Source organism: bacterium (assembly GCA_028821235.1).
Classification (GTDB): domain Bacteria; phylum Actinomycetota; class Acidimicrobiia; order Spongiisociales; family Spongiisociaceae; genus Spongiisocius.
In genome coordinates this window covers 57,672-108,395 of record JAPPGV010000014.1, presented here as the reverse complement: position 1 = coordinate 108,395, position 50,724 = coordinate 57,672, and the positions used below count along the sequence as shown (strand labels likewise).

Genomic DNA, 50,724 nt, shown 5'->3' with positions numbered 1-50,724 from the left:
CGAACCGACCCTCCCGAACCACCCCCAGCAAGCCCATCGGTGGATTCAGGTTTAGTGGCATTGATACGGAACTCAGATCTGATCAAGATCACCGAATCCGTCCAAGCTTGCAGAGACCCCGACGATGACCGGATTCTGGAACTGGCCGTCAACGGAGCCGCGGCATATATCGTCACAGGCGACTCAGACTTGCTAGTTATGAACCCGTTTCGCGGGGTTGCTATCCTGACACCAGCCGAATTGCTCCGGAACAGTCAACCCCAGATCTATGACTAACGTGAACGCTCGGGGCCTCGCGACTGAAGCAAGGCGGTCCTAAAGGGAGCCGAGACTGGTGAATTCACAACCGCGGCCCGCTCGCTCCTGGCGGGACTCGGGTACCGCAGCGACCGCACGCTCCTCGACCACTGCGGCGAAGTCAGCCAATTCATCGAGAGGTACCCAGCCGGACGAGCCATGTATGGCGACACGACCGCTGCGGTGGTGGGCGGCACCGTCCTCTGGATCCGACGGGCTGCCGGAGTGCCGGGGTTACCTGCGGAGGAGGTGGGGTACCGTGACCTTGTATCCGGGCCTAGAGGGGTGGCAACATGAGCAGACTGAAGAAGAAACCCCGCCAGCGCGGCCGGCCTATTACCAAACCGATGCCGGAGCGCATACCGGACACGCCAAGAACGTCCTCAAGGCCCTACTAGCCACCCCGCCTCGAACAAACTGGCGCCACCGGCGCACGACCGGATAGCCGATCTCATGGGCAAGCGCCGCCGCAGGAAAAAGGCTCTCCGCAAGAGACGTAAAGCCTCAAAGCGGGCAGGTAGGGCAGCCGTGCTCAGTGAAGCCGCCTATACCAGTCGTAGAGTCGGCCGAGGCTGCGGCTGCGTCCTCCCAGTTCTAGCCCTAGCCGCACTAAGTGCGATAGGAGCCTGCAGCGCACTGACCTGAGTTTGGCACTCACGTATATAATCCCCATCCGGATCGATCAGATGGGCCGAGGCTGGGTGGTCTACTGATGACCTTCGATCAAGCCGAGACCATTGTCGATGTTCTTCGTCGAGACCTCGCCACCGCTGTGCTGCTAGTCTCGGATTGGGGTCGGAGGGTCCCTCAAGCGACTAAGGGTCAGATTGAGGGACAAATGGCACCGTAAGCACTACTGACTAGGCGTTTTATGCGGTCTCTTAATCCGCAGGTTCCGGGTTCGAGTCCCGGGCGACCCACCTCCGGGACGGTTCCGCAGTTGTCAACAGCGTCCCTCGTCGCGGGTGTGGCGGAACGGTAGACGCGCCAGGTTTAGGTCCTGGTGGGCAATGCCCGTGGGGGTTCGAGTCCCTCCACCCGCACTATCTGGTTCTTAGTCGTCAGTGCTGCATGCGGCTAGCAACTATTGAAACGACACGAACACGGGCACGGGGGTCAGCGCCAGGACCTGGTCGGGGGTGGCGGTGGGGGAGTCCTCGTCGTAGAAGTTCTTCCAACCCCACCAGAATTGGTCTGCGTCTGACTCGAGGGTCAGGGCGTTCCAGGTGCTGTACTTGGCCTCGAGGCTTCCCTGCCCGTCCATCTGGATCAACACCGCCAGCTCGGGCGGCGTCTCGATCAGGGGGCGGTTCGTGATCATCGAGAACCGGAACTGGTGGACGATCAGGAGCTTCTGGGGGAGCGCCTCCTCTCGGACTATCGCCGCCAGCCACTCGACCACCCGGTTGATCTCGGCCGCGTCGACCGTACCGATCTGGCGCAGATGGACCTGGTCGGGCTTCAGCCTCCACTCGGGGTCCAGAGCCAGGCCGACGTGGGGCAGGCGAAGGAACTCCTCGTAGATCTTTGCCTGGGTCAGGAAGTCGGTGCGCCCCGGCTGCAGGTCGAGGACCACGTAGACATCGTTGGCGGCTGCGATCTCGATCCAGGGCCTGATCACATCCCGCGCCGTTTCGGACGAGTAGTCGCCGTCCCGACCGGCGCCGGCCGAGGCGACGGTGGCGATTATCTCGAAGGTGGGAAGCACGATCGAGCCGTCTCCGCCGTATCCCTCCATGATCGACCGGAGCCGCTCGACGCCTTCTTGGGGGCCTTGCTCGCCCAGTACTCCGAGGGCGGAGGTCACAGGATGGCCGTATACGGCCACCAGCCGGCGGCCGTCGCCCTCACCGAACATGAGCAAGCCGCCCCCCGGTATCTCCTCGCTTCGCCGGACCACTTCCAGTTGCCAGGCCGCATCATCCTCCAAGTCCGTGAGCAGGGCCACCGTGCCGGCACCGGCAATCATCTCCCGTTCCGGGGCCGGAAGCGCGCGAAGGTCCCCCTCCACAGCAACCACGCCGACGCCGAGCTGGCTGGCGAGCGCCGCCAACGCGGATGGCATGACCGGATCAACCAGCCAGACGTGGTCATGGTCCGTCGCGCCGGACGGGAAACTCGCATCCCAGTCGACCGCCACCGGCTCGAGGGTGAATCCGGCGAGGGCGTCTCGGAGCAGGCCGGCATTGATTCCTGCGGCCACGATCCGTTCCGGCGCCAGGCGTCCAAGCTCGGTCATCAACCGGTCATCGAACCACTCGCCGACCAGAAGGATGGGACCTCGGATACCGCCCGCCGCCAAGGTGGCTACGGCCCGCGGATTGGTGGCGAAGGCCAGACCTACCTCGTGAGCACAGGTGAAGGTGGCCTGGGAGATCTCGAATCCGGCCAGAACGGGATCGGTCTCGGTGGGACGGAAGCCCTCCGGGATCCGGGGCGAGCAGTCCCGGTCCTCGGCAGGTCCCGGGGATGACGTGGAAGTCGGCTGCGAGGGGGACTCCTCGGATGGAGCCCCCGTGCCGGTAGCCGTCTCAATGGTCGTCCGGGTGACGGGACCGCTGGTCGTCCCCGTAACCGAGTTGGTAACAGGCGAGGCTGTGTCTGTGCCGACACCCCCGACGGTGGTTGCCGGCTCCGCCGGTGAGGTGTGCTCCACGGTGCTGGACGTTGGAGCTTGCTCCGTGGACTCTCCGTCCGATGACCAGAACAACGCGATGACGGCCAGGACGGCGAGCACCGTGACCAGGCCCGCAGCGAAACGGAGAACCCGGTCTCCGCGTGCGCTCGTAGGGTTAGAATCCATTCAACGAGCGCTCCTGAGGGTGCTCGACCGGGCTGTGGCGCAGCTTGGCAGCGCGCCTGCTTTGGGAGCAGGAGGTCGTCGGTTCGAATCCGACCAGCCCGACCTGGACCTCCTTCCGGCAGGCTGTGTGGAGGCTAGCCGTTCGCCCTCCGTTTTTGGCGGACCTGTCCGGCCCGCGGGCGCGTCCCGGCTGGCCGGGTACGGCATGTATCATGGGGAAGACCGGCGGGTGTAGCTCAATGGTAGAGCTCCAGCCTTCCAAGCTGGCGGTGAGGGTTCGATTCCCTTCACCCGCTCTGACGGGTGAGTCCTGGACCGGGCTCCCGCAGAGCGGAGGGCCGTGATGAGCCCCCGTAGCTCAGAGGACAGAGCAGGAGCCTTCTAAGCTCTTGGTCGGAGGTTCGAATCCTTCCGGGGGCGCGCCACGATCGGTACGGATCCGTATCTGGCGAATCCGCATTACAAGGAGCCGGGCGTGATGCCCGGCGCACGGTGGCCGTAGCTCAGCTTGGTTAGAGCGCCTGGTTGTGGTCCAGGAGGTCGGGGGTTCGAATCCCCTCGGTCACCCTGGTGCTGAGTCGTTCGACCCGCGCCATGCCTAGCCCGACTCCTGGGAGTGTCGTGTCATTCACCATCGCTGAAGTGAGCGACTTCGAACGTCGTATCACCCTCCTGCTCGACAGCAGTCGCCTCGAGGCGGCCGAGTCCCGTGCCGCCCGGAGGTTGGCGCGGGACATCCACGTGAACGGATTCCGCCGTGGCAAGGCGCCCCGTCGCATGGTGGAGAGGGTGGTCGGCAGGGAGCGGGTCCGCAACGATGCCATCGAGGACCTGCTCACGGACCGGCTTCCCGCGGTCTGGGAAGGCACGGGACTGACGCCGGCGGTATCGCCGGTGGTGGATGACATCAGGGAGGTCGAAGCGGGTGTCGAGGTCGACCTCTTCGTGAGCCTCTGGCCGACGCTGGCCACTCCACCCGTCTATGAGGGACGGACGGTGGAACTGGAGGTCCCCGAGGAGATCGGCGAGGAAGCAGTCGGGCAACACCTGGATCGCTACAGAGAGCAGTTTGCCGAGTTGGAGACTGTGGAGAGGCCCTGCCGGATAGGTGACTACGTGGCCATCGACCTCAGTTCCTCGCATGAGGGGCGGCCTCTGGAGACGCCTGCGGCCACTGGATTCATGTACGAATTGGGAGTAGAGACGCTCGTCGAGGGCTTGACCGATCACCTCCTGGGCTGCGAGGCAGGCGCGGTGGTCGAGTTCGAGGCGCCGCTGCGCGTCGCGGTCGGCGAGCTGGCCGAAGGCACCGTGATCGGGGTGAGGGTCGTAGTTGACGACGTCATGGAGAAGCTCCTTCCGGATCTTGACGATGAGTGGGTGTCGGACTTCACCGACTTCGACACCGCGAGCGAACTGCGGGAACAGGTCCTCGAGGATCTGGAGGGTGAGCGCCTCGACTCGTTGCGGAGCCAGCTGCGGGGCATCCTCCTGACGGAGCTGGCCGAGGAGATGGAACTGGACATACCGGAAGCCGTCGTCGACGCGTCCGCGGTGCGGATGTTCGAGGACTTCCGCGGGCGTCTCGACAAGCAGGGGTCGACGGTCGAGGAGTACATGGAGGCGACCGGGCAGGATATCGAAGCCGTCTTCGGACAATTCCGTGGCCGGGCCATGGCACAGATACAGGTTGGCGCGTTGCTGGATTCGGTTGCCGAGCACACCGGAATCGAGGTCGGGGACGAGGCAATCCTCGATGCCTACCAGGCTCTCGCTTCGCGAACGGACCAGTCTGCCGAGAGCATTGCCGAGGAGATGGCGGGGAGTGCTCTAGAAAACAGCGTGCGCGGTGATATCCTGCGGACCCGGGCACTGGACATTCTCATGAGAGCCGCGGTGGCTACGGATGGTGATGGGGCCGTGATCGACCTCCGGTTCGATCCGCCCGGCACCCCGGAGGCCGTCGAGGACGAGACCGAGTAAGGAGAGCAGTGAGCGACATCATGCCGCCGATGGGCGCCGTCACGGATCCTCCCGCCACGGGCTACCTGGTACCCACGGTGGTCGAGTCCACCAGCCGGGGGGAGCGGGCCTTCGACATCTATTCCCGCCTGCTAAAGGACCGGATCATCTTTCTCGGCACCCCGATCGACGATGCGGTGGCCAACCTGGTCATGGCCCAACTGCTCCATCTCGAATCGGAGGACCCCGACCGTGATGTCAACCTGTACATCAACTCCCCGGGTGGTTCCATCACCAGCCTGTTCGCCATCTACGACACTATCCAGTACATCAAGCCTGATGTCAGCACCGTGTGCATGGGGATGGCCGCCTCGGCCGCCGCGGTGATCCTGGCCGGAGGCGCCAAGGGGAAGCGGTTCGCCCTCCCGCACGCCCGGGTGATGCTCCACCAGCCGCAGGGAGGGGCTAGCGGGCAAGCCACGGACATCGAGATACAGGCCCGCCTGATCGTCCAGATGCGGGAACAACTCAACCGGATCCTGGCCCGCCACACCGGCCAGGAGTACGAGAAGTTGGCAAAGGACACCGACCGCGACTTCTGGATGCTCGCCGAAGAGGCCAGGGAGTACGGGGAGCACGGAATCGTGGACGCGGTGCTTACCAGCCGAGAACTAGTGGCGGTCGAGGACCTCTGAGGCGTGGCTACCAAGTACGGGGACGGGAGCGACCTGCTCAAATGTAGTTTCTGCGGCCATTCGCAGAAGCAGGTCAAGAAGCTCATCGCCGGGCCCGGGGTCTACATCTGTGACGAGTGCGTCCTGCTCTGCACCGAGATACTCGACGACGACCTCTCCACCAGGGAGTCCGAGCACGACGGGGAGTTGCCCAAGCCGTCCGAGGTGTACGACTTCCTGGACGGCTACGTCATCGGGCAGGATCGAGCGAAGAAGACCCTGGCCGTGGCGGTCTACAACCACTACAAGCGGGTGCGGGCCGGAGCACCCCGCAAGGAAGAGGTGGAGCTCTCCAAGTCCAACATCCTCTTGATCGGCCCTACCGGATGCGGCAAGACGCTCCTGGCCCAAACCCTGGCGCGCATGCTCAACGTGCCATTTGCCATCGCCGACGCGACCGCGCTCACCGAGGCGGGCTACGTGGGAGAGGACGTGGAGAACATCCTGCTCAAGCTGCTGCAGGCCGCCGACTATGACATCAAACGAGCCGAGCAGGGCATCATCTACATCGACGAGGTGGACAAGATCGCCCGCAAGGCCGAGAACCCCTCCATTACCAGGGACGTGTCCGGAGAAGGTGTGCAGCAGGCCCTGCTGAAGATACTGGAGGGGACAGTGGCCTCGGTGCCCCCTCAGGGCGGCCGCAAGCATCCGCATCAGGAGTTCATCCAGATCGATACCACCGACGTGCTGTTCATCTCGGGTGGGGCGTTTGCCGGGCTCGAGGAGGTCATCTCCCGCCGGATCGGCAACAAGGTGGTGGGGTTCGGCGCAGATCTGCGGTCCAGTCCCGACCGGCCCGAGCCGGAGCTGCTTTCGGAGGTAATGCCGGAGGACCTGATCAAGTTCGGCCTGATCCCCGAGTTCATCGGCAGGCTTCCCATGGTGGCCACCGTGAACGCGCTGGACAAGGAGGCTCTCATCCGGATCCTCCAGGAGCCTCGCAACGCCCTCGTGAAGCAGTACGCCCGGATCTTCGAACTCGACGGCGTGGAGTTGGTGTTCGAGGACGATTCCCTCGAGGCGATCGCCGACCTGGCGATGCTGAGGGGTACCGGCGCCCGTGGTCTGCGGGCCATCATGGAGGAAGTACTCCTCGACACCATGTACGAGCTTCCCTCCCGGCCGGACATCGGGCGGGTGCTGGTCGACCGGAGGGTGGTCGAGGAGAAGACCAACCCGACCCTGCTGGCGATCAGTGATATCGAGAAGCGCCGCGAGAAGAGCGCGTAGCCGCCCGGCCGGGGTCGGGTAAGCGCGGCCGATTCCAACCACCGCAATGACTACCAGCCCCTCCGACCCCCTCCAGGGAAGCTACGACCCCCGGCGCGTCGAGGCGCGCTGGTACCCGGTCTGGGAACGGTCGGGCGCCTTCCGCCCCGAGGTCAATCCGGACGGCGAGCCGTTCTGCATTGTCATACCGCCCCCCAACGTGACCGGCGTGCTCCACATCGGGCACGCCCTGGACCACTCGATCCAGGATGCCATCATCCGGCGGAAGCGTATGCAGGGCTACGCCACCCTCTGGCTACCCGGAACCGATCATGCCGGCATCGCCACCCAGATGGTCGTGGAGCGGGAACTCGCCTTGGAGGGTCTTAGCCGTCATTCCATGGGCCGGGAGGCCTTCGTAGAGCAGGTCTGGCAGTGGAAGCGCCAATCGGGGGGCACCATCACCGAGCAGATGCGAGCCCTGGGGGACTCGTGTGACTGGACGAGGGAGCGCTTCACCCTCGACGAGGGTCTGTCCGCCGCAGTGCGGGAGGTGTTCGTGCGCCTGCACGAGAAGGGGTTCATCTACCGCGGCCAACGGATCATCAACTGGTCTCCGGGTCTCATGACCGCCATCTCCGATATCGAGGTGGAGTACAGGGAGGTGGACGGCCAACTCGTCCACATCACCTACCCGTTCGCGGACGGGGATGGTGGGGACGGCATCACCGTCGCCACCACGCGGGCTGAGACCATGCTGGGGGACACCGGTGTGGCCGTCCATCCTGACGATGATCGCTACCGGCATCTGATCGGTCGCACGGTGCGCCTTCCGCTCATGGGGCGGGACCTCCCGGTGGTGGCTGACAAGGCGGTCGACCCGGACTTCGGGACCGGGGCGGTCAAGGTCACTCCGGCCCACGATCCGCTCGACTTCGATATCTCGCTACGGACCGGATTGGCCCCCGTCCAGGTGATCGGTGAGGACGGGAGGATGACCCCGGCCGCCGGCGACTTCGCCGGGCTGGACCGGTTCGAGGCCCGTGAGCAGGTGGTGGAGGCTCTCAGAGCCGGCGGATACCTCGGACGCATCGAGGAGCACCGCCACACGGTGGGCCATTGCTCCCGGAGCGGGGTGCCAATCGAGCCGCTCCTGTCCAGGCAGTGGTTCGTCCGGGTGGCCGAGTTGGTGGGACCGGCGGTGGAGGTGGTGCAGAAGGACCTGGCCAGGTTCGTTCCCAAGCGTTGGGAACGGAACTACTTCCGCTGGATGGAGAACCTCGAGGACTGGTGTATCAGCCGCCAGCTCTGGTGGGGTCACCGGATTCCGGCGTGGTACTGCGAGGCCGATGGCGAGGTGATGGTTGCCACGTCCCGGCCCAGTGCTTGCGTGAAGTGTGGCTCGGAGCGGTTACAACCCGAAGAGGACGTCCTGGACACCTGGTTCAGCTCGGCGCTGTGGCCCTTCAGCACGCTCGGATGGCCGGACCAGACGGACGACCTGGAACGCTTCTATCCCACCGACGTGCTGGTCACCGGCTACGACATCATCTTCTTCTGGGTGGCCCGCATGCTGAAGATGGGCATGCAGTTCGCGGGGGATGTCCCGTTCCGCGAGATCGTCATCCACGGGCTGGTCCGGGCATCCGATGGCCGGAAGATGTCGAAGTCGCTCAACAACATCGTGGACCCCTTCGAGATGATCGAGCAGTACGGCGCCGACGCCCTGCGGCTCAGCCTGCTGCAGTCGGCCTCCCCGGGCCACGACGTGCCCTTCGACGTCAGCTGGGTGGATGCCGCCCGGCGCTTCGGCAACAAGCTGTGGAACGCCACCAGGTTTGCCCTCATCCACGTGCCTCCCGGTTCGGTGCCGCGGGCCGGCGGCTATCCGGAGGACCCGGGCCCCGTCGACCGGTGGGTGCTGGCGCGGTTGGGAGAGGTGGCGGAGCGGTACGATGAGCTGTCCGATGCGCACCGCCTGGCGGATGCCTTCTCGCTCATGTACTCGTTCGCCTGGTCGGAGGTGTTCGACTGGTATCTCGAGATGTCGAAGCCGGTGCTGGCGGCCGGAGGTCCCGAGGCGGCGCCGGTAAGGCAGACCCTGGGTGTGGTCATGCGTGACCTGCTCAAGTTCTTCCATCCGGCCATTCCGTTCGTGACCGAGGAGCTCTACAGCCATCTGGTGTCCGATGACCTGCTCATAGTCTCGTCGTGGCCCGAAGTCCCGCGTTACTCGGCGCCTGGAGGGATGGACACCCTCCAGGATCTGATCACCGCCCTGAGGGGGTCCCGGTCCTACCACGGGTGGGCCGCTCGTGAGGAGCTCGACGCGGTCGTCCATGATCCGGCCGGCGCCTGGGATGACTGGTGGGCGCCCCAGTTGGCCTCCTTGGCGGGAATCAAGGCGCGGGTGGGTGCGCCGCCCGAGAGCCCCGGCTACCTGCGGGTCGCGGCCGGGCCGGTGGAGGCCTACGTGGAGGTCCGCGGTGTCATGGACATCGGGGCCGAGCAGGAGCGGCTGGCACGCCGTCTCCGCAAGGCACGCGCCGAGCTGCAGAAGTCGGAGGCCAAGCTGTCCAACCCGGCCTTCCGCTCCCGCGCCCCTGGGGAGGTCGTGGCCAAGGAGGAGCAGAAGGCGGACGCTTCCAGAGCCCTGATCGATCGGTTGGTGGCTCAGCTCGAGGCGCTCGGAGACGTGGTTGCCTAGCCGGCATGCCGGCCGGGATGCCGGTCCGCACCCGGCCAACCCCTTGAGCGGATGAACTACGACGGAGCCGTCGCGTATCTCGATCGGCACATCGAGTTGGGGTGGAAGCCGGGACTCGAGCGGATACACCGGCTGCTGGAGATGATGGGATCCCCCCACCTCCGCAGCCCGGCCATCCACGTCACCGGGACCAACGGCAAGACGACGGTTACCACGGTTGCGGCCTCCGTGCTGGATGCCATGGGTCTCAAGTCGGGTACGTTCACGTCCCCACATCTCGAGCGGGTGGAGGAACGGTTCAAGGTGGCCGGGGAGATGGCGACGCCGGAGCAGTTAGCGCGGGCCGTTACGGATGTCGCCCCGTTCGTGGATCTGCTGGAGGCCGAGACCGGCGAGCGGGCCACCTACTTCGAGCTGACCACTGCCGCTGCCTTTACCCTCTTCGCCAACGAGGCAGTGGACGTGGCCGTGGTCGAGGTGGGGATGGGGGGGCGCCTCGACGCCACCAACGTCTTGGAGAGCCAGGTGGCGGTCCTGACGGGTGTCTCGATGGATCACGCCGAGTACCTGGGGACCACCGAGTTGGAGATAGCCCGGGAGAAGCTGGCCATCCTCAAGGCCGGTGGGGTGTTGGTGACGGGGGACCTGCCCGACGAGGTGGACCCGGCGGCTGATCGGAGAGCGGACGAAGTGGGCGCGGTGCGCCGGACGGTGGACCGGGACTTCCGGATCGAAGACCTGCGCATGTCGGTGGGCGGCTGGTCGTACGATCTCGACGGGATCTACGAGCAGTACGACGACCTTTACCTCCCCCTCCACGGTCGCCACCAGGCAGGCAACGCGGCGGTGGCCGTTGCTGCGGTTGAGGAACTGTTCGGGCGTGCCCTGCCATCCGAGGCGGTCCGGGAAGGCCTGGCCCGCACCCGGGTACCGGCCAGGGTGGAAGTCGTGGGCCGGGCGCCACTCGTGGTGCTTGACGGCGCCCACAACCCGGAGGCGACCGGCGCGCTGGCTCGGACACTACGGGAGGAGATGCCGGCGGCAGGCTGGACTCTCGTGGTCGGCGCCTTCCGGGACAAGGACATCCACGCCATGCTGGCGCCGTTCGCGGGGCTGGCCGGTCAGGCCATCGCCACCGCGGTGGACCATGAGCGAGCCGCCGAGCCCAGCGATCTGGTGGTGGCCCTGGAGAGGGTGCTGCCGGACATCCCGGTCACCTGGGTGAGGCCCGTAAGCGCCGCCGTCGAGCTGGCCAAGGAGTGGAGCGGAGGGGAGGGCGCCGTTCTGGTGACAGGCTCGTTCTATGTGGCAGGTGAGGCCCGGACCGTTCTAGTTGCTAGTTGCTAGTTGCTAGTTGCTAGTTTATATTGGATTAGACCGACCACTGACCACTGACCACCGGATGGTCGCCGGTCTTCAGTGCCACCAGAGACTACCGACTGGAAACTATGAAAGGGCAGGCACAGCGATGGCCCACGAAGACACCTTCGTAATGGTGAAGCCCGACGGGGTGCGCCGCCGCCTGGTAGGTGAGGTGCTCTCCAGGTTCGAAGCCAAGGGACTCGACCTGCATCGCCTCGAGATGGTCCTGCCCGACCGCGCCACGGCGACCGCGCACTACGCGGAGCACGAGGGGAAGCCCTTCTACGACGGCCTGATCGACTTCATCGCCTCCGGTCCGGTGGTCGTGATGCATTGGTCGGGCGAGTCGGCCGTCACGGTGGCTCGAGCCTTGGTGGGAGCGACCGATCCCGCCGTGGCCCTTCCCGGCACCATCCGCGGCGATTTCGGCCTGGAGGTGGGGGAGAACATCGTCCATGGATCCGACAGCCCGGCGAGCGCCGCTCGTGAGCTCGGGCTCTGGTTCGGCTGATGGCAACAGAGCGCAGACCAGGCCGGGTGTCCGTTGAGCCCGTCCATAGGGTAGAGTTGGCCCGAGAACAGCGACAGGGACCCTTCATCGATGCCAGATAACCCGTTCGTCGTTGCCGGCCAGGACATGGCTGTCGATCTGGGTACAGCCAACACCCTTGTATACGTCCGTAACCAGGGCGTCCTGCTCAACGAGCCCTCGGTCGTGGCGATCAACACCAACACCAACGAGGCCCTGGCCGTGGGTATGGACGCCAAGCGCATGATCGGTCGTACCCCCTCCCACGTGAAGGCGATCCGGCCTCTCCGGGACGGCGTGATCGCCGACTTCGACATCACCGAGCGCATGCTCCGTTACTTCATCAAGAAGGTACACCGCCGCCGCTGGGCCAAGCCGAGGATCGTGATCTGCGTCCCGTCCGGCATCACCGGGGTGGAGCGGCGGGCTGTGGAAGAGGCGGCCTACCACGCCGGCGCCCGCAACGCCTTCACCATCGATGAGCCGATGGCGGCGGCCATCGGATGCGGATTGCCCGTCAACGAGCCCACCGGGTCGATGGTGGTCGATATCGGGGGAGGGACCACCGAGGTGGCGGTCATCGCCATGGGCGGCATCGTGGTGTCGAAGAGCGTCCGCGTGGGTGGCGACGACATGGACGAGCGGATCGTCGAATGGGTGAAGAAGGAGCACAACCTCCTCCTGGGCCTGCGCACCGCGGAGCAGATCAAGATGGCGATCGGATCGGCCTATCCGTATCACAACGAGCCGAGCGCCGAGGTGAAGGGCCGGGACTTGGTGGCCGGTTTGCCCAAGACCGTGCTGCTCACCGCCTCCGAGGTAAGGGCGGCCATCCAGGAGCCGCTGTCCATGATGATCGATGCGGTCCGGTACACGCTGGACAACACCCCGCCGGAGTTGGCCGCCGACCTGATGAACGTGGGCATCACGATCACGGGCGGCGGAGCCCTGCTCAAGGTACTGCATCACCGGTTGGCGTTCGAGACCGGCTTGCGGGTCGAGATCGCGGAACGGCCCCTCCAGTCGGTGGTGGTCGGATCCGGCCGATGCCTGGAACAGTTCGACGTCCTGCAGGGAGTCCTCGAGTCATCCGGCCGATTCTGAGTGGTTCCAGGTCCGGGAGCCGGATCCGCCGGATGATGAAATGAAGGGTCAGGGAAATCTCCGCTCCGCCAAGACTCTCGAGTGCCGGTAGACAACACCGCCAGCGCGCCGGAGGCAGAGGGAGGAGGGTCGCCCCGACCGATCGGTCCGCCTACGTCACGATCGCCCTACTCGTAGTCTCACTCACCCTCATGACTCTTGACATCCGGGCGTCGAGAGGTGGTTTCGGGGCCGACCTTCGCAGCACCGTACAAGTGGTGATGGCGCCGCTCCAAGCGGCTGTGAACGCAGTGGTGACGCCGGTGGTGAGCTTCTCCGACGGCCTGTCCAACCTGGCCGGGCTCCGTGAGGAGAACCAGCGCCTCCGGGACCGGATCGAGTCCCTGGAACGGGAAGCGGCTCAGGTCGGTCATCTCGAGTCCCAGGTGTCCGAGTTGGAGACGCTGCTGGCGCTGCGGCTCGGCGAGGACCTGTACCAACTCTCGGTCTCGGCTGAGGTCACGGCCCGCGGGGGGACCCTCGACCCGACCCTGACCATCGACCGCGGTACCGGTGACGGGGTCCATACCGGCCAGCCGGTGGCGGACGGGCAGGGAGCGCTGATCGGCCTGGTGTCCGAGGCGGGTGAGGCCGCGGCCAGTGTCATTCCGATCACGTCGCGCCGGGCGCCTGCGGTCACCGTGCGCCTACCCGACGGACAGCGTGGTGTGGTGACGGGACAGGGCGCCGGAGCGCTGGAACTCTCCATCCTCGAGGCATCGGATCCGCTGGAGGGTGGCGAGCTGCTGGTGACCTTCGGGCCCTACGGAGACTCCAACGCCTACCCGAAGGACCTGGATGTCGGCATCGTGGCCGAGGCGGCGGACCCGCAGTTCGGGACCATCAGGGTCCGGGTGGAGCCGACGGGTGATCTCCAACGCCTGGAGTACGTGGCGGTCATCCCCTGGCCTCCCGCGCCCCAGCTCCGGGCCGGCGAAGCGGATGGGGGAGCGTGAATGGAGGGTCTGCGGTTCTTGCTCTCCCTGCTGCTGGTGATGGCGGCGGCCCTCGTCCAGACGAGCGTGTTCCACAGTATCAGGCCCCTTGGTGCCAGCCCCGACGTCGTCCTGTTGATCGTGGTGGTCGGCGCGATATGGCTCAAGCCCGAGGCGGCCGTCCTGTTGGGCTTCCTGGGCGGGCTGTTGCTGGACGTGCTCGGATCGGCGCCCCTGGGTCTGAGTGGGCTTGCGTTCACGGTCGGCTCCTACATCACGGTGCGGAGCCGGGATCGCTTCGACTACGGGCTCCCGGTCGGCGTGATGACCGTCGGCGGGATCACGTTGGTGACGCTGGTCACCAACGCCCTCATAGGCACCCTGTTCGGAGAGGGCACGCTGGGCAACCCCGACATCATCAGGACACTGCTGCTGGTGCCGATCTACAACATGGTGTTCGCGCTGGGCGTTCTCCCGCTGGCCGACAGGTTGTTCTCGTGGGTCGCCGGACCGCGCCGTAGCCGGATGCGACGCCGCATATGAGCGACACGAGGCGGCCCGACGGTCGCGAGCAGGTGACGAACAGTTGGCGGGTGGGCATCCTGGCCCTGCTGTTCACGGGGGCGTTGTCGATCCTGTTCTTCCGGCTGTGGTTCGTGCAGCTGGCCGCAGGCCCGGAGTGGCTTGTGGAGGCCGACCAGAACATCGTCAGCAGCGAGTCGATCGCGGCGCCACGGGGTGACATTGTCGACCGGAACGGCATGGTGCTGGCCACTTCCGTACCGGGTCTCATCATCGAGATCGATCGGTCGCTCCTCCCGATCGAGGTCGAGGACGACGTACTCCAGCGACTGGCGGCCATCCTCGAGCTGTCGCCTGTCGAGGTGCGCCAGGCGGTGGAGCGAACCGGGTCAGGCGAGGTGGCCGCCCTGCCCGAGTTCGAGATCGACGCCGACACGGCCTATCTGATAATGGAGCAGCGAGCCACCCTGCCGGGTGTCACGGTTCGCGCCCTGCCCGTTCGCGGGTACACGCAGGGGTCGTTGATGGGTCATGTACTGGGTCACATGGGGTTACCCTCCCCGGGCGATCTCGAGCGACTACCCATAGCCGACACCAACACGCCGATCGGGAAGCTCGGGGTGGAGCGGGAGTACGAGGAGTTCCTGCGAGGGGCACCCGGGAAGCACGTGTACCGGATAAACCCCGAGGGCGCCATTCTCGAGGAGATCGGGACCGTCGATCCGACTCCCGGCGCCACGGTCCGGCTGACCCTTGACGTCGAGGCCCAGGCGGAGGTCGAGAGGATCCTGGTCGAGGCCATCGAGCTGTCCAACGCCCTGAAGGAGACCCGGGAAGAGGAGGGTCCGGCCGAGACGCCACAGCCTACAGAGCGAGCCACAGCCGTGGTGATGGAGGTGAACACGGGCGCCATCCTGGCCATGGCCTCCTATCCGACCTTCGAGCCGCAGGCCTTCGTGGGCGGCATCGATGTCGACTCCTTCGAAGAGTTGTCGGAACGCCAGGCCTTCAACAACCTGGCCATCCAGGGTGTGAAGCCGCCCGCGTCCACCTTCAAGTCCATCACCTACGTGACCGCCATGGAGGAGAACATATTCCCGGACGGAGTGTCCACCCCGGAGGAGACCATCGAGTGCTCTTCGCAGCTGGCGCATGACTTCGGCGACCACTCGCAGCACCTGTGGAGGAACTGGACCTATCCGGAGTCGGACGGGCCGCAGAACCTCCACGATGCCCTCCGGCGATCCTGCAACATCTACTTCTGGGAAGTGGCCCTGTCGATCTGGAGGGTGTACGCCCGGACCGACCGGGAGGGGATAGTGCAGGAATGGGCGCGGGCGGTCGGGATAGGTCGCCCCACCCAGGTCGACCTCCCGTTCGAGCACGAGGGAATCCTGGGCGATCGCCAGCTCTTCGAGGAATGGCGGGAACGGCAGCCGTGGCGGGTACGTGCGGAGGGCTGGCTCGGCGGCGACCTTATGAACATCGTGGTCGGCCAGGGCCCGATCGTTGCCACGCCCCTCCAGATGGCGGTTGCTTACGCCTCGATGCTCAACGGGGGCACCGTCTACCAGCCCAGGGTGACGGACGCCATAGAGACGGCCGACGGGGAGCGCCTGCGAACCCTCGAGCCCCGCGTGCTCCGGTCGGTGGACATCAGCCCGGAGACCGTGGCGTCCCTGAGAACGGACCTGACCTCCGTGGTCCGTTCCGGCACCGCAAGGCGCGCATTCGAGGATCTGGGCGGGTTGGTGGAGGTGGTCGGGGGCAAGACCGGCACCGCGCAGTCGTTCACCGACCAGGAAGGCGTCTTCCACGACTCGACGGCATGGTTCGTCGGCGTGGCGCCGATCGATGCTCCGAGGTGGGTCGTCGCCGTGATGGTGGACGAGGGCGGTTCGGGAGGAGCAGTGGCGGCGCCGGCTGCACGAGCCATATTCCAGTACCTGCTGGGTGCCGGGGTCACACCCCTGGTCGCCGGCGAGGACACGGAGCGGTAACCATGGCGGTGTTGGGGCCTTCCCTGGACGGCGTGGGCGGAATATTCGAGGACCGTCCCAGGCCCACTCCGGACGTCATCGTGTTCGTGTTGATGGCCGCTCTCATGGCCCTGGGCAGCGTGATGGTGTACTCGTCCACGTTCGTCCGGCTTGACGAGGAGACGGGCGATCCCACCTCGGCCATGCGGAGGCAGATGATCTTCGCGGGCGTGGCGCTGGTCACCTACGTGGCGGCCTCGATGATCGACTACCGCCTGTACCGGCGCTTTCCGCTCCTCATCTACGGCATCATGATGATCGCCCTGATCGGCGTCCTGTTCGCCCCTCCCCAAAAAGGCGCTACCCGGTGGATCCCGGTGGGCGCCTTCCAGTTCCAGCCATCCGAGTTCGCCAAGGTTGCCCTGATAGTCGCGCTGGCGAGCTTGCTGACCAGGGGGGCCAGGCGACGTCTGTCGTGGAGGTCCCTCGGGACCGCCCTGCTGATGGCGGCCGCGCCCAGCTTCCTCATCTTCCTACAGCCCGATCTCGGCACCATGCTGGTGGTGGGCTTCATCACCGTGGGCATGCTGTTCGTAGCCGGCTCCAGTATTCGCCAGATGCTGGTCCTGGGGGCTTCCGGGGTCGTCGGCGTGATCGCGGTGTTCCAACTCGACATCCTCAAGTCCTACCAGATCGCCCGGCTTGCCGGCTTCTTCGATCAGGCCTCTGACCTGCAGGGCGTCAACTGGAATCTCTACCAGAGCCAGATCGCCATCGGCTCGGGCCAGCTCGTGGGAAGGGGCTTGTTCCAGGGCACGCAGACCCGTCTGAGCTTCATTCCCTCCCAGACCACCGACTTCATCTTCACGGCGGTGGGGGAGCAGTTCGGCTTCATCGGCGGTTCGGCGGTGATTCTCGCCTACGCCATCCTGATATGGCGCGTGCTGATCGTGGCCGCGGGAGCGCCTAACGCGTTCGGGTCCATGATCGCGGTAGGCATGGCAGCGCTCCTTTCCTTCCATATATTCGTCAACATCGGCATGACGGTCGGCTTGGTTCCGGTCACCGGACTCCCGCTGCCGTTCATGAGCGCCGGTGGTTCGGCCATGATCGCCATGGCGGGCGGGCTGGGGATAGTGAACTCGGTCTGGAGGTCCAGATCGCCGGTCAGCGACCGGCCGGAGGCACGCGATCTCTGAACCGGGTGTTAGTATCCCCGGCGGTGGGTGGCGGCTCGACCGAGCCTGACATCCAGTCGCTCCCTACCGAGCCCGGAAGACCGTTCCTCGTGGGCAAGCATTCTCTCCGGGATGATTGCGGGAAAGCCGCAGTGGCGCTAGGACTTGTGGACCTTCGACCAGGCGTATCCGGAGCGAGCACCAATCCGCTCGCCCTCGAGTGGTTCGGTAAGTCACGGAAACGAACGAGACGTTGCCGGCACGGGAATCGTTTGCCTCCCGTGTCGACCGCGGACCCGCGGGGAGGGCCCGCGCAGGCCGGAACCCACCGGCATACGTAGAAGCAGTAGTCGCACCGACAGGAGAAGGGACCGGAGACCGTGACGGAGCAGCAGACCAGAGGTCCTGCCCGCTCTGGTTGCGCCGCCGTCCGATGGATCTTGGTTTCTGCCCTTGCAGTCGCGTGCGTCCTTTCAGATCAAGGAGACATCCGTAATGCCTTTCTTTCGGCGCAAGACAGCCGAAATAGTTCGCCGCGGAGTCGGCGACGAATCGACCGAAGAACGAACAACCAGAAAGATCAGCGGTAAGACAGTAAAGGTCCGGCGGGTACGAGAACTGCCTGCCAGGCCCAAACAGGCCTCCAGGACCGCCACCAAGCGGAAGAAGAGACAGACCAAGCAGGGGTCGGCCCGCTCCGGGAGCCGCCAGCGGGGTCGCTCGCATTCCCACACAGAGGGAACGGTTCCGCTTCCGGCGGCCGGACGCCGCCAGATGCTGGTCCGGGTCTTACCCCACCAAACCCAGATAGTGGTGCTGGAGGGCTCGCTCCTGGTGGAGCACTACGTCCACCGGTCCGAGAACGAATCGCTGGTCGGCAACATCTACAACGGTGTCGTCCGCAGCGTGCTGCCGGGTCTCGAAGCGGCCTTCGTGGACATCGGTACGGAGAAGAACGGCGTTATCTACGCCGGCGACCTCAATTCGTCCCGGCGCACGCACGGGCGAGGACCGCGCATCGAGCGCCAGCTCAAGCAGGGCGACCACATCATGGTCCAGGTCGACAAGGACCCGATGGGCAGTAAGGGACCGCGGCTCACCAGCCAGATGACCTTGCCCGGTCGGCACCTGGTGCTGTCACCCAAGAACTCCATGCTGGGTATATCCCGTCGCCTGCCCGAGGCGGAGCGCAACCGGCTGCGACTGCTGCTCCAGGCGGAGCGGCCACCCGGCTTCGGTCTCATCGTGCGCACGGCGGCTGCCGGTTCGTCCAGGCGGGAGATCGTGGCTGACATCGCCCGCCTCAAGGCCAAGTGGGCTGAGGTCGAGGAAGCCGCCAAGGGCGCGTCCGCGCCCCGGCTGATCCACGAGGAGCCCAGCCTCCTGATCCGGGTGATCCGCGAGCACTTCACCGGGGACTTCCGGCGCCTGCTGATAGATGATCGCCGGGCCCACGAGGCGGTCCTGAAGTATCTGAAGGAGGTCTCCCCTGAACTGGTCGACAGGGTGCATCTCAGCCAGGACCGCAACCAGAGCCTCTTCAGCCGCTTCCGGGTGGACGACCAGCTCCGCCGGGCGCTCGACCGCAAGGTATGGCTGCCATCAGGGGGACACCTGGTGATTGACCGGACCGAGGCGCTTACGGTCGTTGACGTGAACACCGGCAAGTACGTGGGCGAGGCGAACCTCGAGGACACCGTTCTCCACAACAACCTCGAGGCCGCCGAGGAGATCGGGCGCCAGCTTCGCCTGCGAGACATCGGCGGGATCATCGTCATCGACTTCATAGACATGGAGGTCAAGAAGAACCGCGAGGCGGTTCTAGAGCGGCTCCGGGCGGCGCTCGCTTCGGACAAGACCACCACCCAGGTGCATTCCGTGTCGAGTCTCGGTCTCGTCGAGATGACGCGCAAGAACGTGTCCAGCGGTCTGATAGAATCCTTCTCCGATCCTTGTCCCACCTGTGACGGGCGCGGCCTCGTGCTCCACGAGAAGGCGGCCACCTCGGGGGTTCCGATCAGTCCGGTGGGCGACAAGGTAGCGATGTGAACCGGGGGCCGGGCTGTGGAGAATGTCCGGCTGGGTTACGGTCGAAAGGTTGTATTCCGACATGTACGCGATCATCCGCTCGGGTGGCAAGCAGACCAGGGTGTCCAAGGGCTACGTGATAGACGTGGAGTTGTTGAAGGACGCCGGGGATGAGGTCACCTTCACCCCGTTGCTGGTGGTCGACAACGAGGGCGCTGTGATCACCAGCCGGGAGGATCTCGCCGGAATGCAGGTCAGGGCCCGGGTGCTCGGGAACGTCAAGGGCCGCAAGGTCGAGGTGTTCAAGTACAAGAACAAGTCCGGGTACCGGCGCCGGAAGGGCCATCGCCAGCGGCACACCCGCCTCGAGATAACCCACGTGGGCGCCATCAGTTGAGGAGTCCGAGCTAGTGGTCTGTCTGCGAAACAACCGGGTGCTCTGGCGGCCATCGGCGTCCCGTCGCTGCGTTCCGCTTCCTCAACGTACCGCTGCGGGTACGCCTTCGTCAGCGGGCCTTGCGAGGAACACCGCTGTCTCGCCATACCACACCGCCATTACACAGAAAGACCACTAGAGGAGGCGTGTATGTCCAAGACCAAGGGTGGAGGGTCCACCAAGAACGGCCGTGATTCGCACGCCAAGCGGCTCGGCCCCAAGGTCTTCGATGGTCAGGAGATCAAGGCGGGGACCATCCTGGTCCGACAGAGGGGCACCCGCATCCATCCGGGAGTCAACGTACGCCGTGGGGGCGATGACACGCTCTTCGCGATCGCGCCGGGCACGGTGAAGTACCACCGGCAGGGTGGGCGCCGCCGGGTGAGTGTCCTGACCGACCTTCACTGATCGTCGGGACGTCCGGTAAGGAACGTCCCTGACCGTGGGACGGTGGAATCGTGTTCATCGACCAGGTCCGCGTCCATCTTCGATCCGGTAACGGCGGGGCCGGCGCGGTCTCGTTCCGTCAGGTCGGTCGCCGCCCCAAGGGAAGGCCCGCCGGCGGATCGGGCGGGCGGGGCGGGAGCGTGCTCCTAGCCGTGGACGTGGGAATGTCCACCCTCCAGGACTTCCGCCGGCGGCCCCATCGGGCAGCAGGCCACGGGACCCATGGGGCGTCGGACCTCCGTAACGGGCGCCAGGGCGAGGACCTGGTCGTACCGGTACCCCCCGGCACGGTGGTGATCGACGAAGATGATCGGATCATCGCCGACCTGGTAGCTACAGGCCAGCAGGTCACGGTGCTGGAGGGCGGCCGGGGCGGCCGCGGCAACGCGGCATTGATCTCGCCCGCCAACCGGGCGCCCACCTTCTGCGAGCAGGGCGAGTACGGGACTGAGGCCTGGTTCACCCTGGAGATGAAGCTGGTCGCCGATGCGGCGCTCATCGGATTCCCCAACGCCGGCAAGTCCACCTTGATCTCTCGGGTGTCGGCGGCCCGCCCCAAGATCGCCGACTATCCCTTCACCACGCTGGTCCCCAATCTGGGCGTGGTGATGATCGACGACCGGTCCTTCGTCATGGCCGACGTGCCCGGCCTGGTGGAGGGGGCTGCGGAGGGTAGGGGGCTCGGCCACGAGTTCCTCCGACACTGTGAGCGAGCCCTGGTGTTGGTGTTCCTCCTTGATCCATCGCCACTGCAAGAGCTCTCCCTGGAGCGCCAGTACGAGGTACTCGAGCGCGAGCTTCGCATGCATGACCCAGGTCTGGCCGAGCGGCCTCGGTTGGTGGCCGTCACCAAGCGTGACCTCTTCGTAGAGAGCCCGGTCACCGGGGCGCTGCTCCAACTCGCCCCGGACCTGATCGAGATCAGCTCGGTGGCAGGACAGGGGCTCGACGATCTGGTCCATCGGATTGCCGACGCCGTCGACCTGGCTGCCAGGACGAGCGACCCGGGCGAGGGCTATGTACTGCATCGCCCGCTGGGCGCCACCTTCGAGGTGGACCGCGTGGACGGTGTATGGGTGGTGAACGGTCGCGCCGCGGAACGGGCAGTGGCTCTCAACGACCTGACCCTGTCCGATGCCGCCCTGCTCGCTTCCCGCCGACTTTCCCGCCTCGGGGTGGATGAGTCCCTGCGCCGAGCAGGCGCCCGGGAGGGTGACGAGGTGCGGATCGGCGATCTGGTCTTCGAGTACTCGGAGCCCGACCTTGGATGAGGATGCCGGAAGGCGCCGCGCACCCCCGCCGACGGGGAGTCCGGTAGTCCTGAAGGTCGGTTCGTCGAGCCTCACCCGTGCCGACGGCGCGGTCGACGAGCGGGCCATCGAGCGGGTGATGTGGCAGGTGAGCACCTTCTGGGAAGCCGGCCATCCGGCTGTCCTGGTCTCCTCGGGTGCTGTAGCGGCCGGATCCTCGGCTGTGGGCGGGCGTCCTTCGGACACCACCGGCCTGCAGGTGGCGGCCGCGGTCGGCCAGACGCTGCTGATGTCCCACTACAGCCGGGTGTTCCCCAGCATCGGCCGGACGGTGGGCCAGGTGTTGCTGACCGTGGACGTGCTGGCGATGAGAGCCCAGTATCTCCATGCTCGGCGGACCCTGACCCGCATGCTGGAGCGGGGCATAGTCCCGATCGTCAACGAGAACGATACGGTTGCCATCCACGGCTGGAAGATGGGCGACAACGACCGGCTCGCCGCCATCGTGTCGCACCTGGTGAGCGCCGGGATGCTGGTGCTCCTGACCGACACGGACGGCCTCTACTCGGCCGATCCTCGTACGGGAGAGGGTGAACCGATCCTGACCGTCCGGCACCGGGATCCCATCCTGGACCGGGTGGCCGCGGGAGCGCCCGGACCGGTCGGATCGGGAGGGGTGGGAACCAAGGTGGAGGCGGTGCGGATGGCGGCCTGGTCAGGCATCCCGACCGTCATCGCCAGGTCGGATCGTCCGGGTGTCGTGGACACCATCATCCGGGGCGGGGCGGCGGGTACGTACGTGGTACCCGGTGACACCAAGCTGTCGGCCTGGAAGCTGTGGTTGGCGTTCGGGCAGCAACCGAGCGGCACTCTCCGGATCGATGACGGTGCGGTACGCGCGCTGGCGCGCCGGGGCGGCTCGTTGCTGCCGGTGGGGATCACCGGAATGGAGGGGGAGTTCCCGGCCGGCGCATCCGTGGAGGTTCGGAGCTCCACGGGTGTCCTGGTGGGGAAGGGTCTGGTGACGGCCGACTCGGATCAGATCCGGGATCGGATGGGTAAGCGCACCACGGATACCGGAGTCCCGTCCGAGGTCATCCATCGCGATCGGTTGGTCGTCCTGCTGGACGGCTGACCCCCGGGGCCCGCAGCGGGGCCTTCCTACCGGCGCCAGAGCGACCGGGTGAACAGCAGCAGCACCGGGAAGAGCTCGAGGCGGCCGGCGATCATCAACAGCGAGAGCAACCACTTGCCCGGCCACGTCAGGGCGGAGTAGTTGCCGGTTGGGCCGAACTCACCGAGCGCCGGGCCGAAGTTGCTGAGCGCGCTGGCGGTGGCCGATGCGGCGTCCACGAGGCCGAGTTCGGGCCCGAATATGGCGCCCAGGAAGCCCAGCAGGAAAGTACCTGTCATGAACAGGAACATGAAGAAGAGGAAGAACGACTGGACACTCTGCACGATGGGCTCGTGCACCCGCTTCGAACCGAACCTGATCAAGAAGATCCCGCGAGGGTGGATGAGGCGCCTCAGGTCGGCCGCCGCCGCCCTGACCAGCACACCCATGCGGTAGATCTTGATGCCGCCGGTGGTCGATCCCGCCATACCGCCCAGGAACATCAGGCCGACCACGAACAGTTGGAGAGCCGGTATCCAAGCGCCGAAGTCAGCGGTCGCGTATCCGGTGCCGGTGACCAGGGACATAGATGTGAAGACCGAGTCGCGGATGACGTCGGCTGCAGGCGCCTGCCCCCACAGGCTCAGGATCATGACCAGGCTGGCGACCGCCACGATCCCCGTGAACAACCTGAACTCGGCGTTCTTGAGGTACCGGCCGGGATCCCGCACGGCTCGGAAATGCAGCGCGAATGAGGTTCCGGAGATCAACATGAAGACGATCACCACCCACTGCACGTAGGGGCTGAAACCGTCGATGGAGGTGGCTTCGGTGCTGAACCCGCCGGTGGCCATGTTGGTGAAGGAGTGGTTGATGGCCTGGAAGAGCGTCATGTCCCCCGCCCATAGGAGGAGCATCTCCACCAGCGTCAACAAGGCGTAGATGTACCACAGCCTCTTGGCGGTTTCCCGGAAGCGAGGCGTTAGACGATCGGGTTCGGGCCCGGGCGACTCGGCCCGAGCCAGCTGTACCCCGCCGGTTCCGAGCAGGGGGAGGACGGCCAGCGACAGGACGATCACGCCCATGCCGCCCAGCCACTGGGTGGTGGACCTCCACATGACGATGCCGCGGGGCATTGCGGCCGGATCGGGGATCAAGGTGGCGCCGGTGGTGGTGAAGCCGGACACGGTCTCGAAGAATGCGTCGGTGAGGTTGTCGATGGTTCCGGTCAGCAGGTACGGAAGCACCCCGAAGCAGGCCATGGCGAACCAGGCGAGGCCTACCGTGGCGAACCCCTCCTTGGTGGTGAGGGTCCCGGGACTCCCCATCACCCGCCAGCCGAACAGTCCGGCCAGGATGGTGAGCACCGCCGACAATGTGATCCAGCCGGCAACCTCCTGTTCCCGGTAGATGAGCGCGGTGACGGCCGCCGGAAACATGGCGGTCCCGGCCGCCACCACCACGGCGCCGATCACGTAGGACAGGCGACCGAAGATGGATCCCGGACGGCGAAGACGGAAGGATCGTCCGGGTGAGGTCATGTCCGCCGGTGGTGGTGGCGCCGAGGGCCGCCGGGCGGGCTCACGCCGAGAACATCGACTCGACGGCAGCCATGGCGTCGGGTACGGTGAAGATGATCAGGTGATCGTGCTCCTCGATGGTCGTGGCGCCCGAGGGGACGAAGGCGATGTCACCGCGCACCATTCCTCCCACCACCATGCCATAAGGCAGGGTTAGTTCCAGGAGCGAGTGCCCCACCGCCTCGGAGCCCGGAACAGCCTCCAACTCGATCACCTCGGCGTCGGTGTCGGAGAAGGTCACCACCGAATAGACGGTGCCTCGCCGCACGAACCGGAGGATCGACGCGGCGGCGGTCAGGCGGGTGGACACGGTGGTATCCACCCCGATGCCCGCCAGCAGATCCACGTAGCTCATGCGCGTCACCCGGCTGATGGTGGTGGCGGCACCCATCGCCTTGGCGACCAGGCAGGGGATCAGGTTCATGGAATCGACGCCGGTGAGGGCGACCACGGCGTCGTGAAGGTTGGTATCGAGCTCCCCGAACACCCTGGGATCGGTGGGATCGGCGGCGATTACGAGCGCGGACGGGACCTCCTCGGCCACGGCGCCGCACCGGGCCTCGTCGGGGTCGATCACCACGACCTCCATGCCCGCCTTGACCAGCAGCGCGGTGGTAAGCCGGGCCACGCGGGTCGTTCCGATGATCAACACCCGGCGGATGTCGCGGTCGTGGATGCCGATCAGCGACCTGGCTCGGTCGACGTTCCTGCTCTTGACCATCAGCAGCAGGTGGTCACCCTCGAGCACGGTCGTGTCTCCCCGCGCGACGATGGTGGCGCCGTTCCGGACCGCGGCGATGGCCAGCCAGCTGAAGCTCTCGTTGCGAGGGATATCCATCAGCGGTATTCCCACCAGCGGCGAGCCGGCAGTAACGGTGCCGCCGACCAGGGACAGTTGCCCTTCACCGAATTCGATGAGCTCGCTCAGCCCGGACTCCACCACCAGCGCAGCGATTTCCGCGGCTGCCGCCTCGACGGGATCGATGACCACATCTACGTCGATACCGTCGAGGCCGTCCCTGAGATCCGGGTCCTGCACCCGGGCGACGGTGCGTTCCACGCCCATCTTCCTGGCCGTGTGGCAGGCGAGGATGTTGGCGCCGTCGCTGGCGGTCACCGCGAGCAGTAGGCCGGCCTGACCGATTCCGGCTTGCTCGAGCGTGGCGGCGCTGGCGCCGTTACCCGTGATTACCAGAGCGTCGAGACGGTCCTTGAGCTCGGCGGCCCGGCGAGGATCGATGTCGATCACCACCACGTCCTGACCCTCTAGGGACAGGCGTTCGGCTATGTATCCCCCTACCGCTCCCGCACCCACCACCACGATGCGCATCTAGCCCTGATTCTTCCTGTTTCCGGTCACACCGACGTAGATTAGGCACCTCAGCTTCATGAGTTCACTCCTGCTACTCCAGTACCAGGCAGGTGAAGGTCACGCTAGGCCGAAAAGCAACTACCAGTAGCGATAACCCCAGGTCAGAAGCCCAAAACTCGCGCTCCTGTCACCGTACAGACCCCCGATCCATGAAGAATTGGGGCTACAGCCGTACTCTTCCCATCGGTCGGCGCCCCATTGTAGGGGGCTCTGCAGAGAACCCACGCGACAAGGCATTCCAGCAGTAGTCGCCGATTCTCATCCCGGTAGTTTGCCACGGGTGAAGCCCGGCGGATTCTTTGGCAGCGCCCTTCCCCGGAGTCAGCGGGGGCTGACACTCCGAACCGACCGTCAAGGGACTTGAAAGAGGTCCCGGATCGGCCTACGTTCCAACCTGGTGGAGCGCCCGACCATGCGCGCGGCTCGGGCCGCCCACCGGGCGCGCAGGCCGGAGCGCGACGGGAGGCAGGAAGTCCTGCTGTGAATGCTTTTCGCCTGTCCATCGTGTTGGTTGCTGCCGTGTCGCTCCTCGTCCCGGCCGCGTTGGCACGGAGCGCCTCTGCGGAGGGTCTGTCGTGCGTGGGCCTGAGCCCGCCCGTTGACGGGGTCATCACCGAGCCCTTCGATCCCGGGCCCGGCTACGAGGGCCACTGGGGAGTCGACTACCAGGGCGACCGCGACGGCCTAGTCCAAGCGGCCGCCGGAGGGACCGTCATCTTCTCCGGCCGCGTGGTCCAGAACCCGGTGGTCACCATCGACCACGGGGGTGGCCTGTGGACCAGCTACTCCTACCTGGGACATATCACGGTGCTGACCGGCGAGGATGTCGAACGCGGAACGGTGGTCGGCACCGTAGGAGGCGACACCGGCCACGGCGACGTCCATCTGTCGGTCCGGGTCGATGGCGAGTACATAGATCCGCTGCGGGTGATGGGCTGCCAGGCCAGGGCGCCGTCGGCCGGTCTCCGCCTGGTGGGACGGTTCTGAAGAATGCGGGAGGTAGCCTCACGGGATGCGCATCGGGCTCCTGGGCGGAACTTTCGATCCTCCGCACGTCGCTCACATGGCGGTGGCCGAGGCAGCCTTCCGGCAGTTGGGCCTGGATGCGGTCTGGCTGGTGCCGGCGGGGTCGCCCTGGCAGAAGGAGGGTACGGTGGTCACACCGGCCCAGGACCGGTGGGGCATGACCCTCGCGGCGGTGGAGGGGATACCGTACATGGAGGGCGACGACCGCGAGGTGGTCCGGCCCGGCCCGACCTATACCTTCGATACCGTGTCGGGCCTCCCCGATCACGAGGTGACTTTGATCCTGGGGGCCGACGCCGCCTCCCGGATCGCCTCGTGGCATCGGAGCGCCGAACTCCGGGAAATGGTGAGCATCGCCGTGGCGCCCCGGCCCGGTGTCGATCCGCACACGGTGGAGGAGGCCGTGATCACCCGTGTGAAGTGGCTCGATGTCCCGCAGCTCGACATCTCGGGCACGGACCTGCGCGAGCGCGCCATGGCCGGTCGGAGCCTGCGCTTCCTGGTGCCGGAGGGCGTATGGCGCTACATCGAGACGCGCGGCCTCTACCGCTGAGACACCGAGGCGCCTCCGGGCCGCGGAGGGTGCCGCACAATGCCCGTCCGGCACGACCGTCGACGAAAGAACCCCAGGTCAAGGCTTTGTGGTCCAACCTGTCCTCGTCGTTTTCGGCACCCTCCTATACTCCGGGTTGCCCCGAGGAGGTGTCACCAGTCCGGGATAGCCGGCCATAGAGAACCAGCAGGCAACAGCCATCGAGATCACGTCGGCAGAACTCGCCGCCTTCGCGGCTGATGCCATCGACGCCAAGCAGGGACGCGACATAGTGGTCCTCGACATGGGCGATCTGCTGGGCATCGTGGACATCTTCGTGATCGGCACCGGAACCTCCAAGCGTCAGGTCCGCACCATGCTCGAGGAGGTCGATCTGCGGCTCGGCCGGTGCGGTCGTAAACCACTGCGCACTGAAGGCCTCGACACCGGTGAGTGGGTGTTGGCGGACTACGGAGACGTAGTGGTCCACATCTTCCAGACCGAGGCAAGGGACTTCTACGCCCTGGACCGGCTGTGGGGTGATGCGCCGCGCCTCCTCTGGGAGCCGGACTCACCGGACTGATCCGGCCGCAGGGCCGGCGGTGGAGACTTGGTAAGCTGGTGGGGATCCCCATCCCGGTCGAGAGACCGACCACGGGGCTGTAGCTCAGCTGGCAGAGCGCTTGCATGGCATGCAAGAGGTCACGGGTTCAAATCCCGTCAGCTCCACTTGGTGGATGAGCGAGTAGGCAGCGCTTGAGACTCAACCTCAAGTTGTGCCGGAAGTCATAGGTTGGAAGCAGAGCAGGTTCGAGGCCAGGTGCTTGGCCGAAGGCACGATCGAAGCCCCGCGGAGGGAACAAAGGTACCTCGGTCCAATTGGCTGGCGGGTGCTGATCCTTGCTGCACATTAGATGGCAAGTCAATGGTCCGTGGGCCATGGCTGCCTGTCCCGCCGTACTAGTGCCGTGACGAGATTAATGGAGGCTCGATAGTGGGTGACATGTTCAAGCCCGTGCCTTGGTCTGTGCAGGACCTAGTTGGGGCCGTGCGATCTGGTGCATTGCGGCTTCCGGACATCCAGCGGCCGTTCGTATGGTCCAAAACAAAGGTACGTGACCTGGTCGACTCGATCTACCGTGGGTACCCCGTTGGCGAGTTGATGTTCTGGAACTCGGCAGGTGATGACGGTGGCCGATCGATCGGAGTGGAGGTGAAACCCAAGACGGCGGCGGCCAAGATTGTCGACGGACAGCAACGTCTGACCAGTCTGTACGCCGTGATGACTGGCGAGCCCGTTGTAGATCACGACTATCGACGGGACTCCATCAGAATCGCGTTCAACCCGTTTGCCGAGCGGTTCGAAGTGCAGAATGTGGCGCTGAGGAGGAGCAGAGAGTGGGTCCCGGACATTTGCGAAGTGTTCAAGAGTCCGTTCCGGGCGAGGAAGGAGTTCATCAGTCGTTACCGCGATGAACATGATCTGAGCGAGGCGATCGAGGAGGAGCTTGAAACGGTGTTCGCACGCCTCCACGGTATCCGGGACTACTCGTTCACCGTGGTCGAGCTTCATGCTGAGACCGATCGGGAGAAGGTTGCCGATGTGTTCGTGAGGATCAACTCCGAGGGAATAAAGCTGACACAGGCGGACTTCATCTTGACCTGGCTCAGTGTCTTTTGGGACGAGGGTCGCGACGAACTGGAGCGCTTCTCGCGTCACTCTCGGCTTACGCCCGATACAGCGGCGGTCCAAGATGGCGAACACGTTCAATGGACGCCGAAGAACCACTACATCGAGCCCGAGCCGGGAAGGATACTCCGAGCTGTGGTAGCGCTTGGCCAAGGCCGTGCGCGCCTGCGCAATGCCTACATAGCGCTGCGAGGGCGTGACCCGAAGACCAGGGAGATCAACGCGGGCCATCGCGACCGCGAGTTGGATCTCTTCAAGGCTGCCCAGCACGAGGTCTTGAAACCCACGAACTGGGATAGCTTTCTGCTAGTCCTGGCCAAGGCTGGCTTCCGGTCGAAGAAGATGATCACATCCGACAACACTGTGATCTACACATACGCCCTTTGGCTGATCGGTCTGACAAGGTTCAAGGTGGACAAGGTGGCATTGAGCAGCTTGATGGCGAGATGGTTCTTCATGGCCCAGACCACGGGCCGGTACACGAACTCACCAGAGAGCAGGATGGAAGCAGACCTCGCTCGCTTCAACGATCTCGAGTCACGCAACCCAGAGGAATTCATCGGAATGGTCGAAAGTGTCATTGCGACAGTCTTGACACGAGACTATTGGGAGATCCAGCTCCCCGACGAGTTCATAACCTCATCGAAGCTCTCACCGGCATACCAGGCGTACCTCGCCGCACTCAACATCCTCGACGCTGACCTGTTCGCTATTGACGAGAAGGCATGGGTGTGGATGGACCCGTCGGCAGGCCTGGCCATGGGCGTGGAGGCACACCACCTGTTCCCAAGGAGTTACCTCAAGCGCAAGGGCATCACCACACCAAGACGTGTCAACCAGGTGGCCAACTTTGCGCCGACGGACCGAGAGACCAACCAAATCATCACGGATCGACGCCCGAGCGAGTACTGGCCCAAGCTGGTAGCCGACCGCAAGATCACTGGTGAGGTCCTTAAACGCCAACAGTTCTGGCATGCGCTACCTGACGGCTGGGAATCAATGGACTACGAGGAGTTCCTCACAGAGCGTCGCAGCGCCATGGCGCGGGTCGCCGATGAGGCGTTCAAGCGTCTGTCCGACCCTCACTACAAGCCACTGTCCGGACCGAGCGCCTCAACTGCGCCAGAACAGGACACAGTCAGGACACTCTCCCTCAGCGAACTAGTGGCTGCGGGTCTACTCATGCCAGGCGACTTTCTTATACCTGCTGATCCCGAGCGGGACGACACCATCGCCGAAATCACAGATGATGCCCTGATCGCTCTAGATGAGCATGTCTACGACTCGCCGCGGCGGGCGGCTCGGGCGGACGGCGACGAGCGGTCAGACGGGTGGGACTACTGGGTTCTGCTTGACGACTCGGACCCGCTCCGCACACTCCGAGAACTCGCTACCAGCACGGCCTAAGACCACCAGCACCGAGACCGGCGGTTCAGTTGTGCTAAGGCCGCGTAGCTTCTAATGGTGGTCGCTGTGCCAGGAGGTTCATGAGTGGACTGGTCGACGTTCTTGGAGCCTTTTTCGCGCCTTTGGCCGGTCCTCGTGTCGGGAGTGATTTTCAGGTCAGTCCGATGGGGGTGGAGAAGGCTCCAGAAGCTGTGGCGGGGCAGGCGACCGATCCCGTCCTCGGAGCGAGATCAACCACGGCGCAGCCGGCAACAGAGACCAGGTGTCTACCGAATCTCGGAGTTGTCGCGCCTGGATCGGCCACAAGGGCTCGGGCAGTACATTGCTGCTCGGGGCCTGGTTCCCTTAGAGACGAGAAGCCCAGAGTCCAGGCTTCGTGCCGCCGGGAATGCGGTATCCGACTTCTTGTTCACGATACGCACGATCCCGAAGCCAGGATTCCGAATCTTGGGATGGCAGTGCCATCCGAACCCCAGCTCAGCAGAGATCACCGGCAGTTTCGTGCTGGTAATACGGCTCCACCCCAACGAGAACAGACGTCATCTGCAGGCCTCACTGCGCTCTCATTTCGTGTTGTCCGAGCGTCCCCGGCTCGTAGCCATTGCCTCGATCTCGGATCTCTTCGATGAGGCGCACGTTCGTTGCTACGCCGTCGACACTTTCACTACGAGTTTCAACCACGAGGATCATGAGATAATCGGCGTGCAATCATGTGACGGTGTCCGCCATGGGGTGCCGACTCACAGCACCATGCGAGTCGGCGAGGTCCCCGACGACGCTCTGTGGCTGATCACCGCTAATCCCGCCCATACTGCTCCGAGTGACAACTGGGGCAGCTCCCCGGGAGAGGTGTACGAGACCCAGGACGATCCCATCGTTCCGCAAGAGGATCCGGCAACCCGCCCGGAACTCGACGATGACTACCGCTACATCCGCAGAACCGTTCGTCGCTCGATCATCGCCAAAGGCATCATCTGGCTGACGAGTGGTCCAGGTGTGGTGCTCGGGAGCACTGCGATTCTTGCACTGTCGGGATCGCCGTATTCGGTAGCGTTACCGATTCTGACGTTCTGGTCAGTAATCTGGATCATCGTATTCTTCCCGTACGTGGGAGGTATCGCCGCGGGGTGGTTCGAGACATGGTGGTGGCGATGGCGAGACCACCAGGTCCGCAACAGCGACAGGGTATGGAGAGGCGGAACCTCCGACTGCCTCGTATTCGGCGCGATGGTCAGGAGAGGCCGGGTGCTGAACAAGAAGGACTGGAGGAGATTCTGGCGCCGGCCGCGGCCCGGGGGATGAAGCCGGACCGTCCTGCCTGCCTACGCTCCTCGCCGGAGTGAGCGCCCTCGACCTATTCATCGGGCGGGGCCGGGCCAAGAAGCTGATCCCGCTGGAGGACGATGAGATCCAGCGCCGGAGGCTGGGGGCCGCCCGCCGGAATGCATTGTCACTGTTCAGCAGCCTCCTAGAATCACCGGCGTGACCAAACGGATCGAGAGATACGACCACGGCCGGGTCGAGGCGCGCTGGCAGGAGGTCTGGGAGAGAGACGGCATCTACCGCACGGTGGTCGACTGGGAGCGTCCCAAGCACTACGCGCTGACCATGTTGCCCTACCCGAGCGGTGATCTCCACATCGGGCATTGGTACGCCATGACGCCCTCGGATGCCCGGGCCCGCTACATGCGGATGAAGGGCTACAACGTCCTCTTCCCGATGGGGTTCGACGCGTTCGGGCTTCCGGCGGAGAACGCCGCGGTGCAGGCCAACATCCACCCGTGGAGATGGACCTACGCCAACATCGAGCGCATGCGCCGCCAACTCCGGTCGATGGGAACCATGATCGACTGGGAGCGCGAGGCGGTGTCCTGCACGCCGGAGTACTACCGCTGGACGGAGTGGTTCTTCGCTCGGCTCTATGAGGCCGGCCTGGCGTACCGCGGCGAGGCCCTGGTCAACTGGTCCCCGACCCTCCAGACCGTGCTCGCCAACGAGCAGGTGATCGACGGGAGGGACGAACGGACCGGCCAGCCGGTCGTCCAGCGGATGATGGAGCAATGGTTCTTCCGCATCACCCGATATGCGGAGGAACTTCTGGACTTCGGTGGTCTCGACTGGCCCGAGCCCATCAAGGCGATGCAGACCAACTGGATCGGACGCTCCGTGGGGGCCCGGGTTCGATTCCCTGTGGAAGGCGCCGATCCGATCGAGGTGTTCACCACCCGCCCGGACACCCTCCACGGCGCCACGTTCATGGTGCTCGCTCCGGAGCATCCCCTGGTGGAGGTTCTGACCACCGCGGACCGGAAGGAAGAGGTGGAGGAGTACCGGGACGGCGCCGCTCGCCGTTCGGAGCTCCAGCGAACCGACCTGACTCGGGACAAGCACGGGGTGTTCACCGGTGGCTATGCGACCAATCCCGTTACCGGCGGCGACATCCCGGTATGGATAGCCGACTACGTGCTGATGAGCTACGGAACCGGAGCGATCATGGCTGTTCCGGGCGAGGACAGCCGGGACTGGGAGTTCGCCGTCAGGTACGGGCTGCCCGTGGTGCGCACCGTCCGGCCGCCCGACCACTTCGATGGGGACGCTTACGAGGGGGACGGCCCGTCCATCAACTCGGACTTTCTCAATGGCCTGTACATAGCCGAGGCCAAGGTGGCCATGATCGGTTGGCTCGAGGCGAGGGGACACGGCGAGGGGGCCGTCCAGTACCGGCTGCGGGACTGGCTGATAAGCCGCCAGCGCTACTGGGGCTCGCCGATTCCGGTGGTCTACCGCGAGGACGGGACCGTGGAACTGGTACCCGATAACGCCCTGCCGGTGGAGTTGCCCGAGGACGTGGAGTTCATGCCGACCGGACGGAGCCCGCTCGTCTCCCATGAGCCGTTCCTGAGGGCGGTCGACTCGGAGGGGGAGCCGGCGACCCGCGAGACCGACACGATGGACACCTTCATGTGCTCGTCCTGGTACCAGCTCCGCTACCTGAGCCCGGCGTACGACCTCGCTCCCTTCGATCCCGAAGAGGCGGCCTACTGGCTGCCTGTCGACACTTACACCGGTGGCTCGGAGCACGCCGTGATGCATCTCATGTACACCCGGTTCTTCACCAAGGCGCTTCGTGACATGGGGTGCTTCGCGGACACGGCCGCCGCGATGAGGGCGCACGGTCGTGATCCGGACGGCATGTTCGACGAGCCGATGGTCATGCTCCGCAACCAGGGTCAGGTGCTCGGAGAGGAGCGCCGGGGTGACCGGGTACTGGTGGTCGGCAGTCGGGAAGAGGACCGGCTGGTGGCCGACTCGGTGCTGGTGGTGACCGGTCCCGACGCATCGCCGGAGGAGGCGGACGGAGACCGTCTCGTGGGCGAGATCGTCAGCCGCACCGAGCGCATGCTGGTGGTCCAACCGCCGGATGGCGCCGAGCCCGTGACGGTCGAGATAGCCGAGAGCGCGACGATCGAGATCCCGGCCATCCCGGGAACCAACAGCGTCACCCAACTGCGCCATCGGCTGGACGTCCAGCGCATGTCGAAGTCCCGTGGCAACGTGGTCAATCCCGACGACCTGGTGGAGCGGTTCGGCGCCGACACCGTCCGGACCTACCTCATGTTCGCCTTCGAATGGGAGAAGGGCGGCCCCTGGGACAGCCGGGGGATGAAGGGTGCGCAGCGCTTCATCGTCGATGTCTGGCGCCTCGGCAAGGCGGTATACCAGGCCGGGCAGGTGGATGACTCCGCCACCGCCGCGCTCCGGCGTCGCGCCCACCAGGCGATCATCAAGGTGGGACAGGATCTCGAGTCGTTCTCATGGAACACAGCAGTGGCCGAACTGATGAAGCTGCGCAACTCGATGAACGACGCTCTGGCCGCCCGGAACGTGACCCCGGAGGTCTGGCGGGAGACGTTCTCCATCCTCGCCCTATTGCTGGCGCCGATCGCTCCCCATGTCACCGAGGAGGTCTGGAGCCGTCTAGGCAACGAGACCAGCATCCACCTCGAGCCCTGGCCGGAGGCAGACATGGGGGCCGCCGCCGATGAGTCGGTGACGATGGTGGTTCAGGTCAACGGCCGGGTCAGAGCCCGGATCGAGGTACCCGTTGGGATCTCGGAGAGGGCGGCGCTGGATCTGGCCCTCGGCCACCACAACGTGGCCCGCCATGTCGCCGGGAGCGAGGTGCGGAGGGTAATCGACCGGAGGCCGCGGCTCCTCAACATCGTGGTCTAGGCGGGGTGCCGGGCTGGTCGTGCGCCGGGCTCAGAACTCGGCGGAGCGGTAGGCCTGCCGGGCCTTGATCCGGGTCCGGTAGTTGAACACCCCGCCCGCGTAAACCCGCCCGGCCACCCTGATCAGCAGCACGATGAACCCGATCATCAGCACGAACGCGGCCAGTTGCTCCCAGAGGGCCACCGAGTCGGACACGGCTCGAACGGGGAGCACGAAGGGGGCGGTCACCGGAACCAGCGTGAGGACGGTCGACCACACCGTGTCCGGATTCCCCGAGACGTAGAGGATTCCGATCATGTAGCCGGCCACGGTGACGATCATTAAGGGGAAAGCGGCGTTCTGGGCATCCTCCGGACGATGGGCTATGGCCCCCACCGCCGCATAACCGGTGGCGTAGACGAGGTAGCCGAGCACGAACCAGATCAGCGTTACGGCCAGGAACCCGGCATCGACCTCGGGCAGGGTGATATCGAGGACCAGGCGGACGGCGACTACCAGGCTGGCTGCGATCGATCCGAACTGCAGGAGGCCGAGCAATCCCACGCCGATGATCTTGCCCGCCAGGAGCTGCCAGGGACGTAACGAGGAGAGCAACACCTCTGACACCCGGTTGGTCTTCTCCTCGGTGACGCCCAGCAGCACCCATGATCCGGTCGTCATGACGGCCATGAACAGGAGCACCAGCGCCACCTGGGAGATGACGAACTGTCGATCCTCCGCTGCGGCATCGGCGTCGTACTCGGGTTCGACGTTCACGGTCCTCACCGCCTCGCCGCTGATGATCGGCACCGCCCGCTCGGACACGTCACCGGTAGCCACCATGTGCTGCACCTGGTACGAGAGAACGGCTTGTCGCAGCGCGGACTCGAGCTCGGAGGGCGTGTCCCTGCTGACCAGTACCTCTACATTGCCGCCCCCGACCAGGGCCGCATCCACCGATCCGGCCGCCACGGCCGCGGCCGCCGCGTCGCTGTCCGTGGACTTGGTGAGATCGATCCGGTAGGAGCCCGGCTCTCCCGGCGCCCTCAACCTCGCGAGCTTTCCCTGGCCCGCGTTCTCGGCGCCGACGGTGGCGACCCGGTAGGTGCGGACCGATCCGTCATCTCCGAAGAACCCCGGGATGGCTATACCCGCCCCGACAAGTATGGCCAGAAAGAGCCAGCTCAGCGCGTAGGACTTGCTCAGGCCGCGCTCCAGGAGTTCGCGCCACATCACGAGGCCGATCGCCCGGTAGGTGGTCACGATGCGACCGCTTCCCTGAAGAGGTCCGACAGGGTGGGCGGACCGTAGGAGAACTCCCTGATCGTCCGGCCGTCCGAAAGCGCAGTCATTATCTCGTCCATGCCGATCTTCGCAGGCACCCTGAGGACGTGACGATTGCCTCTCGATTCCATCAGCCGGACACCGGGAATGGCGGGGGTGAGGGCCGTCCACGAGTCCAGATCCACCTCGACTCGCCGGTGAGTCGCTCGGTCCTTCAGCGTCCTGACCGGGCCGGACAGGGCCACGCGGCCCTGGTTGATGATGGCGACGTCATCGCACAGGTGCTCCACAAGATCAAGCTGATGGCTCGAGAAGAGCACCGCCGATCCTTGTTCCGCCCTCTCCTGCAGTATCCGGGACATCTCCTCCACGCCCAGCGGATCGAGACCGCTGAAGGGTTCATCCAGGACCAGGAGTTCGGGACCGTGTACCAGCGCGGTCACGAGCTGCACCCGTTGCTGGTTTCCGTGCGAGAGGTCGTCTACCCGGGAGTCTGCGCGTTCTTCTAGCCCGATCCGGGCGATCCACCGGTCGGCGGCGCGCGCGGCGGTTGTCTTGTCGAGCCCGTGGAGCCGGGCGAAGTAGATCACTTGGCGGCGCACCGGCATGCGGGGGTAGAGGCCGCGCATCTCCGGCATGTATCCGAACTGCCGGCGGGCGTCATGGGTGACGGGTCGACCCATCCAGGTCACGGTGCCCCCATCGAGGCGCAGCAGGCCGAACACGGCGCGCATGGCACTGGTCTTGCCGGCGCCGTTGGGTCCCAGGAAGCCGACGATCCGCCCGGGCCTGACCGAGAAACCGCAGTCGTCCAGGGCGACCACGTCGCCATAGCGCTTGGTCAAGCCGTCAAGTTCGAGCACGGGACACCTGCCATGTGGCTGTTCGGAGGGTAATCGCCACCGGCTCGTACTCTCCCCGATCCCCACCGCCCCCGAGACCACAGGGGGCTTCTCAATCACATTCTTTGCCGGTACAAGTACAGCGGCGTCGTGGATGAAGGAGGCTGCCATGTCGGAGACGCCGTCCGGTAGCGGCGTACCGGCTGCGGCACCGGGCGTGCCGGTATCGCGCCGGGGCGCCTACCTGGCCCTCGGCGGCGCGCTGGTGGTCGTGATCGGTTTCGCCCTCTGGAACCGGCCCACGGCCCCTCCGCCGGAGTCCCCACCCTCCCCGGAGGTAGCCGCAGTACCCGTGTCGGAGGTCGGCGCCGCTCCGCCTGTGGCAACCGTTCATGTCTCGGGTGCGGTTGCGGCGCCCGGCTTGGTGGTGTTACCGGAAGGAAGCCGGGTCGCCGATGCGATCGCGGGGGTGGGTGGCGCGCTGCCGGGCTCTGAGCTTCGCGTGGTGAACCTGGCTGCGCCGGTAACGGACGGTATGCACCTCGATATCCCCTGGGCCCGCGATGATCGGGGCGCGGGGCTCTCGCTCGGGTCCGGCGCGGGATCGGGCTATCCGGTCGATCTGAACCGGGCGGATCATGAGGCCCTCACGGGCATCCCCGGGGTGGGGGAGGTTCTGGCGTTGCGCATCGTCGCTTACCGGGAATCCCACGGCCGTTTCATGACGATGGAGGATCTGCTCGACGTTCCGGGCATCGGCGAAGGCAGGTTGGCCGGAATGCGTGACTACGTCGAGGTGCGTAGATAGGCCGCCTGCCCGACCCGCAGGCCAGATGGTTCCTGGCCGGCGCCGGCGCCATCTGGATCGGAGTGGTCGCCGGGACACGGGTGCCGTGGCTGGCGGTCGTGGCATTGGGCGCCGCAGCCGTGGCCGGCGTCCGGCAGAGATGGGGCGCCGCCGTGGTGGCGGGCCTGATGGCCTTGGGGGTCGTCGGTGCCTTGTTCCTGGGCGTTCGCCAGCAGGCGATGGCGAACACCCCCCTTCCACCGGGCGAGGTGACCGTCCTCGTAGAGGCTCTGACCGACGCTTCGGGTCGTCCGGGCCGGGACCGGGTTCTCGTCCGGGTGCTGGGTATCGAGGGAGCAGCGGGGCCGGTCTCCTGGGACGGTCCCGCCGGCCGGCTCCGGGGTGGCGTGGCAGGCTGGACCCGGGCCAGCCGGTGGTGGGTCGAGACGACCATGCATCGCGCGGCGGATCCGGTCATCGGGAGCCCTGCGAGGGACCCGGTGGTCTGGCACGGCAGGCTGGCCGGCGCCCGTTCCGCTCCTGGACAGGTCGGGTGGGTGGCCGGACAGGCCGCTCGGGTTCGCTCCCTCATCATCGATCGTCTCCGACCGGAGACCGACCGGGGGAGGGCGCTCCTGGCCGGATTCCTGCTGGGGGATGTCTCGCACCTGCGTCCGTGGGAGGAGGAGGCGATGCGCCGTGCCGGGCTGTCGCACTTCGTCGCCGTTTCCGGGAGCAACGTGGCGCTCTTCCTGGGCGCGCTGTTCCTGGTGGCGGGCCCGCTGGGCTGGAGTTCCGTCCGCAGAGCAATCCTGGGTCTGGCCGGCCTGGCCTTCTTCGTCCTCCTGATCGGGCCGGACCCGTCGGTGGTGCGGGCCGCGACCATGGCGGGGCTGGTCCTCATTGCGCGCCCCTTCGGCTTGCGCCCGGACATCTGGAGGGTGATAGGGGTGGGGGTGGGGTTGCTCCTCCTGGTCTCCCCGGAGCTGGCCTACAGCCTCGGATTCCAGCTCTCGGTCGCCGCCACGGCCGGGGTGGTGGTCGGAGCCGGATGGTTTCGCAGCCTTCGCCCCCGGTGGCTCGCAACGTCGCTCGGAGCGGCCTGCGGCGCTCAGCTGGCAGTGGCCCCGATCCTCCTGCTCGCGATCGGGCGGCTGCCCCTGTGGTCGCCGGCGGCCAACGTGGCTGCCGCTCCGCTCGTGGTGGCGGCGACCGGGTTGGGAGGGGCCGGGGTCGTCGTGGGTCTGGACGGGTTGGTAGAGGCAGGCGCGCTACTGGCTCGGTCGGTCCTGGGAATCGCCGATCTGTCGTCAGCCCTTCCGCAGATCGGGTGGATGGCGGCACTGCTGTTCGCCGTGTGTGGGTTGGTGGCGGTGTCCCGCCGCTTCCGTCCGGCGGCGGTACTGGCCGCCAGCCTGCTCGCTTGCTCGTTGACGGCCTTCGCCGGTCCGCTCTCGTTGGCGGGTTCTCCGGCCGGGCCGGCCTTCGTGGCTCTCGACGTGGGCCAGGGCGATGCGCTGTTGCTGCTGGGCCGCCAGGGTGAGACGGTGCTGGTCGACGGGGGAAGCGACGGCGCCAGGATCCGGGCCGGGCTGGCCCGGGTCGGTGTCGGAGCCGTGGACCTGCTGGTCCTGTCGCACGCCCATGATGACCACTACGGCGGCCTGGCGGACGTCATCGGATCTCTTCCGGTCGGGCAGATGTGGTACGCGCCCTTCCCCGGCCAGCCGGACGGGTACACGAGCCTGGTGGAGGCGGCCAGGCAGGTGACCCGAGTCATAATCCCGAGCCTGGGCCTTCACAGGATCGGCTCCATCCGGCTTGAAGTGCTGGGTCCGGTCCGCCGGTATAAGTCTCTCAACGACCAGTCGATCGTGATCCGGGCCGCGCTCGGTGACAGTACGGTTCTGCTGACCGGGGACATGGAGACCGTATCCCAGGCCGATCTGGACCCTCCCCGGGTGGATGTGCTGAAGGTTCCGCACCAGGGCGCCGCAACCTCCGATGCGGAGTGGCTGGTACGAACAGGCGCCTCCGTGGCCGTGGTCAGCGTCGGACCCAACCGGTTCGGGCATCCCTCCGAGGAGTTACTGGCCGCGCTCGAGCGCGCCGGCATGGAGGTGCGTCGCACCGACCAGGAGGGTGACGTGGTCGTCGGCCTCCGGCCCTGACGATCCGGCTCGGCTCGAGCAGACCCCATCGCTACGATCCGGATCGATGGCCACGACGAAGCACCGCAAGCGGATCCTGATCACCGGCGCCGGCCGGTGGTCCGGAGGGGACGAGGGGGGTCTGGGGGCGGCGCTGGCGATGCGGCTCGCCTGCCGGGGACACACCGTCGTCATCAACCACCGCTCCAGCGATGATGCGGCCGAGCGGCTGGTCAAGGCGATCCGGAGCGGGCCGGGACGGGCCCTCGCCCTCCGGGCGGACGTCACCGACCCGGAGCACGTCGAGAGGATGGCCGGCTCCGTCTCCCGGGAGTTGGGAGGACTCGACGTGCTGATCAACAATGCCGGCCTCTTCCTGCTCAAGGACTACGAAGACCTGAGCGCCGAAGAGTGGGAGTCCCAGATCGCGTCGACGGCTACGGCCACCTATTACGTGTCCAGGGCCGTACTGCCCCTCCTGCGAGAGCAGGGGGGCCGGATCATCAACATCTCCGACGCGGGCGCCGATCGGATCACCGCCCGGCCCCGTACCCTTCCGTACCACATCGGCAAGATGGGAGTGCTGATGATCACCCGGACCATGGCCAGGGCGGAAGCCGGCCGCGGCGTCACGGTCAACGCCATCCTCCCGGGCGTCCTGGAGAACTCCGATCCGCTGCCGGATCGGGACCGCATACCCGCAGGGCGCCACGGCACCGCGGACGACGTCCTGGAAGCGGTCACCTTCCTCATGAGCGACGAGGCCGGCTACGTAACCGGGGCCTTCATCCAGGTCGGCGGGGGTTGGAACCTCTAGTGGTCCCCTCGCAGACGGACCACTAGTGAAGACGCTCACCCACCTGAGGGGTCCGACGAATCCCGGTCCGGGCGACCGGCGGGGTCTGCTCGACCGCGCCGGCGAACTGTTCGCCGGCGCCGGATTCGAACCATCCGAAGTCATCCGGATCTACGTGCCGGGCCGGGGCCAGTCGGTAGGGGGAGAGGGAATGCTGCGTCCCGAGGTCGAGCCGATCGTGCCCGCCCTGCAGTCCGGATCGCTGTTCGGCGGGCGCACGGGCGTCATGCTGATGGATGCCCATCGACTCCAGGCCGATGAGGCGGCCGTGGTGGCCGAGTTGCTTGCTAACCATGCTGATGGGAGCCGGCCGGTGGTGCTGGTCACGACCGGGAAGCTCCCGACCCCGCTCGCCGCCCACGTGAAGAGGAGTGCCGAGGTGGTAGCCGTCCGCAAGCTGGCCGACAGGGATGTTGCGGGATGGGTGCGCAACGCCGCTCGCGGGCGCGGGCTCTGCCTCGGTTCGGATGCTGCTCAAGCCCTCATCCAACGCTTCGGGTCCGACGTGGGCGCCATCGACCAGGCTCTCGACCAGTTGAGCACCGTCGACGGCCCGGTAACGGATCAGATCGTCCTGGAGCGGTTCCGTAACCGGCCGGATCAGCCCCTCTGGAAGCTGACCGACGCCCTGGCCAAGGGAGTGGTGGACGACGCCATCAGACGGCTGCATGATCTTCTCACCCACGGGCACCCTCTCGTCATCGTGGCGGCAATCGAGAACGACCTCCGGAAGAGGGCGCTGGCGGCGGCAGCTCCCGACATGGCCACCTTCGCCGAGTGGATACGCGCCAAGCCCGCCGCCTACCCGACCCGGAAGGCGTGGCAGGCGGGACGGGCCATGTCGAGGGAGGATCTGAACAGAGCCGTGGACGCGGTTCGCAGGACCGATGCCACGCTCAAGAGCATGCCGGAGGAGACCCACCTGCCGACCCTGGAGCGTTTGGTGGCTGCCCTCTGCTACTGGTATCGCGGCTAGTTGCTAGTTGCTAACTCACCTAATAACTAGAAACTAAAGACTAGAGACTAAGCGCTCCAGCTTGGCCTTGCGGCGGTTGGCGGTGTTCTTCTTGAGTACACCCTTGGCCACCGCCTGATCGGTGCGCTTCTGTGCGATTCGCAGAGCCTGCTCGGCTGCCTCACGGTCGCCGCTCGCGGCGGCTTCCTCCACGTGACGTGTCCGGGTCTTCAACTCGGAACGGATGGCCCGGTTGCGGCCCCGGTTGGCGATGGCCTGCCGGTCGCGCTTTTCCTGTGACTTGGTGTGTGGCATCTCTTCGAAGGGTGGGGTATGCGAGAGCCGTGAGGCTAGCAGGCCCGACCGGCCATTCCAACGGCGCCGTCTCCCGGCAGCGCCGGTGGGCGCGGGTATCATATCCGGCCATGTTGGACGGTCGGCGGGCCCGGATCCTGCGCACCATGGTCGAGGAGCACATCCGCACGGGTGGGCCGGTAAGTTCCCGCGCCATTCTCGAGGCCGGCAACCTGGCGGTTTCCAGCGCCACGATCCGGACAGAACTGGTGGCCCTGCAGGCCGCCGGCTACGCCTTCCAACCTCACACATCCGCCGGGCGGGTCCCGACGCCGCTGGCCTATCGCTACTACGTGGACAGCCTGATGCGTCCACGGGAGGCGCCGGTTGCCTCCGCCCGAGTGGCGGAGTTCTTCGCATCCGTCCAGACGGAGCTGGGCCGCCTGCTCAAGGCCACGTCGGCCCTGCTCAGCGAGATCACGCACTTCCCGTCAGTCGTGACCGGCCCCAGCATGGCCAATGAGGTCATCCGCGGGGTGCACCTGGTCCGTACCACGGCCGACACGGTCCTCATGGTGTTGGTGACGCTGGCCGGACGGGTATCCCAGACACTCATGCAGCTGCCTGAACCCGTGGGCGGATCCGAGGTGCGGGAAGCCGAGACGCTGGTCCGTCGCTTCCAGGTCGGCACCCCACTGTCCGAGAGCTTCGACCTGGAGTCGATGTCCCTCGCAAACCCCACCGAGGGGGCCGCATCGATCCTGCGGCAGGCGGCCGCGGCCTTCGAGAACACCGCCGCACCGAACCACGAGCTGTACATGGGTTCGGCGCCCCACTTGACGGCTGCCTGGGGAGAGCTCTCCAAGGTCCAAGGCGTCCTCGACGTCCTGGAGCGGGAGGCGTCCCTGCTCGAGGTACTGGGGCACCTCCCTGCCGGCACCGAGGTGCGGATCGGATCCGAGCTGGGCATCGACTCCGCCACGGACATTTCTCTCGTGACCACCACCTACGGCGAGGAGTCTTCCGGTCCCGGCGGCCGGCTCGGGGTGCTGGGACCGATGAGAATGGACTACGGCCGGACCATCCGGGTCCTGGAGGACATCGGGGTCGGTCTCGACGAGAGCGTCGGCGAGAACTGATACACCGACGGCAGAGAGACCAAGATGGCCGACTATTACCGCATCCTGGATGTTGAGCGCGACGCGTCCCGAGACGAGATCAAGCGCGCCTTCCGGCGGCTGGCCAGGGAGTCCCACCCGGATGCCAATCCCGATGATCCTACGGCCGAGGCCCGTTTCCGCCAGGTTGCGGAGGCATACGAGGTCCTGTCCGATCCCGAGCGGCGCGCGCGGTACGACCGTGGGGAGACGCTGGATCCGGGCGCGTTCTTCCAAGGCCCGGGCTCTCTTGACGACCTGCTGCGCTCCGTCTTCGGTGACGGCAGCATCTTCGGAGCGGCTTCCCGGGAGCCACGGGTCAATCGAGGTCGGGACGTACGGGTCAATCTGGTGCTGACTCTGGAGGAGGCGGCCTTCGGGGTCGAGAAGTCGGTCGTGTTCCGTACCGCCCTGGCCTGCGAACCGTGTGAAGGCTCGGGTTCCGGAGACGGCGCCGGCCTCCAGGCCTGCCGGATCTGCGGAGGGAGCGGCCAGGTGAGGATGGCCCGGCGGAGCGTGTTCGGCTCGTTGATGACCCTGACCACCTGCCGGTCCTGCCGGGGCGACGGGTCGGTGCTGGCCAATCCGTGCCGGTCCTGCCGCGGAGAGGGAATCCGGGAGGGTGAGAAGACCGTGCAGGTCGACATTCCTGCCGGCGTGGAGGCGGGTAACCGCCTCCGCCTCCCGACCCGGGGGGAAGCCGGCCGCCGCGGGGCCGTCGCGGGCGACCTCTACGTCGATCTGGTCATCGAGCCCCATCCCGTCTTCGAGCGCGATGGGGACGACCTGATCAGCGAGGTCTCGGTGGGCGTCGCCGCCGCGGCGCTGGGAACCCATGTGGACGTGCCTCTCCTCGATGGAGGGTCCCATCGGATCAGGATTCCGGCCGGATCCCAGCACGGGGAAGTCATCCGGGTGGCCGGAAAGGGGATCACCCGCCTGCGCACATCTCGTCGAGGTGATCTCTACCTGCGCGTCAAGGTGGTGGTGCCCACCAGGCTCAGCCGGACCCAGCGCAAGCTAATGCGCCAGTTCGCCGATGCCGGTGGTGAAGAGCTCCTCTGAGGCGCCGATGCGCGGGCCCGGCCTGCCATCCGCGGCAAGAAACACAGACAGACCACTAGTGGTGGTCATCGATAGTCCAGGCTCTCGTGGTATCCTGAACGGGCCTTTGGAGCTCCGCACCATCGCCCTGCCTCGTTAATGCTTCCCTCCGCGCCGCCTGCCCTCACTCTGCATGTCCCCGGCATCAGCCTGATGCTGGACCTGCTCGGCGAACGGGATTCCCACCTCCGGATGGTGGAAACGGCATATCCCGAAGCCGTGATCGTGGCGCGTGGTGACGAGATCGTGTTCCAGGGCGACGGACGGGCGGCCCGCCGTGCCCACAAAGTGGTGGAGGAGTTGCTGATGCTCGTGCAGCAGGGCATGAGTCTGGAGCCGGAAGGTGTGAATCGGGTGATACAGATGGTCAATGACTCGGTGCCCTCTCCCAGTGGTGTCCTGGGGGAGACCATCGAAGTGGCCCGCGGCAAGATCATCCGGCCCAAGACGGTGGGCCAGCTCCGCTATGTCGAGGCGATCCGTCGGTCGACTCTCGTGTTCGGGATCGGTCCGGCCGGGACCGGCAAGACCTATCTGGCCATGGCGGCCGCCACGGAGTCCTTGATCACGGGGAAGGTCAAGCGGATAGTCCTCACCAGGCCGGCGGTCGAGGCAGGGGAGAGGCTCGGCTTCCTGCCCGGCGATCTGGAGGCCAAGTTCAACCCCTATCTCCGACCACTGTACGACGCCTTGTACGAGATGCTCGGGCCCGACGACGTCATGGGCTACATAGAGAGGGGAACGATCGAGATCGCCCCCCTTGCCTACATGCGGGGCCGCACGCTCAACGATTCGATCGTGGTGCTGGACGAGGCGCAGAACACGTCCCGGGCGCAGATGAAGATGTTCTTGACCAGGCTGGGGTTCAACTCGAAGATGATCATCACCGGCGACGCCACCCAGGTCGATCTGCCGCCGGATCGCCTGTCGGGGCTGGCCCACGCCCGGGGAATCCTGGGGCAGGTGCGGGACGTCGCAGTGGTCCACCTGGACGCCGCCGATGTCGTTCGCCACCGTCTGGTGGCAGAGATCGTGAAAGCCTACGAGGCGGCGGACAAGGGGCCGACCGGCCGATGACACGCCGTGTCAGGGCCGTGATCACCGGGCTGATCCTGGTGGCTACCGCTGCACTCTCCTGGGCCGGCATGCTGATCAACCAGGAGTTCACCACCGTCCAGGTGGTGGTGGGGGAGCCGGCGCCCCAGGCCTTCGTGGCGGAGTCCCCGATCGAGATCCAGGACTCCGCTGCCACCGAGGTCGCCCGCCAGGCGGCGCGGGATGCGGTGGACCCGGTGTACGGGCGGCACGAGGAAATCGACGCCATCGTGATCAACGACATCCGGGCCTTCTTCCAGTCGCTGCGGGCCGCCACCGTCGATCAGGGCGCCCGCCCGTTGCCGGTGGTCACCACGACGAGCACCGTGGCCCGCCAGACGGTACCCACCACCACCGTCGCGACGACCGTGGCCACGACCGTCGATCCGGGTGCGGAGCCGGGGCAGGAACCGGGCACGGTCACCCAGGAGGCGCCCACGCCGACCACCCTGCCCACCGCCGTGGCCGCGACGGCCGGTGTCAACGGGCGGGTGTTCATCGATACCGATGCGAACGGGTTCTTCAACCTCGCGGTGGATTACGGCCTCGGAGACGTGAGGGTGGTGGCCTACGACGCGACCGGGACCCGCTTCGAGACGGTCACGTTCTCGGACGGTCGTTACTCGGTCGGACGGATGGCGCCGGGGCCCGCGGCCGTTCTCATCGATACCGACTCCGTTCCTGACAGGTTGACCGGCCCCGAGCAGCTCCTCTCCCAGGACGTTGAGCTCGTGGACGGCCAGGAGACGGTTACGATCCACATCCCCTTGCGCCCCGCCGTGACCTCCAAGGACACCCAGTTGGCCAGCCTCCAGGCGCGCGGCCTGCTGCTGTCGGACAGTGCGGTCTCCCTCCTTGTAGACATCGCCACGGGGGACGTCCTCCGCGAGATCCGGGGCCAGGAGCCGTGGCTGCTCTCGATCGAACGCGAGACCCTCCTGCTGGCGACCGAGGCTCTCAATACCGACGGCGGGATCCTCAGCGAGGACCTGCGCGAGGTCCAGATACAGATCCGCTCCACGCCCAGGTTCGTCCAGCTACCGGAGGCCGACTCGGCGATATGGCAGCAGGTCTCCCAGGTGGTGCCGGAGGTGGCCACCGTGTTCCTAGCGGCCAACAAGACGGTCGACGCCGTGGCTACGGAGGGTCTCCGGGAGGAGAGGGCGGGCGAGGTCGTCCCCCTGACCATCCGGTATGAGGCCGGTGAAGTGATCGTGGAGGAGGGCCGGGAGGTCACCGAGGAGATCGAGGCGGCGCTGTCCGATGCGGGGCTGCTCGGGCGGGCGGCGCCCCGATACGTAGCGCTGGCGGCGGCGGTGGCCATCGTGGTCGGGTTGCCTGCGCTCTACCTATACAGGTTCCAAAGGAGCGTCTGGAACTCGATGCGCCGCATGTCCCTGTTCGGCCTGCTGGTGGTGCTGGCGGCGGTGTCGGCCCGTGGGGCGGCCGTGTTCGCAGCCGGGGGAGACGGCGCGATCGGCTTCCTGATGCCGGCGGCCGCCTTCGGCCTGATGACCGCCATCCTGTTCGACGCCCGCACGGCGGTGCTGATGGCTGTGGTCGTGGGATCGATGACGTCCATTGCCACCACCGACCCCGGCTACACGCTGTACGCCGGCCTGTCGGTGCTCGTACCGATCCCGTTCGTATCGGCTATCTCGGCCCGGCGCGACCTGCGGCGGGCGGGCCTTTACATCATGGCGATGTGCGGCGGCGTCGCGGCGCTGATCGCCTGGTTCTTCCCCCAGGACATCAGCATTCTCCGGTCGGCGGCGTTCGCGGTCGGCGGTGGCGCCATCTCCTGGCTGGTCGGAAGCTCGCTGCTCTCGGTTCTGGAGATCGTGTTCGACATCACCACCTCGCTACGACTCCTGGACCTGACCGATCGCAACCATCCTGCCCTCCGCCTGCTGGAGGAGAAGGCCATCGGCTCCTTCAACCACTCCCTGATGGTGGGGACGCTGGCGGATCGAGCGGCCCGAGCGGTGGGCGCCAACCCGTTGCTGGCCCGGGCGGGCGCCTACTACCACGATCTCGGCAAGACCGAGCATCCACAGTTCTTCATCGAGAACCAGTTCGGCATCCAGAACCCCCATGACGAGATGCCCCCCCTGCGGTCCGCCGAGGTGCTGCGCCGCCACGTGCTGGACGGCCTGAGCCTGGCGCGCAAGTTCCGGATCCCCGGAGATGTGGCCGAAGCCGTCATCACCCACCATGGCGACGGCATCATGCATTTCTTCTACAACAAGGCCCGCAAGCAGTACGGGGACGATGCCGTGGACAGGGAGGACTACCGCCACGCGGGGCGCAAACCGGTCAAGAAGGAAATGGCCATCGTCATGCTCGCCGACTCGGTCGAGGGCGCCTGCCGGGCGGTCTTCCAGGTGGAGGAGCCCACGCCGGAACGCATCGAGCAGTTGGTGGAGAAAGTGGTCGGGGAGAAGGTGGCCGACGGCCAGCTCTCGGCTTCGGATGTGACGCTGGGGGATCTCAGCAGGGTGAAGGAAGCCATGGTCGAGGCTCTGGTGGGGCACTACCACCAGCGCATCCCCTACCCGGACTTCCCCGGCGGAGAACCGGGTTGAACGCCCGCGGTTGGATACGTAGCCCGTGGAGATTCTCTTATCGAACCACCAGGACCTACCGGTCGACGGGGATGGCCTCTGCGCCCTGGCGGCGGTCGTGCTGGAGAAGGAGGACATGCCATCGTCCACCGAGGTGGGGATCATGCTGGTAACCGACGATGACATGGCGGTACACAATCAGCGGTTCCTGGGCCGGGAAGGGCCGACCGACGTGCTGGCGCTACCTCTTGCGCCGCGCGGTGTGAGGCATCGGGAGAGCGCCGCCCGGAGCGGGGCGGGGGTACCGTACGCGCTCGGCGACGTGATCATCGCGCCCTGTTACGTCCAAGACCAGGCGCGGCGCCTCGGCACTGCGTACGAGGATGAGATGGCGCTCATGGTCACCCACGGTCTGCTGCACCTGGTCGGTTATGACCATGAGTCGGATTCGGAGGCCGAAGAAATGGAATCGAGGGAGCGCCACCTCCTGGCCGCGATCGGGATGGAGCGGAGATGAACTGGCTGGCCTGGACGGCGGCGGTGGCGGTGCTCTCGCTGGCGGCAGCGCTCCGGGCGGCCGGTGAGTCGCTGGTCCGCACGCCTCGAGCCGATGCCTTGCACGACGCCGCGGACGGCAGGGAGGGCGCCGGGATCGTCGCGGAGCTGCTGGAGGAGCGCACCCGTATCCGGCCGGCCATCTCCTTGATACATGCCACCCTCCTGGTGACCGTCGCCCTCTCGGCCGCCTGGGCTACCGGGGCCATGCTGAGCGGGTCGCGGCTGGCTATGGCGCTGGCGCTGACGGCCGCCATGATCGTGCTGCTGGGAGACCTGTGGCCCCGCTCGGTCGGCCGGAAGCGGCCCCACCGGATCGCATACCGGCTGGCCAGGCTGTTGCGCCTGGCGATCTCGATCGGCAGCCGGGCGGGAGACCTGATCGAGGACGAGGAGGACATCGTCCTGGCCCCGGCCGTGGCCAACGGCGATCACGATCCGTCGGATCGAGAGGAGATCCGTATGATCTCCTCGGTTCTGGAGTTCTCCGATGCCATCGTGCGCGAGGTGATGGTGCCGCGAACGGACATGGTGACGCTGGGCGCCGCCAGCACCACCACGGAGGCCCTGGATCTCATCCTGGACTGCGGCTACTCGCGGGTGCCGGTCACCGGCAAGGGGACGGACGACATAGTGGGAATGGTGTATGCCAAGGACTTGTTGGGCCGGGTGGCGGCATCACGGGATCCGGAGCCCGTCACCCGGATCTCCCGCGAGCCCTACTTCGTTCCCGAGTCCAAGCCCGTGCCCGACCTGCTCCGGGAGATGCAGTCGACCCAGATTCACATCGCCATTGCGGTGGACGAGTTCGGCGGGACCGCCGGGCTGGTCACCATCGAGGACCTGATCGAGGAGTTGGTGGGTGAGATAGTCGACGAGTACGACACCGAGGCCCCCATGGTGCAGCCTCTGGATGACGGAGGGTTCCTGGTGGCGGCTCGATTGTCGGTGGACGACCTCAACCAGGTCTTGGGCGCCGATCTGCCCGATGACGAGTGGGATACCGTGGGCGGCCTGGTGCTCGGGCTGGCAGGGCGGGTTCCGATGGTGGGGGAGCGCTTCGAGATGGGTGAGGCCGTGCTGGTCGCCGACCGGGTGCAGGGTCGGCGGGTGGAACGCGTGCTGGTCCACCGGGTGGGTGACACCGATCGCTGAGAGCCGCGTGCGTTCCGGATTCGTGGCGGTGGTGGGGCGGCCCAACGTCGGCAAGTCGACGTTGATCAACAGCCTGGTCGGGCAGAAGGTGACCATCACCTCCCGGCGGCCGCAGACCACCCGATTGAGCGTCCGGGGCGTTCTGACGGTGGAAGACACCGCCGCCCAGATCGTGTTCGTGGATACGCCCGGGCTCCACCGCCCCCGGACGGCCCTGGGTGAGCGCCTCAACTCGACCGCATACCGGACCGTGACCGACGCCGACTGCACGGTGTTCGTCATAGACGCCACCGCCCGGGTTGGGCCCGGAGACCGCCGTATAGCGGAACACCTCCTCGACTCGGTGGAACAGGAGCAGGTGGTCCTGATCGTCAACAAGGTGGACGCGGCGCGCAAGAGTCGCGTGGCGGAACGGTTGAGCGAGGCGGCGCTGTGGGACTTCGGCGCCTACATCCCGGTCTCGGCTCTCGAGGGCGACGGCCTGGAAAGGGTGGTCGCCGAGCTGGTTCCCCGCCTGCCGGAAGGTCCGGCCCTGTATCCACCCGGTGTGGTGAGCGACCGGCCGGACGAGGTATTGATCGCCGAGACCGTCCGGGAGAAGTTGCTACCCGGGCTCTGGCAGGAGTTACCCCACTCGGTAGCCGTCAAGACCGAGGGGATCGAGGTCCGGGAGGATGGCCTGACCCGTATCGAAGCGGTCATCTACGTGGAGCGGGAGTCCCAGAAGGGGATCGTGGTGGGTGCGGGCGGGACCAACTTGCGCGATGCCGGCACCCGGGCGCGGCGCGAGCTGGAGGAGGCGCTGGGCCGGCGGATCTTCCTGGATCTCCGCGTGAAGGTCGAGAAGGACTGGCAGCGCTATCCCGACCGGATCGAGCGTCTCGGCCTGTAGGAGCGTGGTGGCGAGGTGTGCTGCCGGATGGCCCGGCGGGGTACACTCGCTATGCCCCGCCCATGAAGGGCGCGGTCGAGGTGACGAAGGTGAGGGGTTGGTGCGGTTCCGGATCGAGAAGGACTCCATGGGGGAGGTGGAGATCCCATCGGATGCTCTCTACGGCGCCTCGACCCGGAGGGCAGTAGAGAACTTCCCCATCTCCGACCGTAGGTTCGGCCGCTGGTTCATCTGGGCGCTCGGCCTGATCAAGGGCTCGGCCGCGCAGGTGGCGGGCGCGGAACGTCATCTGCCGACCGAGATCGCCTCGGCGGTGTCGCAGGCAGCGGACGAGGTCATGGCCGGTCTCTGGGACGACCACTTCGTGCTCGACGTCTTCCAGACCGGGTCGGGTACCTCCACCAACACCAACGCCAACGAGGTCATCGCCAACCGGGCCGCCCAGTTGCTCGGAGGTTCGACAGGGGACCGGTCGGTCCATCCCAACGATCACGTCAACTTCGGCCAGTCCTCGAACGATGTGATCCCCACCGCCATGCACGTGGCGGCTGCGTCCGCCACCAGAGAGGACCTGATG

At 66.3% G+C, this 50,724-nt stretch carries 42 protein-coding genes and 7 tRNA genes (1 of these 49 cut by a window edge); 43 read left to right on the top strand and 6 right to left on the bottom strand.

The genetic code is table 11. The features are described 5' to 3' along the window. The 3 genes from OXK16_01355 to OXK16_01345 form a co-directional block, all read left to right on the top strand. Positions 1-276, top strand: a 276-nt coding sequence (locus tag OXK16_01355; GenBank protein MDE0374593.1) for a putative toxin-antitoxin system toxin component, PIN family, incomplete at its 5' end; no start/stop codon positions are given. Between the two features lie 840 nt (positions 277-1,116). After that, positions 1,117-1,217: transfer RNA gene (locus tag OXK16_01350), tRNA-Ser, on the top strand. 41 nt (positions 1,218-1,258) lie between these two features. Continuing rightward, positions 1,259-1,340, top strand: a tRNA-Leu gene (locus OXK16_01345). A gap of 41 nt (positions 1,341-1,381) precedes the next feature. Here OXK16_01345 and OXK16_01340 read toward each other — a convergent pair. Next, the gene (locus tag OXK16_01340) at positions 1,382-3,100 is read right to left on the bottom strand and encodes a hypothetical protein (GenBank protein ID MDE0374592.1); all 1,719 of its coding nucleotides are present in this window, start codon (positions 3,098-3,100) and stop codon (positions 1,382-1,384) included. 28 nt (positions 3,101-3,128) lie between these two features. Between OXK16_01340 and OXK16_01335 the strand changes: the two genes are divergently transcribed. The 20 genes from OXK16_01335 to proB all read left to right on the top strand — a co-directional run bounded on the left by OXK16_01335 (position 3,129) and on the right by proB (position 22,659). Beyond that, positions 3,129-3,202: transfer RNA gene (locus tag OXK16_01335), tRNA-Pro, on the top strand. Between the two features lie 123 nt (positions 3,203-3,325). Then, a tRNA-Gly gene (locus OXK16_01330) sits at positions 3,326-3,396 on the top strand. 51 nt (positions 3,397-3,447) lie between these two features. Next, positions 3,448-3,520, top strand: a tRNA-Arg gene (locus OXK16_01325). Between the two features lie 72 nt (positions 3,521-3,592). Beyond that, positions 3,593-3,667: transfer RNA gene (locus tag OXK16_01320), tRNA-His, on the top strand. Between the two features lie 54 nt (positions 3,668-3,721). After that, positions 3,722-5,083, top strand: coding sequence for a trigger factor (gene tig, locus OXK16_01315; GenBank protein ID MDE0374591.1), 1,362 nt, complete (start codon positions 3,722-3,724; stop codon positions 5,081-5,083). 29 nt (positions 5,084-5,112) lie between these two features. Continuing rightward, entirely contained in the window at positions 5,113-5,757 is a 645-nt protein-coding gene (locus OXK16_01310) for an ATP-dependent Clp protease proteolytic subunit (protein ID MDE0374590.1), read from the top strand. A gap of 3 nt (positions 5,758-5,760) precedes the next feature. Then, complete coding sequence (gene clpX / locus OXK16_01305) at positions 5,761-7,029, top strand: ATP-dependent Clp protease ATP-binding subunit ClpX (GenBank protein ID MDE0374589.1); 1,269 nt, start codon at positions 5,761-5,763, stop codon at positions 7,027-7,029. Between the two features lie 46 nt (positions 7,030-7,075). After that, a complete protein-coding gene (locus OXK16_01300; GenBank protein ID MDE0374588.1) occupies positions 7,076-9,715 on the top strand; it encodes a valine--tRNA ligase in 2,640 nt (879 codons plus the stop codon). 51 nt (positions 9,716-9,766) lie between these two features. Then, a complete protein-coding gene (locus tag OXK16_01295) occupies positions 9,767-11,062 on the top strand; it encodes a bifunctional folylpolyglutamate synthase/dihydrofolate synthase (GenBank protein ID MDE0374587.1) in 1,296 nt (431 codons plus the stop codon). Positions 11,063-11,183: 121 nt separating this feature from the next. After that, a complete protein-coding gene (ndk, locus tag OXK16_01290) occupies positions 11,184-11,588 on the top strand; it encodes a nucleoside-diphosphate kinase (GenBank protein MDE0374586.1) in 405 nt (134 codons plus the stop codon). Between the two features lie 90 nt (positions 11,589-11,678). Next, entirely contained in the window at positions 11,679-12,710 is a 1,032-nt protein-coding gene (locus OXK16_01285; GenBank protein ID MDE0374585.1) for a rod shape-determining protein, read from the top strand. Between the two features lie 191 nt (positions 12,711-12,901). Continuing rightward, positions 12,902-13,705 carry a rod shape-determining protein MreC gene (locus OXK16_01280; protein ID MDE0374584.1) on the top strand — a complete coding sequence of 268 codons (804 nt, stop codon included), beginning with the start codon at positions 12,902-12,904 and terminating at the stop codon, positions 13,703-13,705. Beyond that, complete coding sequence (gene mreD / locus OXK16_01275) at positions 13,706-14,227, top strand: rod shape-determining protein MreD (protein ID MDE0374583.1); 522 nt, start codon at positions 13,706-13,708, stop codon at positions 14,225-14,227. It begins immediately after the preceding gene. Beyond that, complete coding sequence (locus tag OXK16_01270) at positions 14,224-16,206, top strand: penicillin-binding transpeptidase domain-containing protein (GenBank protein ID MDE0374582.1); 1,983 nt, start codon at positions 14,224-14,226, stop codon at positions 16,204-16,206. The genes mreD and OXK16_01270 overlap by 4 nt, the downstream gene beginning before the upstream one ends. Positions 16,207-16,208: 2 nt before the next feature. After that, positions 16,209-17,384 (top strand): rod shape-determining protein RodA, encoded by a 1,176-nt coding sequence (gene rodA / locus OXK16_01265; GenBank protein MDE0374581.1) that lies wholly within the window; start codon positions 16,209-16,211, stop codon positions 17,382-17,384. 474 nt (positions 17,385-17,858) lie between these two features. After that, positions 17,859-19,412 carry an Rne/Rng family ribonuclease gene (locus tag OXK16_01260; protein MDE0374580.1) on the top strand — a complete coding sequence of 518 codons (1,554 nt, stop codon included), beginning with the start codon at positions 17,859-17,861 and terminating at the stop codon, positions 19,410-19,412. A gap of 61 nt (positions 19,413-19,473) precedes the next feature. Then, a complete protein-coding gene (gene rplU, locus OXK16_01255; GenBank protein MDE0374579.1) occupies positions 19,474-19,788 on the top strand; it encodes a 50S ribosomal protein L21 in 315 nt (104 codons plus the stop codon). A 189-nt stretch (positions 19,789-19,977) separates the two neighbouring features. Beyond that, the gene (rpmA, locus tag OXK16_01250) at positions 19,978-20,235 is read left to right on the top strand and encodes a 50S ribosomal protein L27 (GenBank protein ID MDE0374578.1); all 258 of its coding nucleotides are present in this window, start codon (positions 19,978-19,980) and stop codon (positions 20,233-20,235) included. Between the two features lie 50 nt (positions 20,236-20,285). After that, complete coding sequence (gene obgE / locus OXK16_01245; protein MDE0374577.1) at positions 20,286-21,545, top strand: GTPase ObgE; 1,260 nt, start codon at positions 20,286-20,288, stop codon at positions 21,543-21,545. Further along, complete coding sequence (proB, locus tag OXK16_01240) at positions 21,538-22,659, top strand: glutamate 5-kinase (protein ID MDE0374576.1); 1,122 nt, start codon at positions 21,538-21,540, stop codon at positions 22,657-22,659. Before obgE ends, proB begins: the two co-directional genes overlap by 8 nt. 26 nt (positions 22,660-22,685) lie before the next feature. Here proB and OXK16_01235 read toward each other — a convergent pair whose 3' ends face one another. Then, entirely contained in the window at positions 22,686-24,179 is a 1,494-nt protein-coding gene (locus tag OXK16_01235) for a TrkH family potassium uptake protein (GenBank protein MDE0374575.1), read from the bottom strand. Positions 24,180-24,219: 40 nt separating this feature from the next. Beyond that, positions 24,220-25,548, bottom strand: a complete 1,329-nt coding sequence (trkA, locus tag OXK16_01230; GenBank protein MDE0374574.1) for a Trk system potassium transporter TrkA — start codon at positions 25,546-25,548, stop codon at positions 24,220-24,222. A gap of 522 nt (positions 25,549-26,070) precedes the next feature. Between trkA and OXK16_01225 the strand changes: the two genes are divergently transcribed. The 8 genes from OXK16_01225 to leuS all read left to right on the top strand — a co-directional run bounded on the left by OXK16_01225 (position 26,071) and on the right by leuS (position 34,478). Then, positions 26,071-26,577 (top strand): M23 family metallopeptidase, encoded by a 507-nt coding sequence (locus OXK16_01225; GenBank protein ID MDE0374573.1) that lies wholly within the window; start codon positions 26,071-26,073, stop codon positions 26,575-26,577. 25 nt (positions 26,578-26,602) lie between these two features. Continuing rightward, positions 26,603-27,169, top strand: a complete 567-nt coding sequence (gene nadD / locus OXK16_01220) for a nicotinate-nucleotide adenylyltransferase (protein MDE0374572.1) — start codon at positions 26,603-26,605, stop codon at positions 27,167-27,169. A gap of 205 nt (positions 27,170-27,374) precedes the next feature. Beyond that, positions 27,375-27,731 (top strand): ribosome silencing factor, encoded by a 357-nt coding sequence (rsfS, locus tag OXK16_01215; GenBank protein MDE0374571.1) that lies wholly within the window; start codon positions 27,375-27,377, stop codon positions 27,729-27,731. Positions 27,732-27,804: 73 nt separating this feature from the next. Then, positions 27,805-27,877 (top strand) — tRNA-Ala (locus OXK16_01210). Between the two features lie 274 nt (positions 27,878-28,151). Next, positions 28,152-30,245, top strand: coding sequence for a DUF262 domain-containing protein (locus OXK16_01205; protein ID MDE0374570.1), 2,094 nt, complete (start codon positions 28,152-28,154; stop codon positions 30,243-30,245). 447 nt (positions 30,246-30,692) lie between these two features. Further along, positions 30,693-31,547 carry a hypothetical protein gene (locus OXK16_01200; protein ID MDE0374569.1) on the top strand — a complete coding sequence of 285 codons (855 nt, stop codon included), beginning with the start codon at positions 30,693-30,695 and terminating at the stop codon, positions 31,545-31,547. Between the two features lie 37 nt (positions 31,548-31,584). Beyond that, a complete protein-coding gene (locus tag OXK16_01195; protein MDE0374568.1) occupies positions 31,585-31,731 on the top strand; it encodes a hypothetical protein in 147 nt (48 codons plus the stop codon). After that, positions 31,728-34,478 (top strand): leucine--tRNA ligase, encoded by a 2,751-nt coding sequence (gene leuS / locus OXK16_01190; protein ID MDE0374567.1) that lies wholly within the window; start codon positions 31,728-31,730, stop codon positions 34,476-34,478. The genes OXK16_01195 and leuS overlap by 4 nt, the downstream gene beginning before the upstream one ends. Before the next feature lie 30 nt (positions 34,479-34,508). Here the strand turns inward: leuS and OXK16_01185 are convergent, their stop codons facing one another. After that, positions 34,509-35,720, bottom strand: a complete 1,212-nt coding sequence (locus OXK16_01185) for an ABC transporter permease (protein ID MDE0374566.1) — start codon at positions 35,718-35,720, stop codon at positions 34,509-34,511. Continuing rightward, a complete protein-coding gene (locus OXK16_01180) occupies positions 35,717-36,604 on the bottom strand; it encodes an ATP-binding cassette domain-containing protein (GenBank protein ID MDE0374565.1) in 888 nt (295 codons plus the stop codon). Before OXK16_01180 ends, OXK16_01185 begins: the two co-directional genes overlap by 4 nt. 148 nt (positions 36,605-36,752) lie before the next feature. Here OXK16_01180 and OXK16_01175 point away from each other — a divergent pair, with 148 nt between their 5' ends. The 4 genes from OXK16_01175 (at position 36,753) to OXK16_01160 (ending at position 41,352) form a co-directional block, all read left to right on the top strand. After that, complete coding sequence (locus OXK16_01175) at positions 36,753-37,391, top strand: helix-hairpin-helix domain-containing protein (protein MDE0374564.1); 639 nt, start codon at positions 36,753-36,755, stop codon at positions 37,389-37,391. A gap of 62 nt (positions 37,392-37,453) precedes the next feature. Beyond that, the gene (locus OXK16_01170) at positions 37,454-39,541 is read left to right on the top strand and encodes a ComEC/Rec2 family competence protein (GenBank protein ID MDE0374563.1); all 2,088 of its coding nucleotides are present in this window, start codon (positions 37,454-37,456) and stop codon (positions 39,539-39,541) included. A gap of 46 nt (positions 39,542-39,587) precedes the next feature. Beyond that, positions 39,588-40,337, top strand: coding sequence for an SDR family oxidoreductase (locus tag OXK16_01165; protein MDE0374562.1), 750 nt, complete (start codon positions 39,588-39,590; stop codon positions 40,335-40,337). 25 nt (positions 40,338-40,362) lie between these two features. Next, positions 40,363-41,352 (top strand): hypothetical protein, encoded by a 990-nt coding sequence (locus OXK16_01160; protein ID MDE0374561.1) that lies wholly within the window; start codon positions 40,363-40,365, stop codon positions 41,350-41,352. A 33-nt stretch (positions 41,353-41,385) separates the two neighbouring features. Here the strand turns inward: OXK16_01160 and rpsT are convergent, their stop codons facing one another. After that, complete coding sequence (gene rpsT, locus OXK16_01155; GenBank protein MDE0374560.1) at positions 41,386-41,646, bottom strand: 30S ribosomal protein S20; 261 nt, start codon at positions 41,644-41,646, stop codon at positions 41,386-41,388. Between the two features lie 110 nt (positions 41,647-41,756). Between rpsT and hrcA the strand changes: the two genes are divergently transcribed. The 8 genes from hrcA to OXK16_01115 all read left to right on the top strand — a co-directional run. Continuing rightward, positions 41,757-42,764, top strand: a complete 1,008-nt coding sequence (hrcA, locus tag OXK16_01150; protein ID MDE0374559.1) for a heat-inducible transcriptional repressor HrcA — start codon at positions 41,757-41,759, stop codon at positions 42,762-42,764. Positions 42,765-42,788: 24 nt separating this feature from the next. Continuing rightward, the gene (locus tag OXK16_01145; protein ID MDE0374558.1) at positions 42,789-43,847 is read left to right on the top strand and encodes a J domain-containing protein; all 1,059 of its coding nucleotides are present in this window, start codon (positions 42,789-42,791) and stop codon (positions 43,845-43,847) included. 192 nt (positions 43,848-44,039) lie between these two features. After that, positions 44,040-44,963 carry a PhoH family protein gene (locus tag OXK16_01140; GenBank protein ID MDE0374557.1) on the top strand — a complete coding sequence of 308 codons (924 nt, stop codon included), beginning with the start codon at positions 44,040-44,042 and terminating at the stop codon, positions 44,961-44,963. Next, complete coding sequence (locus OXK16_01135) at positions 44,960-47,566, top strand: HDIG domain-containing protein (protein MDE0374556.1); 2,607 nt, start codon at positions 44,960-44,962, stop codon at positions 47,564-47,566. The genes OXK16_01140 and OXK16_01135 overlap by 4 nt, the downstream gene beginning before the upstream one ends. Positions 47,567-47,591: 25 nt before the next feature. Then, positions 47,592-48,062 (top strand): rRNA maturation RNase YbeY, encoded by a 471-nt coding sequence (ybeY, locus tag OXK16_01130; protein ID MDE0374555.1) that lies wholly within the window; start codon positions 47,592-47,594, stop codon positions 48,060-48,062. Next, positions 48,059-49,255, top strand: a complete 1,197-nt coding sequence (locus tag OXK16_01125; protein ID MDE0374554.1) for a hemolysin family protein — start codon at positions 48,059-48,061, stop codon at positions 49,253-49,255. Before ybeY ends, OXK16_01125 begins: the two co-directional genes overlap by 4 nt. Positions 49,256-49,262: 7 nt before the next feature. Beyond that, complete coding sequence (era, locus tag OXK16_01120; protein ID MDE0374553.1) at positions 49,263-50,147, top strand: GTPase Era; 885 nt, start codon at positions 49,263-49,265, stop codon at positions 50,145-50,147. A 97-nt stretch (positions 50,148-50,244) separates the two neighbouring features. Continuing rightward, positions 50,245-50,724 carry the 5' end (the start) of a class II fumarate hydratase gene (locus OXK16_01115; GenBank protein MDE0374552.1) on the top strand. Its footprint extends 915 nt past the window's final position, so 480 of the gene's 1,395 nt are visible here — the first part of the coding sequence; the start codon lies at positions 50,245-50,247; its stop codon lies off the right edge, out of view.

Bases quoted from the DNA above. Each gene is read 5' to 3' on its own strand.
- OXK16_01340 (MDE0374592.1), bottom strand. From the start codon at position 3,100: ATGGATTCTAACCCTACGAGCGCACGCGGAGACCGGGTTCTCCGTTTC.
- rpmA (MDE0374578.1), top strand. From the start codon at position 19,978: ATGTCCAAGACCAAGGGTGGAGGGTCCACCAAGAACGGCCGTGATTCG.
- rplU (MDE0374579.1), top strand. From the start codon at position 19,474: ATGTACGCGATCATCCGCTCGGGTGGCAAGCAGACCAGGGTGTCCAAG.
- OXK16_01205 (MDE0374570.1), top strand. From the start codon at position 28,152: ATGTTCAAGCCCGTGCCTTGGTCTGTGCAGGACCTAGTTGGGGCCGTG.
- OXK16_01285 (MDE0374585.1), top strand. From the start codon at position 11,679: ATGCCAGATAACCCGTTCGTCGTTGCCGGCCAGGACATGGCTGTCGAT.
- OXK16_01125 (MDE0374554.1), top strand. From the start codon at position 48,059: ATGAACTGGCTGGCCTGGACGGCGGCGGTGGCGGTGCTCTCGCTGGCG.
- OXK16_01295 (MDE0374587.1), top strand. From the start codon at position 9,767: ATGAACTACGACGGAGCCGTCGCGTATCTCGATCGGCACATCGAGTTG.
- OXK16_01145 (MDE0374558.1), top strand. From the start codon at position 42,789: ATGGCCGACTATTACCGCATCCTGGATGTTGAGCGCGACGCGTCCCGA.
- OXK16_01235 (MDE0374575.1), bottom strand. From the start codon at position 24,179: ATGACCTCACCCGGACGATCCTTCCGTCTTCGCCGTCCGGGATCCATC.
- OXK16_01300 (MDE0374588.1), top strand. From the start codon at position 7,076: ATGACTACCAGCCCCTCCGACCCCCTCCAGGGAAGCTACGACCCCCGG.
- OXK16_01260 (MDE0374580.1), top strand. From the start codon at position 17,859: ATGCCTTTCTTTCGGCGCAAGACAGCCGAAATAGTTCGCCGCGGAGTC.
- OXK16_01135 (MDE0374556.1), top strand. From the start codon at position 44,960: ATGACACGCCGTGTCAGGGCCGTGATCACCGGGCTGATCCTGGTGGCT.
- nadD (MDE0374572.1), top strand. From the start codon at position 26,603: ATGCGCATCGGGCTCCTGGGCGGAACTTTCGATCCTCCGCACGTCGCT.
- OXK16_01175 (MDE0374564.1), top strand. From the start codon at position 36,753: ATGTCGGAGACGCCGTCCGGTAGCGGCGTACCGGCTGCGGCACCGGGC.
- rpsT (MDE0374560.1), bottom strand. From the start codon at position 41,646: ATGCCACACACCAAGTCACAGGAAAAGCGCGACCGGCAGGCCATCGCC.
- ndk (MDE0374586.1), top strand. From the start codon at position 11,184: ATGGCCCACGAAGACACCTTCGTAATGGTGAAGCCCGACGGGGTGCGC.
- mreD (MDE0374583.1), top strand. From the start codon at position 13,706: ATGGAGGGTCTGCGGTTCTTGCTCTCCCTGCTGCTGGTGATGGCGGCG.
- OXK16_01280 (MDE0374584.1), top strand. From the start codon at position 12,902: ATGACTCTTGACATCCGGGCGTCGAGAGGTGGTTTCGGGGCCGACCTT.
- trkA (MDE0374574.1), bottom strand. From the start codon at position 25,548: ATGCGCATCGTGGTGGTGGGTGCGGGAGCGGTAGGGGGATACATAGCC.
- OXK16_01270 (MDE0374582.1), top strand. From the start codon at position 14,224: ATGAGCGACACGAGGCGGCCCGACGGTCGCGAGCAGGTGACGAACAGT.
- hrcA (MDE0374559.1), top strand. From the start codon at position 41,757: ATGTTGGACGGTCGGCGGGCCCGGATCCTGCGCACCATGGTCGAGGAG.
- OXK16_01140 (MDE0374557.1), top strand. From the start codon at position 44,040: ATGCTGGACCTGCTCGGCGAACGGGATTCCCACCTCCGGATGGTGGAA.
- OXK16_01165 (MDE0374562.1), top strand. From the start codon at position 39,588: ATGGCCACGACGAAGCACCGCAAGCGGATCCTGATCACCGGCGCCGGC.
- rodA (MDE0374581.1), top strand. From the start codon at position 16,209: ATGGCGGTGTTGGGGCCTTCCCTGGACGGCGTGGGCGGAATATTCGAG.
- OXK16_01310 (MDE0374590.1), top strand. From the start codon at position 5,113: ATGGGCGCCGTCACGGATCCTCCCGCCACGGGCTACCTGGTACCCACG.